The organism is Methylobacterium gnaphalii (assembly GCF_007992215.1).
GTDB lineage: Bacteria > Pseudomonadota > Alphaproteobacteria > Rhizobiales > Beijerinckiaceae > Methylobacterium > Methylobacterium gnaphalii.
The window spans coordinates 1-57,671 of record NZ_BJZV01000020.1; the positions used below are offsets into that span (position 1 = coordinate 1).

Consider the following 57,671-nt stretch of genomic DNA (forward strand, 5'->3'; position numbering starts at 1 on the left):
GAGCGCTTCGGCAGCAGTTGAAGGTCCTCTTCATCACGGGTTACGCCGAGAACGCGGTCCTGAGCCACGGCCATCTCGAACCGGGCATGCAGGTTCTGACCAAGCCTTTCGTGATGGAAGCCTTGGCCAGCCGTATCCGTGACTTGATTGCGGCCCCGTAATCGAGGCGCATCGTTTCGCGACCCAGTTGCCAAGTTCGCTCGAAGAGACAATCATCGGACCAGTCAGAGTGTCACTGCCAAGCTATTGCAGGGTCACCACTGGGAATATCCCATATCGATAGACGTTGACGTTGCATGGAGTGGGTCTTCACGCATCGGGTCTCGACATGAAACGCATCCTACTGACATCAGTCATCGCGCTCGCAGGCTGGGCCATGACTTCGGCTCCCGTCGAAGCGCAGGCGAATGCGGGAGCAGGTGCCGGGGTCATCGGTGGCGGCGGCTTCGGCCGCGCACAGGGTGGCGGCATCAGCGGCGGCAGCTTCGGCCGCACCGGAGGCGGCGGGTTTGGGGGAATACGCAGCGGCGGCAGCGGCTTCCAAGGCGGCGGGCTCGGTGCCGGCGGCCTCCAGAGTGGTGGGATCGGTGGCGGCGGCTTCGGCCGCGCGCAAGGTGCCGGCGCTTTCCACCGCGGCGGTCTCGGGGCAGGTCCGCGCGCCGGTTTTGGTGGAGGCGCAGTCCAACCAGGCGTAACGCCGCCGCCAGTCAATCCGGGCGTCAATCCCGGCCTAGCGGGCAGGCCCGGTCTCATCGCGAACAATGGCGGGCTCGGTGGGCGGCCTGGATGGAATCGGCCCGGCTGGCACGGCCATCACGGCCATCATCACCACCACCATCACCATGGCTGGCGCGGCTATTATTACCCGGTCTACGGTTTCGGCTTCGGCAGCGGTCTCGGCTTTGGGAGCGGCTACTACGACGATGGCTACATGCCTGCCACCTATGGCGAGGAGATCGTGCCGGCCGACGATGCCCAGGCCGCCTATTGCGCGAGGCGGTTCAAGACATACGACCCACGGACCGGCACCTATGTGGCCAAGGGAGGCAAGCGGCGACCCTGTCCGTAATGACTGTCCTTTGGTGAGAGGCCCCGTAACGCCACCGTTGCGGGGCTTTTCTTCGCGCGTGACCGGACGCACAGACTGTTCCGCTTGACCGGCGCATGCCGTGACCTGGTCATTCGGGCGCCCGGACGATGGACGATTCGATCTTCGTAATTCTCGCGCTTGTCGCTTTCGGGCTCGCCATTTCCGGGCCGGTCGCCTTCGCCCTGGCGATCGCACAGCGAGGACGGATCACGGCTCTCGAACAGCGGCTGGCACGCTTCGAGCGAATGCCGCCGGCCGCAGCTCCGGCAAACGAAGCTGTGTCGCCGGTCGCTCGGCCGGAACCTCAGCCTGAACCTGTCCAGGAGGTGCCATCCCCGACACCGAGGGTTCCGCCTGTTCCGGCCGCGCGTCCCGCGCCCGAGCCGAAGAAGCCGGGCCCCTCGTTCGAGGAGCGGTTTGGCACGCGCTGGACCGTCTGGGTTGGCGGGATTGCCCTCGCCTTCGGCGCGGCACTGCTGGTGCGCTATTCGGTGGAAGCCGGATATTTCGGGCCGGCCATGCGCGTCGTCTCCGGCCTCGCCCTGGCTGTCGGCCTCCTCGCCACTGGGGAGTTCCTGCGGCGGCGCCTGCGTGGCAGCCTGCCGGTTCCGGCGACATGGCCCGACATCCCCGCCATGGTAACGGCCGCGGGCACGGTGGCCTTGTTCGGCACGATCTACTCCGCTCACGCGCTCTACGGCTTCATCGGCCCCGAGGCTGCCTTCATCGCGCTCGGCGCCACCGGGTTGGGCGTAATGACGTTGGCGCTCCTGCACGGCCCGGCGCTGGCAGGCCTCGGCCTGATCGCCGCGATGGGAACGCCCCTGCTCATCGGCAAAGGCGGCAGCCCGTGGCCGCTGACTGTCTACCTGCCGGCCGTGGCGGCGAGTGCCTACGGCTTTGCATGGTTCAAGGGCTGGCGTGCGCTCGCCGTTGCAGCCGGGATCGGTGCGACTGTCTGGGCGCTTGTCCTGGGTCTCGCCAGCTCCACCGCCACCGCCTCCGGGGCGGCGCAGCTTCACGGCGTGATTCAGGCGGCCCTGGCGAGCCTCGTCTTCGCGCTGCCCCACCGCCTCACCTCGCCCGAACACGCGAAGCCCGACCGCTTCGGCAGCGCCGTGCTGCTCGTCGCGATGGCCGTCTTGATCGCTCTGATCGGCCTGACCCCGAAAGCCGGGTACGGCCCGCTCTGGATCCTCACCGCGGCGGCCGCCGTGGCGATTCCTGCGGTTGCCGGTTTCCTCGTGGCGCCCCTCGCTGCTGGCCTCGTCATTGCCGGCATCGCGCTCTGCGGCGTGATCGTCCTCTGGGTGCCGCCTCCGAGCGAGAACTGGGTCAGCGTCCTGATCCGCCTGGATACGACGGATCCAGGCGTGCTCATCGCAGTGGCCGGGCTCTCCGCCGCCGGCATCGCCTCGGCCGGCGCGCTCCGGCTGATCGGTGGCGGACGGCTGCCGCTCGCCACGGTGCTGATCTATGCGGCAGGCGCCGCTCTGGCACCGCTGGCAGCGTTGGGACTGACCTATCTGCGGCTCGCGCAGGCCGAGGTCTCGTCTTCCTTCGCAGTCACCGCCGGCGTGCTCGCCCTGGCCATGACCTGGCTCGCGGCCACCTTCCGCGCCCAGCGCGAGAAGACTCCAGCCGACGCGCTCACCATCGGCCTCGGCGCCTTCGCGTCGGCCGCGGTCGCCGCGCTCGCGCTCGGCTTGGTCTTCGCCGTCTCAGGCGGCTCGCTCACGGTGGCCATGGCGCTCGCGGCGCTCGGTACCGGCGCCATCGCGCGACGGCTGGACATCCCGGCTCTGCGCTGGTGTGTCGCCGGCCTCGGAGTCGTGGTGGCCGGGCGGCTTGCCTGGGATCCGATGGTGGTCGGCGGCGAACTCGGCCGCACGCCGATCTTCAACTGGCTGCTCGTCGGCTACGGGGTTCCGGCGCTCGCCTTCGGGCTCGCCTCGCGGATCATCCGCCTGCCGGGCACCAGGGCGGATGCCCCTCCCCTCATCGCCCAGGCACTGAGCCTGCTGCTCGCCGCCTTCCTGGTTTTCTTCGAGATCCGGCATGCGCTGCACGGCGGCGACATCTATGCGCTCGATAGCGGTCTGCTGGAGCACGGCCTGCTGTCGCTCTCGGCGCTCGGCTTCGCGACGGTGCTGGTGCGCCTCGACGGTGTACACGGCTCGCCTGTCATTCGCTTCGCAAGCCTCGCCTTCGGTGTCATCGCCTTCGTGCAGAGCCTCGCCGCGCTGGGGCTCGCCGTGAACCCGTACTTCACGGACGAGCCTGTGGCCGGCGGTCTGGTCTTCAACGAGATCCCGGTTGCCTACGGCCTGCCCGCCCTCGTTGCCCTCGCGCTCGCCCGCGCGGCGCAGGCGACGCGGCCGCCATGGTATGTGGTGGGAGCCGGCGGCGTCGGCGTGGTGCTCTGCTTCCTTGCGGTGACGCTCCTGATCCGCCACGGCTTCCAGGGCGCCCAGCTCGGCATCGACCGGGAGACGAGCCAGCCCGAATGGTACGCCTATTCGGCTGGCTGGCTGGCTTTCGGATTGGCCCTGCTCGCCTACGGGCTGCTGCGCCAATCCCTGGCCGCCCGCCTCGCCTCGGCAGCCCTTGTCGGGCTCTCGACGCTGAAGGTTTTCCTGTTCGATCTCTCCGGGCTCGACGGGCCGCTGCGGGCGCTGTCCTTCCTGGGGCTCGGCGCGGTCCTGATCGGGATTGGGCTGGTCTACCAGCGCTTCGTGTTCGCACCGGCGCGGGCGGGTTAAGGCTCAGAAAAAAATCGGCCGCGCACTCGCCGTGTGCTCGACCAGCACCGCGCCCGTCGTCGGATCAACCTCCTTCAGCACCGCGTCGTAGCCCCAGAGGTCGGCGAGATGCTGGAGGACGCGGCGGGCGTCGTCCTTCTGCAGGGTGATGCGGTTCAGGGCCTTGTGGTGGACGATGAGCCGGCGGTCGCCTTCGAGATCGACATCGACCACCTCGATGTCCGGATCGAGCCAGGCCACGTCGTATTGCCGGGCGAAGGAGCGGCGCATCTTGCGGTAGCCGCGCTCGTCGTGGATCGCCTCGACGCGCAAGTCCGGCTCGTCGGGATCGTCGACGACGTGGAACAGGCGCATGTCACGCATCAGCTTCGGCGAGAGGAACTGTGCGATGAAGCTCTCGTCGCGGTAGTTCTCCCAGCAATTGCGCAGGACGGCCATGGCATCGCCAGTGCCGGCGATATCGGGGAACCAGGCGCGATCCTCCTCGGTCGGGTTCTCCACGATGCGCTGGATGTCCTGCATCATCGCGAAGCCGAGCGCGTAGGGGTTGTGGCCGCTGAAGGAGCGGTCGTCGAAATTCGGCTGGCGGATGACGTTGGTGTGCGAGGTCAGGAACTCGAGATAGGCCGCATCGCCGATCAGTCCCTTCTCGGAGAGGGCGTTCATGATCCGGTAGTGGCAATAGGTGGCGCAGCCCTCGTTCATCACCTTGGTCTGGCGCTGCGGGTAGAAGTACTGCGCGACGAGGCGGACGATGCGCAGGATCTCGCGCTGCCATGGACGCAGGCGCGGGGCGACCTTCTCCAGGAAATAGAGGATGTTCTCCTGCGGCAGCTCCAGCAGCGCCCGGCGGCGGTCGAGCGCCGGGTCGCCCTTGGCGGCATCGGCCTTGGCCGGCAGGGTCCGCCAGAGATCGTTGAAGATCTGCTCGCCGTGCTCCTGGCGCTCGCGCTCGCGGCGCTGCTCGGAGGCAAGGTCCGGCCGCTTCTTGCGCGGGTAGCGGTGCACGCCCTGGCTCATCAGGGCATGGGCTGCGTCCAGCACCTGCTCGACGGCCGTATGCCCGTAGCGCTCTTCGCAACGCGAGATGTAGGCCTTGGCGAAATCCAGATAGTCGAGGATGCCTTCCGCATCCGTCCACTGCCGGAAGAGATAATTGTTCTTGAAGAAGTGGTTATGGCCGAAGGCGGCATGGGCGATGACGAGCGTCTGCATCGTCGCCGAGTTCTCCTCCATCACGTAGGAGATGCACGGGTCCGAGTTGATGACGATCTCGTAGGCCAGCCCCATATGGCCGCGCCGATAGCTCGCCTCCTGCTGGGCGAAATGCTTGCCGAAGGACCAGTGCTTGTAGAACAGAGGCATGCCGATCGAGGCATAGGCATCGAGCATCTGCTCGGTCGTGATGATCTCGATCTGGTTCGGGTACCAGGACAGGCCGAGCGCCGCGGCCTCGACCTCGCAGGCATCGTGGATGCGGCGGATGGTGTCGAAATCCCAATCGTTGCCGGTGAAGAGCGGCTCGGCCGCCTTCGCGATCGGCTTGGATGTCTTGGACATCAGCCCTGCGGTCATTCTCGACCTTCCTCTCAGGCTTCTGCGCTCTGGCGCGCATCCTTCGGGCCGAACAGCTCGCGAAAAACCGGATAGATGTCGCGCCGGTGGTTGACCTTGCGCATGGCGAGCGGCTCGCCCGACTTGGCGAGCGCCTCGTAGGTCCGCCACAGGGTGGTGCGGTGCTCGACGAAGCCGGCGCGCGGGCCGTTCTCGTCGCCAACCTCCAGATAGGCGAAGTGCTGGCAGGCCGGCAGGATGTGGGCGCGCAGCAACTCCGTGGAGGTCGGGCCATCCGAGGAGACGTTGTCGCCGTCCGAGGCCTGAGCGGCGTAGATGTTCCAGTCGTTCGGGTCGTAGCGCTCGGTGATCACGCGCTTCATCTCGACGAGCGCCGAAGACACCAGCGTGCCGCCGGTCTCGCGCGAGCCGAAGAAGGTCTCCTCGTCGACCTCAGTCGCCTTGTCCGTATGCCGGATGAAGACGATTTCGACGTGCTTGTAGCGGCGCGTCAGGAAGATGTGCAACAGGATATAGAACCTCTTGGCAAGGTCCTTCATGTGCTCGGTCATCGAGCCGGACACGTCCATCAGGCAGAACATCACGGCCTGCGCGATCGGGCGCGGATAGGGCTCGAAGCGGCGGAAGCGCAGGTCGAGCGGGTCCACATAGGGGATGCGCTTCGAGCGCTCGCGCAAGGCTTCGAGCTTGAGCTTGAGTTCCGGCAGGATCGGATCGAACTCGCTGACTTCGGCGATCTGTGCTTCGAGCGCCGCGAATTCCTCCAGCTTGGGGCGCTTGAGGGCGATCCGCCGTGACATCGAGTTGCGGAGCGTGCGCGTCAGGGCGAGGTTGGCCGGCGAGCCGCTGACCGTGTAGCCAGCCCTGCGCAGGCCCTCTGTCTCGACGATGGAGAGGCGGCGCTTGGCGAGGTCCGGCAATTCGAGGTCGTCGAGAAAGAGTTCGAGGAACTCGTCACGGGTCAGCGCGAAGTGGAAGGCGTCTTCCGAGTTCTCGCCGCCGTCGCCGCCCTCGCCAGCCCCCCCGGCCCCGCCGCCGCCCGGCGGCCGCTCGATGCGGTCGCCCTCGACGTAGGTCTTGTTGCCGGGGATGATGTAGTCCTGCAGGCCCGTGCCGGGCTGGCGGCTGAAACGCGGCTCCCGCACGCCATCGGCCGGCACCGAGATCCGGCCATCCTTGCCAAGATCCCTGATGTCCTTCTCGCGGGCGGACTCCCGTACCGCGCGTTGGGCCATGTCCTTGACGCGACGCAAGAAGCGCTGTCGGTTCGGGAGGCTCTTGCCCCCAGGGTTGAGCCGGCGGTCGACGATGTGCATCGGGTCTCGCTAGGTGCCTCGTCCTCGTGCCTTTCCGGTAGGAAACCCGGACAACCGTTCGAAAGTGCGACGGAAGCGGCGGGGCGTCGCGGCCGAGACGACCGCTCTAACCCGCCTGCTTCACCCGCATGTACCATTCCACGAGCCGCCGGACCTGACGCTCCGTGTAGCCACGGGCTGTCATGCGCTCGACGAACTCGCCGTGCTTCTTCTCCGTCTCGCCGTCCTTCTTGGAGCCGAAGGAGATCACCGGGAGCAGCTCTTCCACCTGGGAGAACATGCGCCGCTCGATGACCTCGCGCAGTTTTTCGTAACTCGTCCAGGATGGGTTGTGCCCGCCGTGCTGCGCGCGGGACCGGAGCGCGAATTTGACGACCTCGTTCCGAAAATCCTTCGGATTGGCGATGCCTGCCGGCTTCTCGACCTTGGTGAGTTCCTGGTTCAGGAGCTCACGGTTGAGGAGCTGCCCGGTCTCGGTGTCCTTGAAGTCCTGATCCTCGATCCAGGCATCGGCGTAGTCGATGTAACGGTCGAACAGGTTCTGTCCGTAATCGTGGTAGCTCTCGAGATAGGCCTTCTGGATCTCGTGACCGATGAACTCGGCGTAGCGCGGCGCGAGTTCGGTCTTGATGAACTCCATATAGCGCTTCTCGGTCTCAGGCGGCAGTTGCTCGCGCTTGATCGCCTGTTCCAGCACGTACATCAGGTGTACCGGATCGGCCGAGACCTCGGTCGTGTCGTGGTTGAAGGTCGCGGCAAGCACCTTGAACGCGAAGCGGGTCGAGATCCCGTCCATGCCCTCGTCGACGCCGGCCGTGTCCTTGTATTCCTGCATCGAGCGGGCGCGGGGATCGACTTCGCGCAGGGACTCGCCGTCATAGACGCGCATCTTCGAGAACAGGTTGGAATTGGCGTGCTCGCGAAGGCGCGAGAGCACCGAGAAGCGGGCGAGCATCTCGAAGGTGCCGGGAGCGCAGGCAGCCTCCGACAGCTCGGAGCGCGAGATCAGCTTCTCGTAGATGCGCTGCTCTTCCTGGACACGCAGGCAATACGGGACCTTGATCACGTAGATGCGGTCGATGAAGGCCTCGTTGTTCTTGTTCGTCTTGAACGACTGCCACTCGGCCTCGTTCGAGTGTGCGAGGATCACGCCGGTGAAGGGGATCGCGCCGATATTCTCGGTGCCGACATAGTTGCCCTCCTGCGTCGCCGTGAGCAGGGGATGCAGCATCTTGATCGGCGCCTTGAACATCTCGACGAATTCGAGAATGCCCTGGTTGGCCCGGTTCAGGCCGCCCGAGTAGCTGTAGGCATCCGGATCGGACTGGGAGAGCGTCTCCAGCCGACGGATATCGACCTTGCCGACGAGCGAGGAAATGTCCTGGTTGTTCTCGTCGCCCGGCTCGGTCTTGGCGATGGCGATCTGGCGCAAGCGCGACGGGCGCACCTTGATCACCTTGAAGCGCGAGATATCGCCGTCGAACTCGTCGAGGCGCTTGAGTGCCCAGGGGCTCATCAAACCGGTGAGACGGCGGCGCGGGATGCCGAAGCGCTCCTCGATCTCCCTGCCCATGGTCTCGGGGTCGAACAGCCCGAGCGGGCTCTCGAAGACAGGTGAGACCTCGTCTCCAGCCTTGAGCACGTAGATCGGATGGACTTCCATGAGCGCCTTCAGGCGCTCTGCAAGGGACGACTTGCCGCCGCCGACGGGGCCGAGCAGGTAGAGGATCTGCTTGCGCTCTTCGAGGCCCTGCGCCGCGTGGCGGAAGAACGAGACGATGCGCTCGATCGTCTCCTCCATGCCGTAGAATTCAGCAAAAGCCGGGTAGATCCGGATCGTCCGGTTCATGAAGATCCGGCCCAGGCGCGGGTCCCGCGCCGTATCGACCATCTCCGGCTTGCCGATCGCGTCGAGGATCCTCTCGGCCGCGCTGGCATACATCAGCGGCTCGTCGCGGCAGGCCTCCAGGAATTCGGAGAGCGACATCTCCGTGTCCCGGCGTGCCTCGTACCCCCGGGCAAAGCTCTGGAACAGATCGCTCGTCGAGTGCGTCGGCATTCGGACACCCCCATCAAACTCAGGACAGCTTCATCCTGTCCTGCCCCGGATGCAACGGACATTATCGGTTTTGTCGCACTGCCCACATCACGCTGTCCGGGCGTGTGAAACAGGTAACACTCTTGCAGGTATGCAGCAGTTCTCGTCCTCAGCCAGGCCCGTTATAGGCTTGGCCGAGTCGAGGGCGCTTGGCATGGCGCCAGAATGCTTAGTGCAACGCAATAATGATGCCGAAGAAAGGAAGGCGATCCTCCGGTTCAGAGATCGGAGAGGTCCTTGTCGTCCTTCTTGTCATCTTTCTTGGCATCCGATTTCTTTTCGTCGGACTTCGTCTCGTTGGATTTCTTGTCCTCGGCCTTGGCGGCTTCGACGGTGATGCGGATATCCTGCCGTTCCACCACGCCATCTGCCGTCTTCAGGTCGACCAAGACCTGGTCGGTGCCGGTGAAATCATTCTTGCTTTTGTAAAACACCGCCACGGCCTGAGCTTCCTTGCTCGGGCAGCGATAGCTCGACGGCGTTTTCAACTTGCCGCTCTTGGTCTGGAGCTGGCCATTCTTCGGCGCGGTCACGATCTTGATCTCCGGCAGTGGGCCGGTGGAGCAATCCTTTTTCAAGTTCGGGCTGATGACCAGACGCTTGACCTTACCGGGGGCGACGGTTTCGCTACGGGTCGTCACGGTCTGGGCATGGACCGGCGCGGCGCAGGCGAGGCCGGCAGCCAGGGCCGCGGCGAGAGGACGGGCAGCGATCATGCAGATTCCTCCGCGTCTCCGCGCCCGCCGGACCATCCGAGGGGCGACAGGGACTGTGAGACCTTGTCGATGTGGGGATACCGAAGGGCGGCGTCGAGGATCTAGCGCCAGGGTTCAATGCTGCAGCGCAGCAGCGACCGCTCCGGTTACACGGGCGATCTGCGCCGCGTCGAAATCCTGTCCGAGGGCCGCTACCAGGTGCCGCTCGATCCGCTCGCGTTCGCCGAGATCGGCGATCGGCGTGACGGGGATGTCCTTCTCTTTGAGATTGCAGGCCTTTCGAATAACCTCGGCGGCGGCGAGAAGCTGCTCGCGGTCGGCCGGCCCCATCTCCCAGAGGGGATGACGCAGCCGGCTGATGACGCGACGGGCGTCGCGATACTCTCGGTCGACCGTGGTCAGCGCCTCGATCTGGCTCACCAAGAACATCAGCTCGAGCATCTCGGAGGCCGCATCCGGCGCAGCGCGCACAATCCGCAGGACGCGAGCGATCAGCTCTTGGGTTGGCGATCTTGGTCGGCGGGTTTCGGCCATGGCGCCTCAACGCCGTGCCAGCCTCAAAGGTTCGCGCGACGGCGAACTGCGATCACAGGCCAGGCCGCAGCGAGGCCAGGGCCTCACGACAGGCGCGGAGTTCGCTCAACACGTCATGCAGCACGGAATCGACATCAGTCGTTGAGGCCGCGGCGACGGGCTCACCGTCGGGCTCGCGATCCTGAAGCGAGGGCTGGCCGGCCTCGGCCTCCCCGCGACCGATCGCTTGGACGAAGCGAACGCCGTTCTCCTTCAGAACACGCTGGGCGCCCTTGATGGTGTAGCCCTGCCCATAGAGCAGGCGCTGGATCCCCTTGATGAGATCGATGTCGTCGGGTCGGTAGTAGCGGCGGCCGCCGGCACGCTTCAGCGGCCGGACTGGCGCAAAGCGGCTTTCCCAGAAGCGGAGGACATGCTGCGGAACACCGAGTTCGTCCGCCACTTCGCTGATCGTGCGGAAGGCCCCGGGCCGCTTCTCGGACCTGTCGGAATCCTGATCGCTATCGACAAGAACCGCGAGCGCCATGGTCTCTCCTCACCGGGTCGCGCGCACGATGCCACGTCGGTGGAGAGACGATCAATCGTCGTCGTGCTCTTCGACGCCGTTCATCCCGTTGATGCGGGCCTTCAGCACGTTCGAGGGCTTGAACACCATGACCTGACGCGGCTCGATCTCCACCTCGACACCGGTCTTCGGGTTGCGGCCGACGCGCTTGCCCTTCGAACGCACGAGGAAGGAGCCGAACGAGGACAGCTTGACCGTCTTGCCCTCGGACAGCGTGTTGCAGATCTCGGCGAGCACGGTCTCGACCAGCGCGGCGGACTCCGCACGGGAGAGGCCGACCTGCTGATAGACGGCCTCGCTCAAATCGGCGCGTGTGACCGTCTTTCCCGTCATGATTTCCCCCTCCGGGCGATTCGTCGTTTGTGGCGTATGTTTATGATCGCTAACGCTAATCCGCCGACTGGGCCCGGTCAACCGACGCTTTTTGCTGGACTGGCTCTGGACTGCGACAAGCCGATCACCAGCGGATCAACGCGGCTCCCCAGGTAAAGCCGCCGCCGATCGCCTCGATCATCACGAGATCCCCGTCGCGGATGCGGCCGTCCTTGCGCGCCGCGTCCAGGGCGAGAGGGATCGATGCCGCGGACGTGTTGCCGTGCCGATCGACGGTCAGCACCACCTTCTCGCGGGCGATCCCGAGCTTGTCCGCGGACGCCTCGATGATACGGCGATTGGCCTGGTGAGGCACGAACCAGTTCAGCTCTTCGGCTATCGTTCCCGATAATGTGAACGCGTCGGCGATCACATCCGTGACGGAGCCGACGGCGAAACGGAAGACTTCCCTGCCCTCCATGCGCAGCTTGCCGACGGTACCGGTCGAGCCGGGCCCGCCGTCGACATAGAGTTTGGAGCGGTGGCGGCCGTCCGAGCGCAGGCAGCTCGAGAGCACGCCGCGGTCCGCCTTGCTGCCCTCGCCTTCGCGTGCCTCCAGAACGATGGCACCGGCGCCGTCGCCGAACAGGACGCAGGTGGTGCGGTCCTCCCAGTCGACGATCCGCGAGAAAGTCTCGGCCCCAATGACCAGCGCGCGCTTGGCGGACCCGGTCCGGATGAGGCTGTCCGCCGTCGCCACCGCGTAGACGAAGCCCGCGCAGACGGCCTGTTGATCGAAGGCGAAGCCGGTCTCAACACCGAGCGCCGCCTGGATCTGCGTCGCGGTCGAGGGGAAGGTGTAATCCGGCGTCGAGGTGGCACAGATCACGAGGTCGATGTCGGCGCCGGATAGGCCGGCATCCTCCAGCGCGGCGCGGGCCGCACGGGTGCCGAGCACGGCCGTCGTCTCGTCGGCCGCCGCGATGTGGCGCTGGCGAATTCCGGTGCGCTGCACGATCCACTCGTCGGATGTCTCCATCCGCTCCGAGAGATCGGCATTGGTCACGACATTGGCTGGCAGGTGGGAGCCGCAGCCGACCACCACGGAACGCAGGGTCGTCATCGGGTAAGTCCTTCCTGCAGGGTACGCATCATACCGGCGCCACCGCTGGCGTGTGTTCCAGCATCTCTCGCGTCGTGCGCATGAGGTCGTAACGAGCCATGTCGTGCGCGAGGTCCACGGCGGCCGCGAAACCGTGCGCATCCTCGGAGCCGTGGCTCTTGATGACGATGCCCTCCAGGCCGAGGAACACGCCCCCATTGGCCCGGCTCGGGTTCATCTTCTCGCGCAAGGCCCCGAAGGCGGAGCGGGCGAAGAGATAGCCGATCTTGGCCGACAGCGTTCGGCTCATCACCGAGCGCAGGTAGCTGCCGATCTGCTTGGCCGTCCCTTCCGCCGTCTTCAGGGCGATGTTGCCGGTGAAGCCCTCGGTCACCACGACGTCGGTGGTGCCCTTGCCGAGGTCAGTGCCCTCGACGAAGCCGTGATACGAGAAGTTCGACAACTCGGTCTCGCGAAGCAGGCGCGCCGCCTCCTTCACCGCCTCGTTGCCCTTCATTTCCTCGGTGCCGACATTGAGCAGGCCCACGGTGGGCGTCTCGATATCAAGGACGATGCGGGCCATGGCCGAGCCCATCACCGCCATCTCGACGAGATGCTCGGCATCCGTTCCGATGGTGGCGCCGACATCGAGCACCACGCTCTCGCCGCGAACGGTCGGCCACAGGCAGGCGATGGCGGGACGCTCGATGCCGGCCATGGTTTTCAGGCAGATCTTCGACATCGCCATCAGCGCGCCGGTATTGCCGGCGGAGACGGCAGCCTGAGCCTCGCCGTCCTTCACCGCCTGGATCGCGCGCCACATCGACGACTTGCCCCGGCCGGTACGTACCGCCTGGCTCGGCTTCTCGTCCATGGCGATGGAAACGGAGGTGTGACGGATCTCGACGGCGCCCTTGAGCCGCGGCTCGGCCTCGACGAGCGGGCGCACCACAGCCTCGTCGCCGAACATCAGGAAGGTGGTCTCGGGATGCCGTTCACGGGCGATGGCTGCACCGGGCACGACGGTCGAGGGTCCGTGGTCGCCACCCATGGCGTCGAGCGAGATGCAAACGCGGTTCGACATCTGTCCTGAGATCAACGCCTGTCGCGGAGGGCTCCCTCGCGAGAAGGCGATGGAGAGAAACGTAAGGGCGACTGAGATGCGCCAGCCGCGCGGAAAATACCGATCGAGGGCCCGGGGGCAAACGAATTCTGGCGATGCCGGTCTGCCGGCCGTCAGTCGTCGTTGACTGGCCGCGCCTTGAGGACCGCAAAGGGACTCTCGTCCTCGCCCACCGTGACCGTCTCGAACACCGCCCCGGGAATGCGCGGAAAGGGATCGAGGCCGAGCGCCAGGTATTCCGCGGTGAGCGCGCCGAAATCGATCCGCCCGTTCACGATCGGATCGGGCACGTCGACGGACTCGGGATCGGCACCGAGGAACTCGGCACCGTCGGAGTAGTCGACCTCGACCTCCGAGGTCAGCGGCGCATCGAAAGGCTCTAGCGTCACCGTACAGATCTGCGTGACCACGGCCTCGACCATGCCGACGACGCTGAGCCGTGCCAGCGTGCCGGTGAGCTGAAACGTCCCCTTGAGATCGCGGATCGCCGGAATCTTGAAATCCTCAGCCAGGGCGACGCATTCCTCGGGCGTCGCCTCGACCGTGACGGTGGCCGGGCGTGCGCCGACGAGACGATCGACCCGGGTCGGGCGGCTCAGCGGACCGATGGAGGCTTTCGTCACGGCTCTGCTCCTGTGGCTGTCTTCACATCCTCCGGCGGAGGGAAGAGCGGCCCCTCCCCCAGGAGATCGTCGAGGCTTGCCCTCGCCAGCCGGGCGTCGGCGGCGATCACGTAATCGGCGAGCGGGCCGGCCTGCCCGCCATCGACATCCCCGAGCACGTTGCGCCCGAGCGCCACGGCGAGAGCGGTCCGGTCGCCGGCATCGAGCGCGGCATCGTAGCCGCTGGCCCGGCCGTAGAAGGCCTGCGCCAGCTTCTTCATGCGCTTGGGCACGCCGACATCGCCGACGCCGAGTTCGCGAAGGCTGGCGTCGAATTGGGCGAAGACAGCGTTGATCAGGTCCTGCGCCACATCCTCGGCAGGTGGCGGCAATTGCTTGAGGCGGCGCATCGCCAGGTAGACGTGCAGGCACACGGCCTCGAAGCGTCCTTCCACGGTGTCGGGAACCTGCAGGCGTTGGTAGAGGCCAGGAGCCCGCGCAGCCCGGTCGATGCGCAGGTGCAAGCCGGCGACGAGGCGTTTGCGCGACTCCGCGCGGCGAAAGAAACCCAGGATCATCCGATCCACCGGAAGGAAATTGCTTGCGGCCAAGCTTGCCTTGTCAAAGCCATAACCCCGCGGTACGGCAACCCCTGTTCCAGGTGCAAGCCCGAAGAGCGCGAGAGAAATCGTGCCGCGGGCTCTCCGGTCAGGGATAAAGGGGCCTCGATGTCGCGCCGTCTCGTCTCGTCGCTTGCGCGCGCAAGCGTGCTCGCTCTCCTGGGCGCCGGCCTGTCCGGCTGCATCGGCGAGGAGATCCGCCACGGCTACGTCATCGATCAGGCCGCGCTCGCCACGGTGAAGCCCGGCATGAGCGCCGAGCAGGTGCTGCAGATCCTCGGCTCGCCCTCCACGGTGTCCACGGTCGGCAACAAGAGCTGGTACTACATCTCGCAGACCTCGAGCCGCACCGTGCTGTTCATGGGCGAGAGCGTCCAGGACCAGAAGGTCACGGCGGTCTATTTCAACAGCGGCTTCAAGGTCGAACGCGTCGCGCTCTACGGCCTGCAGGACGGCCGCGTGTTCGACTTCATCGAACGCAAGACCCCATCGAGCGGCGCCGATCGCGCCTTCCTTGGTCAGCTCTTCCGCGGCCTGACCCGCTACGAGCCCTTCGGCTCCGGCTCCGGCACATCGATCGTGCCCGGCGCCAACCGCGGTCAGTAAGACGAGCGGGGCGGCTGGCCGCCCCCTTATCCGTCGCACTTCGCTCAAACCGCGATTGACGATGGCGAGCCGCGTCATCGCTGCGTGAGAAACGTCCTGATCTGCGCGGGCGCCTCGAACACCGCTACCGGCCGGCGTGCGGCGAGCGCATCGGCCCGGGTATAACCCCAGGACACGGCGGCGTAGGCGCAGCCCGCCGCCTCGGCGGCATCGCAATCGCGGATCTCATCACCGATGGCGAGAGTCTGCGGCGCCGGGATACCGGCCGCTTTCATCACTGTGCGCAGCCGCTTGGCCTTGCCGAAGACCGATGCACCGCAGGCATAGTGCTGGAAACGGGCAGCGAGTGCTGGCCCGAGCACGGTGCGGATGTTTCGCTCGGTATTGGAGCTGACCACCGCGAGCGTGAAGCCGTCGATCTGCAACCCGCTCAACATCGCCTCGATGCCAGGAAACAGCCGGATCGAGGCCACGTCGCGCGCGGCAAGCTGGTGCATGTGACGAGAGATGAAGGGAAGCTTCCAGGACGGGATACCGAGATGGCGCATCACGCCGCGGGCATCCATCCCGCGCAGGAGTTCGGCCTCGTGTTCCTCGGCGCGACGGAAGTTGTAGCGGTCGGCCACGCCGTTGATGACGCCCGCGAACCAATCGTAGGTGTCCGCGAGCGTGCCGTCGAAATCGAAGACGACGAGCCGATAGCGTCGCGCAGGCTCGTCGCCTCCCATGGCTTGGTCGATCAGGCCGCCTTGGCCTCTTCGAGCGTCGGATAATCGACGTAGCCTTCCGGTCCCTGGCTATACCAGGTTGCCATCACGTCCTTGTTGAGCGGGGCCCCCTTGGCGAGCCGCTCGGGCAGATCGGGATTGGCGAGATAGGGACGGCCGAAGGCGATGGCGTCGGCTTCCCCGGACTTGACCGCCGCCTCGGCCCGCGCGCCGTCGTAGTCGCAGTTGAGGATGACCGGGCCGCCGAAGGTCTTCTTGATGGTCGGCGCTACCGGTGGAACGGTGGCCTTGCCGAAGGTGCCGTCCGGGCCCGGCTCGCGCAGCTCGATATAGGCGAGGCCGACACGGGCCATCATCTCGGCGGCGAGGCCGAACAGAGCGTGCGGATCGGAATCGTCAACGCCCTGGATCGGGCCGTTCGGCGAGAAGCGAATACCGGTCCGCTCGGGACCGACCACGCCAGCTACCGTCTGCGCGACCTTCGTCACGAGGCGCACGCGGTTCTCGATGGAGCCACCGTAGCGGTCGGTGCGCTTGTTCGCGCCATCGCGGAGAAATTCGTCCAGAAGATATCCGTTGGCCGCGTGGATCTGCACGCCGTCGAAGCCGGCCGCGACCGCGTTCCTGGCCGCGTTCTCGTAGTCCGAGAGCAAACGCGGAATCTCGTCCTCCCGGAGGGCCCGAGCCTCGCCGTAGGGCTTCTTGCCGTCGTAGGTATGAGCGTGATCCGGCGCGGTCCTCACCGAAGACGATACCGGCGGTTCACCGTTGAGAAAGTCGGGATGGACGAGGTAGCCCATGTGCCAGAGCTGGAGCGCGATGCGCCCGCCCTTGTCGTGCACCGCCTTGACGATCGGCTTCCAGGCTTCGACCTGCGCAGAGTTCCAGATGCCGGGCGCGTAGGGCCAGCCAAGGCCTTCCTGGCTGATGCCGGTCGCCTCGCTGATGATCAGGCCTGCACTGGCCCGCTGAGCATAATACTCCGCCATGATCGGCGTCGGCACATGGTCGCGCGTGCTACGACCACGTGTGAGCGGCGCCATGAGGATACGGTTCGGCAGATCGAGATTGCCGAGACGGATCGGGTCGAACAATGAGGGCATGAAAATCCTTGAGAGATTGGTCGGGCGTGGCGCGGCCGAAGCCGGCCGCCAGGTTCGCCACCTATCTCGCTCACATGGGCCATCGGGGCGCCCATGCCAGTGCAGACCGCTCGACTTCGCGGCCACAGAAGCCGTCGCGACGTGTGACAGCGCACCTTCGCCGGCAACCAGGCGGTCGCAGGTGGGCTCAGACGGACGCCACGGCCTTCTCATAGCAGAGGGCAGCGGTGCCATCCTGGTAGTAGTCGTCCTTGGTCGCGTAGTAAGTGTAGCCGTACCGCTCATAGAGCCGGATGGCGCCATGGTTGCCGGTTCGGGCTTCGAGCCGCAGGCGCGTGCAGCCATGCCGACGGGCCTCGGCCTCCGCTGCGTCGAGGAGCAGGCCCCCAAGACCTTGCCCGCTGCGCGACGACGCCACCGCGATCGAGGCGAGACGGGCGATCTTTCCCCCGCGACGGCGCTCCAGGGTCGCAGCGCCTACAAGCACCTCCCCCTCCCCATCCTCGATCACCGCAGCGAGCACGCTCATGGTGGGTGAGCGCAGCGAGTAGCGGATCGAGCGGCGGCTCGCACGCTCATCGACGAAGGAAGCGTTCTCCAGCGCCACCAGGGCATCGAGATCCGCGAGCCCCGCGAGACGAACGCTGGCGGAGAAAGCCGTCGCCGATGGGCCCGAGCGCCCCGCGATTGGGCGGCGCGATGCGAGGGTCTTCGTCATCGATGCTGCGCCAAGGTATTTCGATGTCCTGCTGATCGGCGAAGTCGGTTCCATGGCCCGGCTCGCCCGCCTTGGAAAGAGGCATGAGCCGGACTGAGGCCATTTGGCCACGGGATCGGATTTCGAAGCGAATAACGCGGAGATTGCCCCCTATCTTCGCTTGTGGTGAAGCCACTCTGTCCGTATATGCGCCTTGCCCAATTTCGCACGTGCCTGTGGCCGCGTGTCGGTTGGTGGGCATCCGGTCAACTGCCGGACAGCCGCCAGGGGTCTTAGGATCGATGGTCGTGGGGGTGGATCCCCTGCTTCCGGCAATCCAGGTGGCGACACCGGACCCCGACAACAACCGGCAGCCGGAGGCGAAACCGGCGAACCCCGCTCTCCACGGGGGACGCAGCTTAAAGCAACGACGAACGGGCTTTTTTGGTCTCGTCGGCCCTCCAAAGGCCGCCACCGAAGAGGCTTGTTTCTCCTTGCCCGGCGTGCGGTTGGGGTTCTCCCCACCAATCCACGGCAGCATCCGGGTGCTCTGCGCCCGCTCGCAGGACCGTGTCTCCACAGCACGCCCTCGCGCGCGACGCGCCGCCCCCTGACGCCGGCGATCCGCGAGGATCGTCAGATTTCGACTTCGCGTCCCGTGAATGGGCGCTTGCGAACCTGTGTGGTGGGGACGACCATGACCGATCGCATCCGCGACTACCTGCGCGCACGCCGCGACCTCGGCCTCGACGAGGGTCCGGTGATGGTGCTCGACCTCGATGTCGTGCGCGACAATTTTTCGGCCTTCGCCCGCGCCCTGCCGGACACCCGCGTCTTCTACGCGGTGAAGGCGAACCCGGCGCCGGAGGTGCTGAGCCTGCTCGCCGAGATGGGCTCCTGTTTCGACACCGCCTCGGTGGCCGAGATGCAGATGGTGCTCGCCGCCGGCGCCGCCGCCGACCGGATCTCCTACGGCAACACCATCAAGAAGGAGCGCGATATCGTCCGTGCGCTCAAGCTCGGCGTGCGCCTCTTCGCGATCGACTGCCAGGGCGAGGCGGACAAGATCCTCTCCGCGACAGCGCAGGCCGAGGTGGAGGCCGGCGAGGTCCAGGTCTTCTGCCGCATCCTCTGCGACGGCGCGGGCGCCGACTGGCCGCTCTCGCGCAAGTTCGGCTGCGAGCCCGAAATGGCCGTGAACGTGCTGGAGCATGCGCACCGTGCGGGCCTGCAGGCTTACGGCGTGTCCTTCCATGTCGGCTCGCAGCAGGCCAACACAGAGGCCTGGGACGGGGCGCTCGCCTCCGCCTCAATGATCTTCCGCGAGTGCGCCCTGCGCGGCATCGGCCTCTCGATGGTCAATCTCGGCGGCGGCTTCCCGACCAAGTACCTGAAGCAGGTGCCGGGCGTGGAGACCTATGGCGACGCGATCTTCCGGGCGCTCACCAAGCATTTCGGCAACCAGATCCCCGAGACCATCATCGAGCCCGGCCGCGGCATGGTCGGCAACGCCGGGATGATCGAGGCCGAAGTCGTGCTGGTCTCGAAGAAGTCCGAAGCCGAGGACGAGGTCCGATGGGTCTATCTCGACATCGGCAAGTTCGGCGGGCTCGCCGAGACCATGGACGAGTCGATCCGCTACGCGATCCGCACCGACCATGACGAGGACCGCATGGCCCCCTGCGTCGTCGCCGGGCCGACCTGCGACAGCGTCGACGTGCTCTACGAGAAGAACCACTACCCGTTGCCGGTCTCGCTTGCGATCGGCGACAAGGTCTGGATCGACGGCGCTGGTGCCTACACCACGACCTATGCGGCGGTGGCCTTCAACGGCTTCCCCCCACTCGAGCAGATCGTGATCTGACGATGCGCGGCCGAGGGAACCTTGGCCGCTTCATCGAGTCTTCATCCGCCATCGCGCACAAGACACCCAGTACCCGGACGGCCGGCCGCACGCGGCCGGTGCGAGGGCTGATCTTCCCGGCTGAACGACCCGAGGAGGGGTTGGCCGTGATCCTGATCCGCCACGAAACCGCTTCCGACATCGGCGCTCGCGAGCGCCTGCTCGACACGTGCTTCGGCGAGAGCCGATATGCCAAGACCTCGCAGCGCCTACGCGAGGGCCGCCTGCCGGCTGACGGCCTCAGCTTCACCGCCGAGGATGCCGACGGCCACCTCGTCGGCACCGTGCGCCTCTGGCATGTCGCGACCGGTTGCGGCCGTCCTGCCCTGTTGCTCGGGCCCCTCGCCGTCGATCCGTCGATCCAGGGCTGCGGCCTCGGCAGCGGGCTGATCCAGGCTGCGCTGGGCCGCGCGGAGGCGCTCGGCCACGGCGCCGTGCTGCTCGTCGGCGATGCGCCCTACTACGCCCGCTTCGGCTTCTCCGGCGAGAAGACCGCCAGCCTGTACATGCCAGGACCCTTCGAGCGCGAACGCTTCCTCGGGCTGGAATTGAAGACCGGCGCACTCAGCGGCGCCCGCGGCGTCCTGCGCGGTACCGGCGCCTTCGAACCGATCCCTGTCCATGCGGGCGAGATCGTGGCGGCGGACGCTCGACGACAAGCCGCCTGACGCGACTGCAGATCGATCAATACGATGACGCGCGCCTCCCTCTCACCGCAAGGGCGGCAGGGAAGCTTCCTGGAGGCGCTCAGCCCTTCGCTAGGGTGAGCAGGTCTTCGTCGAGCACGTCCGCATGCGTCCTTAGCGTGCTGTTCGGGCGCAAGACGATCGCCGCTAGCCTGGTCCACCAGGGTAGCGGGCGAGATCTCGCAGTCGCATCTTCGCGCGTTCCGTCTCCGATCATGACGGGACCGAACGCGCGAAGAGCGCATGAATTGCGGCCCGGCGCAGCAATTCAGCTGATCGGACAGCGGCCGGGACCGTTGTAGATGTACGGCTTGCCAAAGTAGTTGAAGCAGCGCTTGCCCCTCACGGGGCCACCGTAGTCACCATATCCGCCGCCGCCATACTCGACCGGCCGATAGACGCCGCCATTTCCGGGACGATGGCCGCAATAGGACCCGCGACAGGGCCTGCCGCCATAGCCGTAGTCGCCTGCATTCTGGTTCCAGCCGCCGGGGCGTCCGCCGCCGTAGCCTCCGCCCTGGTCCCAGCCGCCCGGACGCCCGCCCTGGCCGCCGCCATAACCGCCGCTCTGGTTCCAGCCCCCGGGACGCCCTTGGCCGCCGCCGTATCCACCGCTCTGGTTCCAGCCCCCCGGGCGTCCCTGACTGCCCTGGTTCCAGCCGCCGGGACGTCCCTGACTGCCGCCATAACCACCGCTTTGGTTCCAGTTCCCTGAACTTCCCTGGCTGCTCGGCTTGCTGCTGCCTCCGGGGGTGCCGCCGTAACCGCCGCCCCATTCCGCCTGAGCCGGCACCACGAGCACGAAGCCCGCGACGCCGGCGAGTAAAGGCAGTATCCGATATCTGAGATGCGCAATCATCGCGTCCGATCCTCCATGGAAACAAGCCCTCAATGAGAGGAATTCGCCATTTTTCACATATTTGATTCGCGCGAACTCAGATAATCCTATCACCTAGACAATTTTCACGATACCATCTGGCGGTTACTGGCAATAAATCAGATTCTTATGGCCGAGCTTGGGCTTGCGTATACAGACGTATCAGATGCGAAAACTGATTTCGCCTCTAGATTGCAAATCTTCCGTGAAGATCAATTCGGCCAGCAGACCGACCAGGGAGGGCCGTTGCCGTGCGGATTCCGGTTCTTTTGCGTTGGATGCCGATCAGCCTCCTCGCCCTTCTGATGGCTGGGGCGCCGTCCCCAGTCGGGGCGCAAGGTCTGCGCGGGCAGACGATGCCCGCTCCGATCACGCGAGACTGCCTGTCCCGCTTGATGTTGGAGACCAGGTCACAGGCCTGTCCGGCCGATTTCAGGGCCTACTACGCTGAACGGATGGGCATGACGACGAGCGACGGCGGTGGCTCGCCTTATGTCGACGGGCGCTCGCATTGGAGGCCCCGTCCCTGGCAGCGTCCCTGGAACCGCCCGTGGCATCGCCCGGGATAGCAGGCGAAGGGCTCTTCGAATAACCGGTTTATCTGCGACAGCAACTGCCCGTATCCGAGCGGTTCGGGACAGCAGGAATCCTGCATTCAGAAGTGCCTGTCCCGACTCAGTGGCCGCTGAAACCAATGTTGCCGATAGCGATCGGAACCAGGAGCCGGATCAGCATTCATCCGGCCGGTTGTCGCCTGCGCGTCCTGCTAGAGACGGCCTCGCCAGAGCCTGTCCGGTAAGCGGCTGAAGCCTGGCCTCCCGATTAATCGGCCTATCTTGAACAGGACGGCACCGGGGTGAGCGATACCGGCGGTGCCAGCAGCTCGTCATTGTCCCTTGCGGCTCGAGCGAAACTCGCCGGTGAAGCGGACGAACGCAGCCACAAGGCTGAGGAAGCCGGGGTCGAGATCGCGCGTTTCGACCTCGGGGCGTATTTCCTTCGCGGTCATGAGACTAAGCATGGGCTCTCCTTCAGATGAGGCGCCGGGACCACTCCGCGGCACGTCTGTGTTGCTGTGCAATGTATTTGCGCCGATGAGCGGCGGCAGGGTGATCAACTCAGTTCGGCCTTGCACCGAAGTCATGACACCAGGAATGCAGCGTCATACTTCTGCAAGATTGTCATGACGCATGTGGTTGACCCAGAGGAGAACAGGCGTCATCCGCACGTCATTTCCCGGAAGCAAGGCATCCCTGTCAGCGACAGGCGATCCAGCGAGGAGTGACCGCGCCGTGACAAATGGCACACCAACCGAATGGCCGGTCTACGGCCGCATCACCGGCCCCATCGTGATGATTGGGTTCGGCTCCATCGGCCGCGGCACCCTGCCGATGATCGAGCGCCATTTCGAGTACGACAAGAGCCGCTTCGTGGTCATCGCGCCGGACGACGAGAACCGGCATCTTCTCGACGAGCGCGGCATTCGCTTCATTCAGGAAGCCCTGACTCCCGCCAACTACAAGCAGATCCTCGAACCGTTGCTGACCGCCGGCGGCGGCCAGGGCTTCTGCGTGAACCTGTCCTGCGATACCGGCTCGCGCGACATCATGGAGTTCTGCTCCAGCCTCAACGCTCTCTACATCGACACCGTCAACGAGCCCTGGCTCGGCTTCTATTTCGACGACAGCAAGGGACCCGGCGAGCGTTCGAACTACGCGCTGCGGGAAATGACGCTCGACGCCAAACGCGCCCGCGCGCCGGGCTCGCCGACCGCGGTGTCCTGTTGCGGTGCCAATCCTGGCATGGCCTCCTGGCTCGCCAAGCGCGCTTTGACGAACCTTGCCGCCGACATGCGTCTCAACGCGACGCAGCCGACGACCCGCGAGGAGTGGGCAGCCCTGATGCAGCGCGTCGGTGTGAAGGGGATCCACATCGCAGAGCGCGACACGCAGCGCTCGCGCAATCCCAAGCCGCCGGGCGTCTTCGTCAACACCTGGTCGGTGGAAGGCTTCATCTCCGAGGGTCTGCAGCCGTCAGAGCTCGGCTGGGGCACGCACGAGAAGTGGATGCCGGAAAACGCCCGGACCCACGAGACCGGATCCCAAGCGGCGATCTACCTGATGCAGCCGGGCGCGGAGACAAAGGTTCGGACCTGGTGCCCGACGCCTGGCCCGCAATACGGGTTCCTGGTGACGCACAACGAGTCGATCTCGATCGCGGACTACTTCACCGTGCGCGACGAGAGCGGTAAGGTCATCTACCGGCCGACCTGTCACTACGCCTATCATCCGCCGAACGATGCGGTGCTCTCGCTGCACGAGATGTTCGGCAACGCCGGACGCCCGCAGACCGAGCATCATATTCTCGAAGAGAGCGAGATCGTCGACGGCGTCGATGAACTCGGCGTGCTGCTCTACGGCCACGAGAAGGGCGCATACTGGTTCGGCTCGCAGCTCGACATCGAGGAGACGCGGGCGCTGGCTCCCTACCAGAGCGCGACCGGCCTTCAGGTAACCTCCGCCGTCCTCGCCGGCATGGTCTGGGCACTGGAGAACCCACGCGCCGGAATCGTCGAGGTCGAGGAGATGGACGTCGACCGCTGCCTCGAAATCCAGCTTCCCTATCTCGGTCCGGTCAAGGGCTACTACACCGACTGGACGCCGCTCGACGGCCGTCCTGGCCTCTTCCCGGACGACATCGACACGAGCGATCCCTGGCAGTTCCGCAACATCCTCGTTCGCGGCTGAAGTCGGCCTCGGCCACCTGTTGATGGCGGCCGGCCCCAAAGCCGGGCGGATCAGATCTCGCCCGGCTCATCTCCGACGCGCTGCCCGATAAAGGCGCGGGTCTCCTGCAATACTTGCTGCGCAAGCGCGGGATCGTCGCTCATTCGGGCGAGGATCATCGCCCCCACCATCGCGGCCCAGCTCCCGATCGCTGCCTGCCGGGCCGTCGCGTTCCTCTCGCCACCAGCGCCCTCGCCGAGCCGCGCGATCTGCAGCCGCAGCCCTTCCGTCATCGCCGCGCGTGCCTGGGGCGATTGCCGCCCTGCATCCGTTCCGAGCGCCGCGACGGGGCATCCCCCGGCGCAGTCGGCCATATGCTCGGGCGTGAGATAGCGGTCGGCGTAGGCTTCGAGCGTCACCGGCTTGGGGACTGGCGCGACTACCAGGTCCTCAAGCGCTGCGGCGATCAGCTCATCCTTCGAGCCGAAGTAGCCGTAGAAGCCGCCATGGGTGAGGCCGGCAGCCTTCATCACCTCGGCCACCGTTACGGCGCCGAAGCCGCGTTCACGAAACAGGCGGCCGGCGGCCTCTAGGATGCGGCGGCGGTTCTCGGCCACCTGCTCGCGGCTGACTCTCATGTGCGCAACCTCACCTAAAACGAGCGCGAGCCCGCTTGCCCTTAATCATGATGGCCGTCATGTTTGTGATACATGATGTCGATCATGTTTATGAGCTAGGAACCCGATCATGGCCAGCAAGCCCACCGTCCTCATCACAGGTGCGTCCTCCGGCATCGGCGCCGTCTACGCCGACCGCTTCGCCAGGCGCGGCCACGACCTCGTCCTTGTCGCTCGCAATGCCGAACGTCTTGAAAGCGTCGCCAGCCGCCTGCGTGCCGAGACTGATGTCACGGTTGACATCATTCAGGCCGACGTCACCGCCGCTGCCGACATCGCCCGCATCGAGGAGCGCCTTCGAGAAGACGAGCGGATCGGCATTCTCGTGAACAATGCCGGTGCGGCTCTCCCCGGCAGCTTCGTGGAGCAGAATGCTGCGCAGGCGGCCGACCTGATTGCCCTCAACGTCACGGCGCCAACGCGTTTGGCCGCGGCGGTCGCGCCGCGCTTTGCCCGCGCCGGCTCTGGCGCGATCGTGAACATTGGCTCGGTGGTCGGGCTTGCCCCCGAACTCGGCCTGACGGTCTACGGTGCCACCAAGGCGTTCGTGCAGTTCCTCAGCCAGGGACTCGCCCAGGAGCTCGGCCCGAAGGGCGTCTATGTCCAGGCCGTGCTGCCTGCCGTCACGCGCACCGAAATCTGGGAGCGTTCCGGTCGTGACGTGAATGCCATGCCAGCGGTCATGGAAACCGCCGAGCTTGTCGACGCGGCCCTCGTCGGCTTCGACCGGCGCGAGGCGGTGACAATCCCCCCGCTTCCGGATGCAGGCCAGTGGGATGCGCTGGAGGCCGCGCGGCGCGCGATGCTCCCAAATTATCGGCAGGTTCACGCCGCCGCGCGATATCGAGCCGTGGCCTGAGCGGGTTCTGCTTCGAACCGGCGCAGCTGGAGTTGGGTTGGGGGCTGGACGCTCCCGTCACAGTGGAGGAACTTGGCGAACGACTTGCCGTCGCCGGGTTCCACGGTGATGCAGCTTCCAGACACAAACGTCGCGGGTCCCCAGCCTTGCCCCATCTCGAAGATTTCTACGCCAACAAGCTGCGCGGCTCGCTCGGGCTGACCGACGCGGAATCTGTGCTCGACCTGCGCGGCACGGCTTGGACCAAGGCCGAAGCCTCCCTCAACGACATGCTCGAACGCAGCCGCTTCGCGAAGGGCAAGACCGTGGCCGTGCGCCTCGAGCCCCCGCCGGAAGGCGGTGGGGAGACGCTGTTCCAGCCCGTCGGCCGCCTGCTGCTCGATGCCAAACGCCGCGGCTGGGTCGACCGCCTGCAGACGCTTCCGGCCGAGGACGGTCTCGGATTCTACATCGCGCTGGCGGGAAAGCCCGACAAGGGCGCCTGACGGGCCGCGCCTTCAAGCTGCCGAGTTGCGGGCGAGTGCCGCCAGCCCATCCGGCGACGCTTGCGCCGGTCGCCAGCCAAGCGCCGCCAGCTCATCCGAGCGTGCGATGAGGGAGCCGGACAGCCGATCGAAGATCTCCCCGCGCCCCGTCATCCGGCAGACGAGTCCGACCAGCGGTGTCGGCACTGGAACCAGGCCGGCACGGCGCCCGAGCCCCGAGCGCAGGGCTGACAGCATCTCCGGCAGGCTTAGCGGATCGGGATCGGCGACGATGAGCGGGCGATCGAGCGGCCCTGCCGCCTGCAGCACGGTCGCTACCGCGGTGGACAGGCTTTCCACCGACACCAGGGAGCGCCGGCCGGACAGACTCGCCAGCGGCAGGGGGTAGGGAGACCGGGCGAGGCTGAGCAAAGCCGCCATGTTGCCCTTCACGCCGGCGCCGTAGACCAGCGCAGGGCGCAGTGCGACCCAATCGAGGCCGGTCTGCGCAAGGGCTTGTTCGGCCGCAAGTTTGGAGCGGCCATAGGCATCGGTAGGCTCTGGGGCATCCGTCTCGGCAATCGGTTCCGGCGCGCTCGGCCCGGTCTGCGCCCGGACCGAAGACAGGAACACGAAACGCCGGACCCTGGCGCGGTGCGCCGCCTCGGCGAGGCGGCGCGTCGCCTCGGTGTTCGAGCTGCGAAAGTCGTCCTCCGGCGCACCCGACATGGCCTGGGCGAGACCGGCCGAATGCACCACGGCATCCACGCCGGAGAGCCCAGCCGCCATATTGATCGGCCGGGCGAGATCGCCGACCACGGCGCTGCTCGCCCCTTCCGGCACCTCGACCGGGCGGCGCAGAAGGACGCGGACGCGATAGCCGCGCGCCGAGAGTGCCGTGAGCAGGTGCCGGCCGATGAAGCCGGTCGCGCCGGTGAGCGCAATCAAGGGTCCGCTCATGCTGGTCCTCGCTGGCGCAGCAGGGCAACGAGACCACCGCCTCCATCGACGCCGCGAAGGTGCCGGGCCGTAACCTGCAAAGCAAGACGGGTGCGCAGGCCCGAGGCCAGTGACGCCTGTCTGTCGGCGAGCATTCGACAGCCAAGCTAGGCGCTAGGCCGCTCCTGGCTTGTTTTGGCCGCAAATCCACGCGACGCCGTCGCCCTGTCTCGGGGCGTTTCAGCGGTGAGCACTCCGATGTCCCGGAGTCAGCGACCTTGCCCCTGGAATGCCACGCCGATACCACTTGTCCCGCCTGCCGGATCGCATGCCGTGGTTGAAGAGCGGTCCCGAAGAAAAGCCCCGTTGCGCCAGATCCCCCTCGTCCTCGCCTTCCTGACGGCGCTCTTCGGCGCTCTCGGCTTCGCCCTGCCCGCTCGTGCGGTCGAGGCGGTGCGCGTCACGCTGGACGCGCCTGTTATCGACTTGACCTCGGCCATCGAGCGCTATCGCTCGGACGGCGACCTCATTCAGATCTCCACCGCGCCGGGCAAGGACGGCATCGTGCGCCGTATCGCCGTGAAGGCGCGCGAGGCCGGCGCACGGCCGGACTGGATGGTGTTCGCACTCACCAACGACACCGACGAGCAGATCGACCGGCTGCTGGTGGCCCCGCATTTCCGGCTCGTCGGTTCGGGTGTCGTCTGGCCGGATCTCGGCGGCTCGCGCATCGCCGCGATCACTGCGAGCGAGGGCATCCGGCCTGACCGCGACGAGAGCACCGACGCCGACCAGTTCCTGATCACCCTCGATCCCGGCACCACCGTCACCTACGTCGCCGAGTTGAAGGGCCCGAACGTTCCGCAGGTCTATCTCTGGGACCAGGACGCCTACCGCAAGAAAACGTCGGGCCTGACGCTCTACGAAGGCATCATCATCGGCATCGCCGGCCTGCTGGCGCTGTTCCTGACGATCATCTTCGTGGTGAAGGGCGCGATCATCTTTCCCGCCGCCGCTGCCCTGGCCTGGTCGGTGCTCGCCTATGCCTGCATCGATTTCGGCTTCTTCCAGCGGGTCTTCCCGACAACCGAGGGGGTAGAACGCATCTACCGCGCCTCGGCCGAGGCGGTGCTGGGGGCGACGCTCCTCGTCTTCCTGTTCGCCTATCTCAACCTGTCGCGCTGGCACGTGCGCTACAGCCACGTCGCCTTCTTCTGGCTGGCCTTCCTTGCTGGGCTCGTCGGGCTCGCCGCCTTCGATCCGCCCGTGGCGGCAGGCGTGGCGCGCATCTCGATCGCGGCCGTGGCGGGCGTTGGCCTGTTGCTGATCCTCTACCTCGCGGTCCACAACAGCTACGACCGGGCCATTCTGCTGATCCCCACCTGGCTGCTGCTCCTGGTCTGGGTGGTCGCGGCGGCCTTCACGGTCACCGGCCAGATCGGCTCGGACTTGGTGCAGCCGGCGCTGATCGGTGGCCTCGTGCTGATCGTGATGCTGATCGGCTTCACCGTCATGCAGCATGCCTTCACGGGCAGCGGCATGGGCCACGCCCTCGTCTCCGACACGGAACGCAGGGCCCTGGCGCTGACCGGCGCCGGCGACATCGTCTTCGACTGGGACGTGCTCGGCGACCGGGTTTTCGCGGGCCAGGAAATCGAGAGTCAGCTCGGCCTCAAACGCGGCGCGCTCGAAGGGCCGGCCTCGAACTGGCTCGGCCTGCTGCATCCCTTCGATGTCGAGCGCTACTCGGCGGCCCTCGATACGGTGATCGAGGAGCGGCGCGGGCGCATCGTGCACGATTTCCGCCTGCGCTCGGCTTCGGGACCGTATTATTGGTACCGCCTCAAGGCGCGGCCGGTGATCGGCACCGATGGCGAGGTGGTACGCATCGTCGGCACCATCGCTGATGTCACCGAGAACAAGACCGCCGAGGAGCGGCTGCTGCACGACGCGGTGCATGACAGCCTTACGGGCCTGCCGAACCGGGAGCTGTTCTACGATCGGCTCGATGCGGCGCTGGCCATGGCGAGCCAGGATCAGCGTCTGAAACCGGCGGTGATCGTGCTAAACATCGACCGCTTCAAGGCGATCAACGACGCGATCGGCCTCTCGGCCGGCGACTCCATCCTGCTCACGCTCTCGCGCCGCCTCGGGCGCCTCCTCCGCCCGCAGGATACGCTGGCGCGCGTGGCTGGCGACGAGTTTGCGGTGATCCTGCAATCCGAGCGCGATCCCGACCGTATCCTCTCCTTCGCAGAGATGATCCGCCGGGCCATCGCAACGCCGGTGACCTATGCCGACCGCGAGGTCTTCCTCACCGTCTCCGTCGGCATCGCGCTGTACGAGGGCGGCCAAGGCATCGCGGCGCCGAAGCGCGAGGACGTGTTCAAGAACGCCGAGATGGCGATGATCCAGGCCAAGCGCGGCGGCGGCGATCGGACGGACGTCTTCCGCGCCACCATGCGCACCGAGCGCTCGGACAGGCTCATGCTGGAAGGTGACTTGCGCAAGTCGCTGGAACGCAACGAGATCAAGGTCCTGTTTCACCCGATCGTCCGGCTGGAGGACCGCACCGTAGCCGGCTTCGAGACGCTGCTGCGCTGGGATCACCCGAAGCTTGGACGGATCCCACCGTCGACCTTCCTGCCGGTGGCGGAGGAGACTGGCTTCATCGTCAATCTCGGCAACTTCGCCATCGAGCGCACGGCGCTGGAGCTCGCCGCCTGGCAGCGCTCGCTCGAAGTCGAGCCGCCGATCTTCGCCACCGTGAACATCTCGTCGCGCCAGCTCCTGCGGCATGACCTGCTGCACGATGTGAAGACAGTGCTCGCCCGCTCGGGCGTCATCCCCGGCTCGCTGAAATTGGAGCTGGCCGAAAGCCTGGTGATGGAGAACCCGGAATACGCGGCGCAGATGCTGGCCCGCATCCACGATCTCGGCGCCGGCCTCTCGCTCGACGATTTCGGCACGGGCTACTCGGCCTTATCCTACCTGCAGCGCTTTCCCTTCGACACGATCAAGATCGATCATTCCTTCGTCCGGCAGATGGGCTCGGGGCGCACGGCGATCCTGCGCTCGATCGTCAAGATGGCGCAGGAACTTGGCCTCGCCATCATTGCCGAGGGAGCAGAATCCGAGGCCGACGCGCAGGGCCTGCAGGATATTGGCTGCGACTACGCGCAGGGCGCTGCGTTCGGCGAGCCGATGACCGTGCTGCAGGCGCGCCAGCTCGTGGGGGCGGCGCCCGAGGCAGCCTGATCTAAGGCGAAGCGCAGAGATTGCGCAGGGTGTCGACCAACCGCTCCGCCCTCACTGGCTTGCGATGGATCGGAATGTCCGGCCATTGCAGCTTCATCGCCCGTGGCAAGGTTCCGGCCGTACAGACGAGGACAGGTACGCCCGCCGCGGCGAGCCGCTCGGCCGTCGGTGTCGCCTCGCCGTCAGCGAGGTTGAGGTCGAGGATTGCGGCGTCGACGGTTTCACTGTCCAACAAGCGCAATGCGTCCTGATTGGTCCTGAACGGGCCGACGACGTAGCCGCGGCTCCCCTCCACGATGTCGGACAATTCGATCGCGAGCAGCGCCTCGTCCTCGACGATGAGAACGCGTCTTCCCTGCAGCATGGAAAGCTCCCAGGCGCATGTAGATGCGCCAAGCCAAAGATGACCGTGTACTCGGGAACATGACAGGCTAGTGCCGAGTGAGACCCGTGAAGTGAACCGGGGCTCAGGTCTCGCGAAGCAGCCTGCGAAACCGAGATTGCAGCTTGGCTGGACTGTCGTCAACGATACAATTTAAGCGAAAATCAGCTTCGCAAAATCAGCGCCGCTTTGTTGGATCTCTGCTACCACGAACGGATGAGGCTGTATCTCGACGATCGGTTTAAAGCTCCCTTAACCATGTCGTCTCAAAGTCCTGTGGAGACACGAGGATCGCTTTTCGAGCGGTCTGCGAACGGTTTGCGGAGACAGGCGATGGCCGAGGCGGCGCGGCGGACGAGAAACGGACAAGGCTCCGACGTCGTTCGGCGCCTGATCGCACGCCCGATCCGCCTCCATGCGGCTCCGGCTGCGCAGGCAGCTGTTACCAGCGCCTCGCGGCCGATCGCTGAAGAGCCCGAGATGGCCGTCAACGAGCCAGCCGAGGCGGCGTCCTCGGACATCAAGCGCCTGCGGGCCGAGATGATGCTGCTGAAAGCGGTGCTTCATGCCGAGCGCAGCGAGAACGCCTCCCTGCGTGCCTGTCTCGGTGTCGACGAGGCCGACGAGACCCTCGGTGCCGAGGCGCGCGCCGTTCGCGATCGCTGGGCCACCCTGGTCGACCGGCTTCTGCACGCTCCCGCCTGACGCGCGAAACCCGCGTCATCGCCATTCATCGATACGGGAGACGGCCATGAGCGCCCGTTGCTCACTCGTCGTCAACGGCAAGTCGGTGCGCGTCTCCACGGGAGACACGGCACTCGACGACGCCGTCTCGGACGGCATGATCTCACAGGCCCAGGGCCTGCACGGCACCGCCATGCTTGGTCAGGGCGCTGCACCGGCCGGGCGCCGTGCCGAGCCTCGCGCCCAGCGCGCCGAGCCGGTGCGTCTCAAAATGCCCGCAGCCAATCCGCTGCAGGCGCCGGGCGAGCCTGAGCCGACCCAGGAATCGCTGAAGCGCAGCGGCAGCATCACCGAGATTACCCGGCTCTGCCCGGGCGTGGTGCAGGCGGTGGTCACGCTGACCAATCCCCTGCCCTACCAGCCCGGCCATCAGGTCGTGTTGACGCTCAACGGCTGGCACCCGGTCACGCTGACGCCGTCGCTGCGTGTCGACGGTGCGGCCGAGCTAAACGAGCTGGTCTTCCATCTCGGCGTGGAAGCCGGCGTCGTGGCGGGCTCTTTCGCGGGCGAACTCGAACTCGGTAAGCCGGTCAAGGTTCAAGGCCCGGTCGGCCGTGGTCAGTACCGGCCCGGCGGCGGCCGCCTGGTGCTGGTGGCAGACGAAGCGGGTTTTGCCGGCATCTGGGCCATTGCGCGCGCTGCGCGCTACATCGAGCCCGCCCGTGAGCAGACCCTCGTCGTCGGCGCGCGCGACCCCCTCGACCTCTATATGCGCCCTGCCCTCGACTGGCTGACGGCCACGGGCGTCTCCCGGATCGTCACGGTCGCGGACCGCAACCGGCAGCGCCCGCCGGACGTGCGGCCGGGACCGCTCACGGCGCATATCCCGATGCTGCGAGCCAACGACGCGGTGCACGTTTCCGGCCGCGCCGCCACCGTGGGCGCCGTGGAAGTGCTCGCGGCGAGTGTGGGCGCCCGCTGCTACACGATCCCGCTCGATCCGACGCTCTAACGAATCAAAAAGGCCCGCCTCTGCATCGAGGCGGGCCCGTTTGTTGGAAGCGAAACGCCCTCAGGCCACCTTCACCCGCCAGATCTCCTCGGCATATTCGCGCATCGAGCGGTCCGACGAGAACCACGCCATGCGCGCCGTGTTGAGGATCGCAGTGCGCCACCACGTCGCCGGACGCTTCCAGGCCGCGTCGATCTCGCGCTGGACCCGCCAGTAATCGTCGAAATCGACGGTGAGCAGGTAGGGGTCGTGATAGCGCAGCCCGTCGACCAGTCCTCCGTAGCGGCCACGCTCATCCGGCGAGAACAGGCCCGAACCGATGGCGTCGAGCGCAGCTGCCAGCCGCGGCGACGCCGCGATCGCCCGCTGGGCGTAGGCATGCTGGGTCACGCGCTCCTGCACGCCGGCTGCATCGAGGCCGAAGATGAAGATGTTGTCGGCTCCGACATGGTCCCGGATCTCGATATTGGCGCCGTCAAGCGTGCCGACGGTAAGCGCACCATTGAGCGCCAGCTTCATGTTGCCGGTGCCCGAGGCCTCCATGCCGGCCGTCGAGATCTGCTCGGAGAGGTCGGCCGCCGGGATGATCGCCTCGGCGAGGCTCACCGAATAGTTCGGCAGGAAGACCAGCTTCAGGCGGCCGGCGACGTCTGGATCGTCGTTGATGGTCCGGCCTATATCGTTGGCGAGCTTGATGATCAGCTTGGCCTGGACGTAGCTCGGCGCTGCCTTGCCGCCGAAGATCTTGACGCGCGGCGTCCAATCCTTGTGCGGGGCCTCCTTGATCGCTTGGTAGAGCGCAACGGTCTCGACCAGGTTCAGGAGCTGCCGCTTGTATTCGTGGATGCGCTTGATCTGCACATCGAACAAGGCGGCAGGATCGACCGCGATGCCGGTGCGCTCGACGATGACCTGGGCGAGCCTGCGCTTCCGCGCCCGGCGCACGGCCGCGTAGCGCTGCCGGAAATCCGGATCGTCGGCATGGTCTGCGAGCCCGATCAGCAGTTCGGGATCGTCGAGAACGCCCTCACCGACCGTCTCGACGGCAAGTTGCGTCAGCTCGGGATTGGCGTTGTGCAGCCAGCGGCGGAAGGTGATGCCATTGGTCTTGTTGACGATCTTCTCCGGCTCGAGTTCGTGGAGCGGCTTGAACAGCGTGGTCTTGAGCAGATCGCTGTGCAGGGCCGACACGCCATTGACGCGGCGCGAGCCGTGGAAGGCGAGATGCCCCATCCGCACGCGCTTGCCGTGGGACTCGTCGATGAGCGAGACGGCGGCGACGTGAGCGGCATCGCCCTTGCCCTGCTTGGCCTGCTCCTCGAGGTGCATCCAATTGATCAGGTAGATGATCTGCATATGGCGCGGCAGCAGCCGCTCCATGAGCTCGACAGGCCAAGTCTCCAGCGCCTCGGGTAGCAGGGTGTGATTGGTGTAGCCGAGCGTGTTCGTCGTGACGTGCCAGGCATCGTCATAGGTGAAATCGTGCTCCTCCATGAGGATGCGCATCAGCTCGGGCACCGCGATGGCCGGGTGCGTGTCGTTGAGCTGGATCGCAGCGTGGTCCGGCAGCGAGCGAAGGTCACCCCGCTCGTTGAGATGCCGACGCACGAGGTCCTGCAGCGAGGCCGAGGTGAAGAAATACTCCTGGCGCAGGCGCAGTTCCTGCCCCTCGGGCGAGGAGTCGCTCGGATAGAGAACGCGGGAAATCGACTCGGCCCGGGCACGGCCGGCCACGGCGCCGACATGGTCGCCGTGATTGAAGCGAGCGAGCTCCACGGGCGCGTCGGCCTCTGCCTTCCAGAGGCGGAGCTGGTTCACATGCCGGCCGCGCCAGCCGACCACGGGGATGTCGTAGGCGACCGCGTTGACGGTCTCGGCCGGCTGCCATTGGCGACGGATCTGATCGCCGCTGGCCGACATGGTGACATGCCCACCGAAGCCGATGCGATAGGTCGATTCCGGGCGCGGGAATTCCCAGGGGTTGCCCTCGGCAAGCCAGGTCTCGGGCGCCTCACGCTGCCAGCCATCCTCCAGCGACTGCCGGAAGATGCCGTGGTCGTAGCGGATGCCGTAGCCGATCGCGGGGATCGACAGGCTGGCCATGCTCTCCATGAAGCAGGCCGCGAGACGGCCGAGGCCGCCATTGCCGAGCGCCGCGTCGGGCTCCGCCTCCTCGACCTCGGTCAGCTCGACGCCGAGATCCTTGAGGGCAGCCTTGGTCACCTCGACGAGGCGCAGATTGTTCATGGCGTCCGACAGGAGCCGGCCGATCAGAAATTCCAGCGAGAGATAATAGACCCGCTTCTCCGGAATCTTGCCGCTGGTGCCGCCGTGGCAGGCATCGACGATCCGGTCGCGCAGAGCCAGGGCGGTCGCGGCGAACCAGTCACGGTCGCGGGCGCTCTCCGGCGTCTTGCCGAGCGCGTAGACGAGCTTCGCCCGGATGGCCTCGCGCAGCTCGACCACGGCATCGCCGTTGAAGAGCTTGTCCATCGCGCGCGCGCGCGTCGCGGCAGACTCTCTCGCGAACTTGGCGGAGGACGACGCGGCAGCCTCCGCGTCTGCGGATGGCACGTGGCTAGCCTCAGCTTCGTTGAGCATTTTCGGGTCCCCCTTCGTCGCCACCGGAGTTCGACCGGATCCCGGATGCTCCACGCGCTTCTTTCGACGCTGATCGGCTCCGGGGGCTTGGTCCGGCATGGTGTCTCCAGCAATGTCGATCTGTCGAGACTTCGGCATGGTCAACGCCCAGGCAGCAAATGCTTTGCCTGCTCATCTGTGTCCCAGTCGACACAAACCGCGCCGCAGCGACGACGCACGGACCGTGCCGAAATCCTCTTGAAGCCTTCCTGAACGAGCAAACATCCTAGGTGTTCCGTCCAGATACGGCAAAGGAACGGTTATTCCGGCGCTGATTCGATGTCTCGCTTTGATCGCTGACTGCGGCTAAGCTTGGCCTGTGCAGCACGACGATTGGCCGGGGAAATCCTGATGTCCGACACGGTCTGGTGGAAGAGCGGCACTGTCTACCAGATCTATCCACGCTCGTTCCAGGACAGCAACGGCGACGGCGTCGGCGACCTGCGCGGGATCACGTCGCGGCTGGATTACCTCGCCTGGCTCGGCGTCGACGCGATCTGGATCTCGCCGTTCTATCCCTCGCCCATGGCCGATTTCGGCTACGACGTATCGGATTATTGCGGCGTCGATCCGCTCTTCGGCACACTCGAGGATTTCGACGCGCTGGTCGCGGAGGCGCATCGGCGCAAGCTCAGGGTCATCCTCGATTTCGTCCCGAACCATACCTCGATCGCGCATCCGTGGTTTGCCGAGAGCCGTGCCTCGCGGGAGAGCGCAAAGCGCGACTGGTACATCTGGCGCGACCCCGCGCCCGATGGTGGCCCTCCGAACAACTGGCTCTCGAATTTCGGCGGTCCTGCCTGGACCCGCGACGCGGCGACCGGGCAGTACTACTACCACGCCTTCCTCAGCGAGCAGCCCGATCTGAACTGGCGCAACCCGGCGGTGCGGGAGGCGATGCACGACGTGCTGCGCTTCTGGCTGCTGCGCGGCGTCGATGGGTTTCGGGTCGACGTGATCTGGCACCTGATCAAGGACGAAGGCTTCCGCGACAACCCGCTCAACCCGGCCTTCGTGCCGGACCTGCCCGAGATCAACCGGTTCGATCAGGTCTATTCCTGCGATCGGCCGGAGGTGTTCGACATCGTCGCCGGGATGCGGGCTGTGCTGCGCGAGCATGGCGAGCGCGTGCTGATCGGCGAGATCTACCTGCCGATCGAGCGGCTCGTCGCCTATTACGGCGAGAACCTCACCGGCGCCGACCTGCCCTTCAACTTCCAGCTCCTGAGCACGCCCTGGCAGGCGGACTCGGTGGCGGGCCTCGTCGAGGAGTATGAGGCGGCGCTGCCCGATGGCGGATGGCCGAACTGGGTGCTCGGCAACCACGACCAGCCCCGCATCGCCGCCCGCGTTGGGGAGGCACAGGCGCGCATCGCCGCGATGCTGCTGCTGACGCTGCGCGGGACGCCTACCCTCTATTACGGTGACGAGATCGGGCTCAACAAGATCGCGATCCCGCCGGAGCGCGCGCAGGATCCCTGGGAGCGCAACGAGCCCGGCCATGGCCGCGATCCGGAACGCACGCCGATGCAGTGGGAGGATGCGCCGCAGGCCGGCTTCTCAACCGTCGAGCCCTGGCTGCCGCTCAGTACCGATGCCGGTCGCCGCAACGTCGACGAGCTGCGCGACGATTCCGGCTCGATCCTCACGCTATATCGGCGCCTGCTGTGGCTGCGCCGGGATCATGCCCCGCTCTCGACTGGCAGCTACCGGACGGTGTCGTTGGCAGACGAGCTTGCCGGAAATCTGTTCATCTACGAACGGTTCAAGGACGACGCCTGCTTGCGCATCGCCCTGAACTTCGGTGACCGATCACAGCGGCACGCGTTGCCCGACGGCACGACCTGGACGGTCCTGCTGTCGAGCCGGTCGGGGCGCTCGGGCGCTCGCGAGGCAGGCAGCCTCGAACTCGGCCCGAACGAGGGCGTGATCCTTGCCCCCGTGATTGCCGGCTAAGCCGGTCGGTCAGCCCTCACGCACGAGGATCAATGTCGCAAGCGGCGGCAGCGTGAGGCTCAGGGAATGCCCCTGGCCGTGGCTCTCCTGCTGCTCCGCATGCAGGCCGCCGTGGTTGCCGACGTTCGAGCCGCCGTAGCGTTCCGAATCCGAGTTGATCGCCTCGCGGTAGTAACCGCCCGCCGGCACGCCGATACGGTAGTTCTCGCGCGGGATCGGCGTGAAGTTCGAGACCACGATGGCCACGGCACCATCTTCCTTGCCCTTGCGGGCCCAGGCGATGACGCTGTTGTCCTGGTCGTCCGCCACCAGCCACTGGAAGCCAGCCGGCTCGAAGTCGCGCTCGTAGAGCGCTGGCGTCGCCCGGTAGGCATGGTTGAGGTCGTGGACCAGATCCTTGACCCCGCGGTGATGCGGGGCGTCGAGCAGGTGCCAGTCGAGCGACTGGTTGTGGTTCCACTCGCGCTCCTGCCCGAACTCGCCGCCCATGAAGAGCAGCTTCTTGCCGGGATGCCCCCACATGAAGCCGAAATAGGCGCGCAAGTTCGCGAATTTTTGCCAGTGGTCCCCGGGCATCTTGCCAAGCAGCGAGCCTTTCCCGTGTACGACCTCGTCGTGCGAGAGCGGCAGGATGAAGTTTTCGCTGAACGCGTAGAGCAGCCCGAAGGTCAGGTTGTGGTGGTGGTAGCGCCGGTGGATCGGATCTTCCGAGATGTACTTCAGGGTGTCGTGCATCCACCCCATGTTCCACTTGAAGCCGAAGCCGAGGCCGCCGGTATAGGTCGGGTGTGAGACGCCCGGCCAAGAGGTCGACTCTTCCGCGACCGTGATCGTGCCCGGCGCGTGGCTGTAGGTCGCCTCGTTGGTCTTCCTCAGGAAGTGGATGGCGTCGAGGTTCTCGTTGCCGCCGTACTGGTTCGGGATCCACTCGCCGGCGCGACGGGAATAGTCGAGGTAGAGCATCGAGGCGACGGCATCCACGCGCAGGCCGTCGAGGTGGTAGTGCTCCAGCCAGAAGCGGGCATTGGCGGCGAGGAAGGTTGAAACCTCGCTGCGGCCGAAATTGTAGATGTAGGTGCCCCAATCCTGGTGGAAGCCCTGGCGGGGATCGGCATGCTCGTAGAGATGCGTGCCGTCGAACAGGCCGTGCGCGTGGGCGTCGAGCGGGAAGTGCCCCGGCACCCAGTCGAGCAGAACGCCGATGCCGGCCTCGTGCGCGGTGTTGACGAATTCCACGAACTCGTCCGGCGTCCCGAAGCGGCTCGTTGGCGCGAAGAGGGAGACGGCCTGGTAGCCCCACGACCCGTCGAACGGGAACTCGGTAACCGGCAGCATCTCGATATGCGTGAAGCCCAGTTCCTTGACGTAGGGGATCAGGCGCTCGCCGAGTTCCTTATAGGTGAGGTAGCGGTTGCCTTCCTCCGGCACCCGCATCCACGAGCCCATATGGACCTCGTAGATCGACATGGCGACGTGGCGCGGATCGCGCTCGCCGCGTGAAGCCATCCAGGCCTTGTCGTGCCAGACCGGCTCATCGCCGCCCTGGAGAACGGAGGCCGTCTCCGGCGGATGCTGGGCGCGGAAAGCGACGGGATCGGCCTTGAGAGGCAGGAGCGAGCCGTCTGGGCCTCGGATCTCGTATTTGTAGCACTGCCCCGACTTGAGGCCCGGGATGAACAGCTCCCAGACGCCGCCATTCTGCCAGAGCCGCATCGGGTGCCGGCGGCCGTCCCACTCGTTGAAATCGCCGACGACGCTGACCTTGCGCGCGTTCGGTGCCCAGACCGCGAAGCGGAATCCGTCAGTGCCGTCCTGACGGAGCTGGTGCGCGCCGAGGACGCGATAGGTAACATTGCTGCCGATCTCGCGCAGCGCGTCGATGTCGTGCTGATTAAGGCTCGAGCCGAAGCTGTAGGGGTCGTAGCGGTTGCGCTCGCTGCCATCCCAAAGCTCGATGGCCAATTCGTAGAGCGGCCGGCCGGGGCTCTCGATCGAGGCCACGAAGAACCCGTCCGGATGCAGCTTCTCGAAGGGCACACGCCGGCCACCGACAAGCAGGGTCGCACTCTTGGCCTCCGGCAGGATCGCCCGGATTTCCCAGCGGCCCTCGGCAACCTTGTGCGGACCGAGGATGGCGAAGGGGTCGCCGTGATTGGCGCCCATCACGGCGGCGATCGCGTCGGGATGGAGCGTCGAACCGCGTCCTGTCCCGCCGGCAGGCGGCGCGACCGGCGCCGTGCCCGCCAGCGCATCGCGCGCCTGAGGCGCCTTCACCGTCTCCGTGCCGGCTGGCGTTGCGCCAGTCCTGGAGCCGACGTCACGAGACGCTCCATCCGCGGGCCGGGTGGTGCTCACCGAGGTGGCAACCTTGGTCGCGAGCTTCTCGTCGGCATCCGTCATCCAGTGACCTCTCCCTTCACGAACGCTTGGCTTCGTCCAGAATGTTGAGAACCCCGCGCGCGGGGATTTCGATCCAATCCGGGCGGTTGTTGATCTCGTAATCGACCTCGTACAGCGCCTTCGTGATAAGGCTCAGTCTGAGCAGCCGCTCGGAAGTCGGGCCGTCGGAGACCGCAGCGCGGCTACCCGCGACGCCGTTGGCATAGCCTTCGAGGAACGAGGCATCGATCATGCCGCGCCAGGCGATGGCCGCATTACGGGCGCGCTCCTCGCTGTCGCCGAAGCGAGCCGAGATCTCGCGCACGACCGTCTCCGCGCCGTAGGCGAAGGAGCGCAGCATGCCGGCAACGTCGCGCATCGGCGTCGACTTCGCCCGGCGCACGTCGACCGGACGGGACGGTTCGCCCTCGAAATCGATGATGACGAGATCGCCCTCGGAGGTGAGCACCTGCCCGAGATGGTAGTCGCCGTGGATGCGCGTCTTGTACGCGCCGATCGGGGGCCGATCGGACAGCTCTTCGATCAGCGCTTCCACCTCGGCGCGGCGACTCGCCAAGGCCTGGCTCGCGGGTCCCTGGGTCCAGGCGGCGATCGAGGCGAGGCCGTCGAAAGCGCGCTTGGCCTGAGCCTGTGCATCCGCAACGAGCGTGGCGAGGTCGTCCTCGGCGAATGGCTCGGCCGCGAAGGCCGGATCGTCGGTCTCGATGGCCAGAGCCTTGTGCATCTCCGCCGTGCGGCGTCCGAGAAGCTCGGCCCAACGCAGGTGATCCTTAAAGGCCTCCTCGGGGGTCGGCGCCTCGCTCTCAGGGGCAAGCACCACGATATCGAAATCGCGGCGCAGGCCTTCGAGCATCAGCGTCCAGGCATCGCCCTGGTTGCGGACGAAGCTCTGCAGCACGGCCAGCGCCGTGCGCACGCCGTTCTCGTCGACATGCTCCAGCGTACCGAGCAGCTGCGGCGTGTTCGGGAAGTGCGCTTGCTCGGTGAGGAAGCGCCCGACCTCGACCTCGGGGTGGGTGCCCGCCTGCAGCCGGCGCAGGATCTTCAGCATCGCCTTCGAGCCGAGGGCAATGGAGGTGTTGCTTTGCTCGGCGGAGAGGTGACGCACCTCATCGGCCTCGAAGACGACCTCGCGATCGAAAGCCGCGGTGGCCGAGAAAACGAGCTCGCCGCGCTCGGTCTGGATCTCGCGGCCGTCGCGCATGCCGTCGACCAGTGAGATCGCGAATTCCGACGAGGCGATGGCGCCGTAGAGCAGGCCGGTACGCGGCCCGCGCCGGACACGCGCCACCGCATGGTCCATCAGGTTCTCGTCCTCGCGGCCTTCGTCGACGCCGACCGGGGCGAAATACGATTGCCGCTCGCCGTTCGAGAGCTGGACATCGAGCTGCGGCAGCAGGAAGCGCGCCTCGCCCTTAACCTCCAGCGTCGCGCAATCGGCGACGTGCACGCTCTTGATGCGCGAGCCCTTCGCGCCGAACCAACGGCGGGCCGCCAGGAAGGGCGGGATCACGGTGCGCTCGAAGGCGGTGCGCTCGCGGCCGGCCATCAACGTCTCGATACCGCCGGTGAGGACCAGTGTGAACAATTCGGGCGCCAGCGGCTGCGGGCCGACCTCGCCGGTATCGGCGTAGCTCAGCGAGAACCAATAGAAGCCGTAGGCCGGCAGGGTCAGCAGGTAGGGCAGATCGCCGATGGCCGGGAATTCGGAACCGCCTGTCAGCTCCACCGGAATGGCGCCGCGCAGATCCGAAAGGTCGAGCTGAACCGCCTGCGGTGCGCGCGAGAGGTTGGCGACGCAGAGGATGCGCTCGTCCTCGAACTCGCGCAGCCAGGCCAGCACCTTGCGGTTCGACGGGTAGAGGAACTGAATGGCGCCGCGGCCCAGCGCCACGGAATTGTTGCGGATCGCGATCATGCGCCGCGTCCAGTTCAGCAGCGAGGTCTGCGCCTGCGTCTGTGCCTCGACGTTGATCGCGTCGAAGCCGTAGATCGGGTCCTGGATCGAGGGCAGGAACAGCCGTTGCGGGTTGGCCCGCGAGAAGCCGCCGTTACGGTCCGGCGACCACTGCATCGGCGTGCGCACGCCGTCGCGGTCGCCGAGATAGATGTTGTCGCCCATGCCGATCTCGTCGCCGTAATAGAGCACCGGCGTACCGGGCATCGACAGGACGAGGGACTTCATCAGCTCGATCTTGCGGCGGTCATTCTCCAGCAGCGGCGCAAGGCGGCGGCGGATGCCGAGATTGATGCGGGCGCGGCGCTCCGCGGCGTAGAAGGACCAGAGGTAATCGCGCTCCTCTGCGGTCACCATCTCGAGCGTCAGCTCGTCATGGTTGCGCAGGAAGATCGCCCATTGGCAGCCGTCCGGAATCTCCGGCGTCTGGCGCATGATGTCGGTGATCGGATGCCGGTCCTCGCGGGCGATCGCCATGTACATGCGCGGCATCAGCGGGAAGTGGAACGCCATGTGGCATTCGTCGCCGTTGCCGAAATATTGCGCGGTCTCCTCCGGCCACTGGTTGGCCTCGGCCAGCAGCATCCGGTCGGGGTATTCGGCATCGAGCGCGGCGCGGATCTTCTTGATGACCGTGTGGGTCTCGTGAAGGTTCTCGCAATTCGTGCCCTCGCGCTCGACGAGGTAGGGGATCGCGTCGAGCCGCAACCCGTCGACGCCCATGTCGAGCCAGTAGCGCATCGTCTCGATGACGGCCTCCAGCACCTTCGGATTGTCGAAGTTCAGGTCCGGCTGGTGGCTGTAGAAACGGTGCCAGAAATACTGCTTGGCGACCGGATCCCAGGTCCAGTTCGAGGTCTCGGTGTCGAGGAAGATGATGCGCGTATCGCCGTAGGGCTCGTCGGTATCCGACCAGACGTAGAAGTCGCGCTCCGGTGAGCCGGGAGGGGCCTCGCGGGCCGCCTGGAACCAGGGATGCTGGTCCGAGGTGTGGTTGATGACGAGCTCGGTGATGACGCGCAGGCCGCGCTCGTGGGCCGCGTCCACGAACTTCCGGAAATCCTCCATCGTCCCGTAGGACGGATTGATGCCCTCGTAGTCGGCGATGTCGTAGCCGTCGTCGCGCAGCGGGGACGGATAGAACGGCATCACCCAGATCGCGGTCACGCCGAGATCGCGCACGTAGTCGAGCCGCTGGGTCAGGCCCTCAAAGTCACCGATCCCGTCATTGTTCGAGTCGAAGAACGACTTGACGTGGATCTGGTAGATGATGGCGTCGCGGTACCATTGGGGATCACTGCGATCGATCATCCGTCGCTGCCTCAGTCTCGGTTCGAGGGCATCTCTGACGACCTTCCAGCCCGGATCGGGGACCGGGCGCGAAGGCGGCGCGGCATCTGCCGCATGTCTTGGCGGCGACGCAGGCCCCGGGGGACTGCGCGTCGCCGCGGGGCAACCGGGTTACACGCCCGCTGTCATTGCGCAACCCGCTGCGGCAACCTGAGGCGCCAGATCACGCAGGAGCGCTCGGCCGGATCGAGGGCGATGCGGTGGCCGCGGCCCCGCAACTCGAACTTGTAGCCTTCGAGCAGGTCCTCGACCTCCAGCGCACCGTCATCCGGCAGACCGAACAGCCAGAGCGGGATCTCGTAGGAGCATTCCTGGCGGTTCTTCGGATCGAGGTTCACCATCGTGAACACGCAGTTGTCGCGGTCGGGCGTCATCTTGGCGTAGGCGATGATGTTGCCGTTGTCGGCGCCCGTGAAGACCACGTTGCGGAAGTCCTGCAGCGCCGGGTTGTCCTGCCTGATCCGGTTGAGCTTGATGATGTGCTCGCGGATGTTTCCGGGTCGGTCTTCGTCCCAGGCCTTCAGCTCGTATTTCTCGGAGTTCAGGTACTCTTCCTTGCCGGGATACGGCGCCGCCTCGCAGAGTTCGAAGCCATTGTAGATGCCGTAGACGGAGGAGAGCGTCGCCGCGAGTGTCGCGCGCACGACGAAGCCCGGCCGCCCGCTGGTCTGCAGGTAGTACGGGTTGATGTCCGGCGTATTGGCGAAGAAGTTCGGGCGGTAATACTCGCCCATCTCGCCGGCCAGCTCGAGTGCGTAGTCGATCAACTCCTGCTTCGTGTTGCGCCAGGTGAAGTAGGTGTAGCTCTGCTGGTAACCGGCCTTGGCGAGCTTCTTCATCATCTTCGGCCGGGTGAACGCCTCGGCGAGGAAGATCGCGTCGGGATAGCGCGCGTTCACCTCGCGCAGCATCCACTCCCAGAACGGAATTGGCTTGGTGTGCGGGTTGTCGACGCGGAAGATGCGCACGCCCATCGCGCACCAGCCCATCACGATGTCGCGCAGCTCGATCCAGAGCGAGGGCAGCGCGCCGCCGTAGAAGTGGACGTTCGAGATGTCCTCGTACTTCTTCGGCGGGTTCTCGGCGAATTTCAGCGTGCCGTCGGGGCGCCACTCGAACCATTCCGGGTGCTGCTTGATCCAGGGATGGTCCGGTGAGCACTGGATCGCGAAGTCGAGCGCGATCTCCATGCCGTGGGCGTGGCTCGCCGCGACGAGTTGGCGGAAATCCGCGAGCGTGCCGAGCTCGGGATGCACCGCCTCGTGGCCGCCCTCGGCCGCGCCGACCGCGTAGACCGAGCCGACATCGCCGGGCTCTGCCTTGAGGGTGTTGTTCTTGCCCTTGCGGTTGGTGCGCCCGATCGGGTGGATCGGCGTGAAGTAGAGGACGTCGAAGCCGAGCTGGCGGATGCGAGGCAGGCGCCGGATCACGTCCTGGAACGTGCCGTGCCGGTTCGGATCGCCGGATTGCGAGCGCGGAAAGATCTCGTACCAGGCCGAGAACCGCGCCGCGAGGCGGTCGGCGATCACAGGGATCGTCATGGGATAGCGCGAGAGGTTCACACGCTCGGCGTTGCGCCGGATCAGCGCGCTCGCCTCGGGCGCGAGGATCTTGGCGAGGATTGCCGGCGACCCCTCGGGCTCTGCGCCGAGGGCCGAGACGAGGGCCGATAGCCGCTCCTTGTCGCGACCGGTCGCGAGATCGGCGGCCACCTGGACGAGGGCGACGCCCTCGATCGTCTCCAGGCGAACGTCGACGCCGGCATCGCGCTTCTTGAGCGTATCGCGCACCCAGGACGAGAATCCATCACGCCAGGCCTCGATGGTGAATTCGTAGCGGGCGTTGCGCTCCAACGGGAAATGACCGGCCCAGCGGTCGTTGTCGACGAAGACCATCGGGTCGCGCCGCCAGGTGCTCTCGCCGACGATGCGCGAGAGGATCGCCGCGTCGATGATCTCGTGGCCGTCGGAGAAGATATCGGCTTCCACCCGCACCGACTCGCCGACGACCCGCTTCGCCGCCGAGCGGCCGCCGTCGATCTCGGGCGTCACGGCCTCGATCACAACGCGGCCCGCGCCGTCGGGCTTGGTCGGCTGCGGTGCGGATTTCTCCTTCGGCGCATCGGCGGCGAGAATGCGCAACTCGCCCGGCAGCAGGTCGATGCCCGCGCCCGGATGGAAGGCGATCGGGTCGGCCTCGGGCGTGCGATCGACGAAGGGGCCGAGCCGGCCGCCGGTGCGGGCGATCAGCCGGCCGGCATCGACCGGCACAGGATGGCTGCCGGGATTGTAGAGCACCAGCGTTCCGTGGGTCGCCGAGGCCGGGTGGCCGGTATCGGTGCGAAACAGCGCGACATAAGGGGCGTCGGGCGAGGAGACCCGCGCCTGGAAACCCTCGACATTGGCCGAGGGCAGTTCGGCCTTCAGCGCGTTGATCGCCTTGATCGAAGCCGAGATGTCGATGCCCGTATCGTGCTCGCGCGAGCCGGGCGTGGTGTCGACGACGTGGAGCGCGCGGCGATAGCCCCACTCGTAGCCGATCGGCATCAGCACGCCCGCCGAGAAGAAGGCCGAGAGCGCGTAGCGCGTCTTCAGCCGCGCTGCGATCGCGCCCGCATCGCCGGGGATGTCGGCGGCGAGGCGCTGCATATCGTGGTTCTCGGGGAAGGCGATCGAGGGCGCGATGACCCGCAGCCGGTCGTATTGCTCCAGCGCCCAGGGCGCCTTGAGGTCCCACCAGGCGAACGAGTTGAACAGGTAGTCAAAGCCGGCGCCGGCGGTGGACTGCGCCTCCTCGAAGGTGCAGCCGAGGGTCTCGGCCGCGAACAACGTGTCCGGCTCGCGCTTCTTGGCCGAGGCGATCAGCGCACGCCAGACATCGGCCGGCACCTTGTAGGCGGCATCGCACCGGAAGCCGCGCACCCCGAGGCCCTGCAGTCGGGCGATATAGGCGTCGAAGATGCCGGTCAGCGCATGGCGAGCGTGATCGGAATGGTAGTCGAGTTCGATCAGGTCGCCCCAGACGGTTTTCTTCGACGGGTCGTCCGGATCGACGGCGCCGGGGCTGACCGGCCGTCCCTCACCGTCGCGCAGGAACAGGTCCGGCCGCTCGTGCAGTAGGCGGGCATTGTCGGCGGTGTGGTTGATGACGAGGTCGGTCATCACCCCGACGCCTTGCGCCTCTGCGGCGCGGCAGAACCGGGCGATCTGCTCGTCGTCCGAGGTGCCGTCCTGATCGCGGAAGCGCTCGTCGAGCCTGTCCGGGTCCTGCACCGCGTAAAGGCTGCGCGACCCACCGGTCTGGTGGAAGGGGTTCAGGTAGATCCAGTCGAAGCCGAGGCCGGCAATGCGCGGGATCTCTGCCGTCCAGGCCGAGACCGTGCCGACGAGGAGCGGAAACAGGTTGTAGATTCGCGGCCCCTGGGCGCGCGGTGCGAGAGCGGCCGGCAGGGCGACGGTTCCCGCGTCGGTCCGCGTCGCGGCGCCCGCCTGGGTGCCCTTCGTCGTCGGTGCGTTCATGGTCGGCCTCCCTCGCGCGGTCCCGCGCGTCGTCCCATGGGTAAGTCGGTGGGGCTCAGGCGGTTCGTCTGAGCACGGCAAAGGGCAGCGCTTCGAACAGCGTGCCGAGATCGAGCCGGCCGCCCTCGTCGGTATGGCCGGCGCCCGTCAACAGGTCGGTCCAGCGGCTGCCCTCGGGCACCGTGAGACCCGTGCCTCGGAAGGCGCTGCCGGACCAGACCGCGTCGCCCAGAAGCCGTGCAACGAGGCGCGGCACGGCTACCAGCAGGTCGCCCTCGCCGCCACCGTCGACGGAGCGGAGGAAGGCGACGACGTGGTCTGCCCGCTCGCCCGTGGCCTCCAGCGCCTGGTAGTCCGCGTCGGCGTAGAAGGACGGGCGCGCGGCCCGATCCGCCAGCAGCCGCGCCAGCGTCGCCTGCTTGACCCGGCCGTCAGGCCACTGGGCGAGCAGGCTGGCCGGCGCGACATCCGCGGAGACGGCCTCCGCTCGCGCACCGTAATCGACCGGCCGGCGGTTATCGGGATCGACGAAGGAAAAGTCCCAGAACTCGGTGCCCTGGTAGACGTCCGGGATGCCCGGCAGCGTCGCCTTGAGCACCGAGCGGCCGAGCCCGGCGATCATGCCCAGATGCGCGAGCTTCTTCGCGAAGGGACGCACGCGTGCGAGGAAGTCCGAGCCTGGTGCGATCAGCTTTTCGAAGAGCGCGTGGACCGCGCCCTCATAGGCCTCGTCGACATTGACCCAGCTGGAAAAGCGCTTGGCCTCCCGCAGCGCCTTCTCGGCATAGGCATCGAGCCGCTTGCGGAAATCCTCGATCGCCTCCGGGTCATCCCCCTCCAGCAATTCGAGCGGCCAGGCCCCGAGGATCGCCTGCAGGAACATCCACTGGTCGTTGCGGTCCGGCGCAGGCTCGTCCTCGATGGTGGCGAGATGCGGTTCGGCGGCGCGGCGCCAGGCATCCCAGGCGCGCGCCCATTCCTCCGGCAGCTCCGACAGGGCGAGCTGGCGCGAGCGCGCATCCTCGCCGCGCTTGGTGTCGTGCGTCGCCGTGGTGATCATGGCGTTTGGCCAGTCGCGGGCGCGGGCAGCCTGGAGCGCATGGAAGTGCGACAGCGCGATACCGTACTCGCCCGGATCGCCACCGACCTCGTTCAGCGCCAGCAACGCACTGAACCGGTAGAACAACGTGTCTTCCAGGCTCTTGGCCATGACCGGCCCGGTGAGCTGCTGGAAGCGGCGGCGGAAGCGCAGGATCACCCGCGGCTCGGGGCCGCCCGGCCCCCTGGTATCGATGCGGCCGAGCAGCGCGTCCGCCGCAAAATCGTGGACCGAGCGGTCGGGCAGAGCGCTCCAGCGCTTGGCCTTGCGCACGGTCTGCTCGACAAGGTCGATATCCTCCTGGTCGACATCACTGTCGTCGAGATCGGACGGCAGGTAGGAGCGATAGGTCGGGAAGCGGGCGATGATCTCGATCAGCGCACGGCGGATGGCGTTGAGGGAGAAGTCGCGTGTGCGTCGATCGGCATCGGCAATGGCCTTGAGGTCACCGGTGAGGACTTCGAGTTCGCTGGCGAAACTCGTCTCCAGGATCTCGGCCTTGGCTCGGCGCAGCTGGAACTTGTAGGGCTCGTCGAAGCCGGTTGCCCATTGATAGAACTTCTGGATGCGCGGCTTGAGCGCCCGGTCGACGAACAGGCCGTCGATCTGGTTCAACACGTCGTAGCCGGTGGTGCCTGCGACGGGCCACGGCCGCAGCTTTTCGCCCGGCTCCAGGATCTTTTCGACGACGACGTAGAAGCCGGGACCGACTGCTGATTGCAGGGCACGAGCATAGCCGAGCGGATCGGCGAGGCCATCGATATGGTCGATGCGCAGGCCGTCGATGCGACCCTCGCTCACCAGCCGGAACAGCAGGGCGTGCGATTTCTGGAAGATGTCCGATTTCTCGACGCGCAGGCCCGCGAGCGAATTTACGTCGAAGAAGCGACGGTAGTTGATGTCGCTCGACGCAATCCGCCAATGAGCGAGCCGGTACGACTGGCTCTCCAGGAGGCGGTGCAGGGGGCCGAAGGAGTCGGGATAGTCCTTGTTGCCGTTGAGCAGGTGAAGCGCACGGTAGATCGCCGCGGCGATCTGCGGCGAGGCACGCACCGCGTCGGCGAGATCCGCCTTCAGACCCTCGGCCTCGGCCGGCAGGGCCTTGCGACGCTCGGGGTTCGTCTCCTCGCCCATGCCGCGCAGGCGCTCGGAGACTTCGAGCACATCGGCCGAAGGGTCGTCGCCGACCTCGCCGAGGGCGGCGAGCGCCCGGTTCAGGATCGCCGGGTAGGAGAGCGGGCAGATCGGGAATTCGTGCTCGTAATGCCAGACACTGAAGGCGCCCCTGGCCTCATCGAACTTCAATTCCAGCGTGCCCTTCTCCAGGGCTTCGCCGTAGCGCTCGCCCAGGAAGGGGATCACGAGCTTGCCGTTCGCGCCGAGCCGTTCCCAGTCGATGTCGAAGGCATGCGCGAAGGGGGAGAGGCCGCCCCATTCGAGCACGGAAAGCCACCACGGATTGTCGGCACCGCCGACGCCCATGTGGTTCGGCACGATGTCGACGAGGAGTTTGAGCCCATTCGCCTTCAGCGCGTCGGAGAAGGCGATGAAACCCTCCTCGCCACCGATCTCCGGATTGATCTGAGAGTGGTCGACGATGTCGTAGCCATGGGTCGAGCCGGGCCGCGCACGCTGCAGCGGCGAGGCATAGACGTGGCTGATGCCGAAACGCGCGAGATAGGGGACGATCGCCTCGGCCTGCGCGAAGGTGAAGCCCTCGTGGAACTGCAGCCGGTAGGTCGCCCGGGGCGGCGGCGAGTTTAGCCGGCCGGCGCCCGAGCGCGGTCCGCGATCCTCGCCCGCAAGCGACGCTGCGAGCTTGGCGAGCGGTCCGCCAGGGGCAGCGATGGCTTCCAGCGTGCGGTCGAGCTTACGCCGCCAGTTGGGATGCCCCTCGGTCGAGCCCGGCACGTTGGCCTGAGCGAGCTCCGAGACGACGTCCTCGTACTGCACCGCCGTCAGAATCGAGGGAGCGCGGGCAAGGAAGCGCGCCGCTGCCTCGAACGGAGCGGCATCGGCCGGTTCGGCGCTTGGCAGGAGTTGTTCGGAGTAGAGCGCCTCGGACAGACGGCGGCGCTCGGTCACGCGATCGGCGCGCTCGGAATCGGCCCGGTCGGAATCGTAGAGACCGAGGGACTGGCGCGTGTCGGTATCGACCCCGCGCCACCAGCCGAGAAAAGTCGGCAGGTCGTGCGTGGTGATCGCGGTCAGCGCATCGTGCGGATAATCGGCAGGCGGCTTGAAGGCGCCGCCGTGCTGCCGTTCGAAGGCGAGGATGCGGTAGCTCAGGATACCGGCCGCCATCAGGGCGTCGGAGAATCCCTCGGGGGCTGTGCCGAGATCCTCGGCGATCACCAGGCATTTCGAGCGGTGGCTCTCCAGCCGCAGCACCGCCAGCATCGGCTCGAACGGCATCGCCACATAGGCGCCCGCCTGTGCCGACTGGCCGACGGGAATCAGGAAGAGCCGCGCGAGCTGGAAGGCGTGGTCGATGCGAATGGCGCCGGCATGGCGCATGTTCGCCCGGACAAGATCGCGGAACGCCCTGAGGCCGTCGCGCTCCAATTCGAGCGGGTGGAAGGCCGGCAGGCCCCAATCCTGGCCCTTCGGCGCGAGCAGATCCGGCGGTGCGCCGATCGAGACGCCGTTGGCGAAGCGCTCGGGATGCGACCAGATCTCCGACCCGCCACGGTCGGCACCCACCGCGAGATCGCGGTAGAGGCCGATCCGCATGCCGGCCTTGAGCGCCGCCTCGGAGGCCTGCTTCAGCTGGTGGTCGGCGAGGTACTGGAGCCAGACATGGTAGCTGACCCGCTCGGCATTCGCCTCGGCGAAGGCCGTCACCTCCGCGGTGCCGGCACGGCGATAGGGCTCCGGCCATTCGCCGAGCCAATGCGCGCCCTGCGCCTTGAAATGCTCTGACAGCGTCTCGAAAATCGCGTGACATTCGAGATTTTCGCCACCCTCCGCCCGGAAGGCCGCGAAGCCTGGATCGGCCCCTCTGCGCGCCGGCGATTCCAGCCAGAACGCCTCGAGCACGGGTGAGAGCACCTCCCAGATGCCGGCATGATCCACGAGCGTCGCGTCGCGCAGCGCGTCGAGGCGCGGGCGCATCTCGTCGAGCAGCGCTTCGGCGCGGCTGCCCGCGAAGCCGGGGAGCGCGCCGGGCTCGATGTAGAGCGTCTCGAGGAAGAGCCGGGACGAGGGCGAGTACGGCGAAATCTTCTCGCGGTCGGTCGGGAACAGCGCGTGGACCGGGCTCAGGCCGAGGAAGGACGCGCCGCGCAGGCCGGCATCGGCGGCGGCGCGGCCGGCATCGGCGAAGGTGCCGATGCCGAGATTGTGCGGCGAGCGCAGGCCGTAGAGCTGCGCGGCGAGGCCCCAGTCGCGGGCGCCCTCCTCCGCATAGGCGCGCGGGCGCCAGCAGCGCTGCGGCGCCGAGATGATCCAGGCCTGCGCCCGGCGCTCGCCGAGCGTCGCGGTGAGTCGGTGGTAGCCGGGCGTCAGCGGCGGCAGCTCGAAGCTCGTGCCGCCCTCGCCGAAGCTCAGGTTCGCGCGGCCCTCGCTGGCGTGACCGCGTTCGTCGACGAGCCGCCAGGTGACCGATCCATACGCGCCCTCGGCCCGGATCGGGACGCGCAACGCGCGCCGCGCCTCGGCCGGAAGCAGGGGCGGGATCAGGCCGAGCCGTACCTCTTCGACTTCCGCGAGGCTATGGGCGATCTCGTCCTCGGAGCCGACGGCGAAGCCGAGGGCGGCGAGCATGCCGGCGCGGGTCTCTTCGGAGGTCTCGACGGGGTTGCCGAAGGCGTCCGTGTAACCCTTTGCGATGCCGACGAGGTCGGCGAGGCGGGTCAGGGCGTCGCTCATGCCGGCGCTCCAACCAGGAAGACGCCGGTCCAGGGCGGCAGGTGCAGCGATTGCCGCGAGGATGTGCTCGACCAGATCACCTGGCCGCCCTTGCTCTGCGCATCATAGGTGTCGGTACCGACATTGGCGACGAAGCGCAGCGTGCCGGCCTCGAACCGCCAGGTGCAGTCGACGATGCCCGGCGCGGGGATCGTGGCCTCGGCTCCGCGGAAGCCGGACTTGGTCAGCGGCACCACGGTCTGGTGGCGGATCTGCAAGAGGTTGCGGGTGTCGGCCCAGACGTGGCGGTGGGGTTCGCGCTCGGCCTCTTCCCAATCGATCTTGGAATCCAAGAAGGTCTTCTCCTCGGTCGGGTCCGGGATCACGGAGGTGTCGTCGGCGAAGGCCGCGAAGCTCTTGAACTCGCGGCGCCGGCCCTCGCGGACCGCCTTGTTCAGCTCCTCGTCCGGCGCGAAGTCGACGAAGAACAGGAACGGCGCGGAGGCTGACCATTCCTCGCCCATCCAGAGCATCGGGATCTGCGGCGCGAGCAGCAGCCCGGCGCGGGCCAGGGCGAGCTTCTCGGGATCGGCGAGCTGGCTCAGACGCTCGCCGAGCGCACGGTTGCCGACCTGGTCGTGGTTCTGCAGGAAGGTGACGAAGGCCGAGGGCGGCAGGTGGCCTGAGGGCTCGCCGCGGGGGTGGTTATCGAGCGTCTTGAAGGGCTCGCCCTGGTAGGCGAAGCCCTCGGCGAGGCAGCGCGCGAGGTGCTCCACCGGCTTGTCCGCGAAGCTCTCGTAGTAGCCGGCGTCTTCACCGGTCAGCAGCACGTGCCAGCAATGGTGGAGGTCGTCCGCCCATTGCGCACTGTGCTGGATCGGCCGGCCCTCGCTGTCGCGCTCCAGCCAGCGGGCCTGGTTCGCCTCGTTCTCGAGGATCAGGTGGATGTGGCGGCCGGGCAGGCGCGCCCGGATGGTTTCGGCCAGCTCGCCGATGAAGTGCTTCTCGGAATCGTCGAGGATGGCGTGCACGGCATCGAAGCGGATGCCGTCGAAATGGTATTCCTCCAGCCAGTACAGCGCGTTCTCGATGAAGTAGTCGCGCACGACGCGGCCACTCTCCCGGCCGTCGAAGTTGATGCCGGCACCCCAGGGCGTCTGGTGACGCTCGGTGAAGAAGCTCTTGGCGTAGGCGTGGAGATAGTTCCCGGCCGGGCCGAAGTGGTTGTAGACGCAGTCGATCAGCACCATCAGGCCCTTGCCATGGGCGGTGTCGATCAGGCGCTTGAGGTCTTCCGGGCGGCCATAGGCGGCATCCGGCGCGTAGGGCAACACGCCATCGTAGCCCCAGTTGCGGGTGCCCTTGAAGTCGGCGAGCGGCAGCAGCTCGATGGCGGTGATGCCGAGATCGACGAGGTCGTCGAGCTTGGCCTCCAATGCCGCGTAGGTGCCCTCCGGCGTCGCCGTGCCGACATGCAGCTCGTAGATCACCGCCTCTTCCCAGGGCCGGCCGGTCCAGTCGCCGTCGCTCCAGACATGGGCGGCGGGGTCGATCAGCTCGCTGAGGCCCGAGACGTCGTCGGGCTGGAAGCGGGAGGCCGGATCGGGAACGACGAGATCGCCGCCGATGCGGAAGCCGTAGCGCGCGCCGGGCCTGACGCCCGGCACGACGGTACGACGCCAGCCTTCGCCGACATCGGGAAGCGGATGGTCGCTGCCATCAACGGTGAGAACCACATCCGCGGCGCTCGGCGCCCAGAGCGCGAAGCGGGCTCCCTCATCGGTCACCTCGCTGCCGTAGGCCATTGCATGGCTGCGCCGCATCGGGCCGCTATCCTTGTTGTCGGTGAATTCGCCCGGCTGGGCCTCGAGTCCGATGGGAAAGGCCCGCCGCGCCACCCGGTTCCGTCAGCGGAGGTAACGCGAGTGGCGCCACCGGCAACCGCGGGGCAGCATCGAATCCAGGAAAATCTCGCAGATGCAAAAAGGCCTCCCGCCGTTTCCGGCGAGAGGCCCAACGCGGGACTCGTCTGTCGTCTGGATCAGGCGTCGATGGTCGGGCCACCGCCCTCGGCGCGCTTCTTGGCCATGTAGGCGTCGAACTGCTCGCGGTCCTTGGCGCGCTTCAGCTCCTCAACAAACTCGGTGAAGGCGCGGCTCTCTTCCTGCAGAGCGCGGCGACGCGCCTCGAGCCGGTCCAGCTCGGCCTTCCGATACTCGTCGAAGGCGAAGTTGCCGGTGCTGGAGCGGTACACGCCGCAATCCTTCGCGGCCTCGAAGGCCTTGGCGAACCGCGACGTGCCGCCGGAGCCACGGCTCCACGAACCGCTCTGGGCAAACTCACGCATTTGGCCGAGCGCGGGGTAACCCGCGACCTTCCACGCAACATAGGCAAGGGCCAGCGGCCACCAGTAGATGAAGCCGAGGACGATGGCGCCGATCTCGAGCGAGCGGCGCGGGAATGGCCCGCAGTGACGGGCGCTGGCGCCCGACCAGGGGGAAGAGGCAGACGACGTGCTCACAGCTTAAGCTCCGCATGTGAATGTGAACAACATTCACATGCGGAGCCGCACCCAGCCTTTCAAGAGGTGCGGCGTCCTGCCGTTTTCCTCAAAGGAGTGGATGCAGTGCTGTCTTCCTGCTCCTCCGGCAAAACGGGCCGAACGGCGCGCCGTCGCGAGGGCAGCGGGACGTTGGCAGGATTCGCTCCGAACCTGGCAGCGAGGGCACTGTCTCGCCGTACATGTCGCGGCAGCCTTCTCCCATGATGGCGGAGATGCCCTTGCAGACAGGTCCGATCGAAAACGGCGTCAGTTCGATGACGCACCAGGCACGCGCGCGCCCGCGCCGTGGACCAGGGCGAGCACGCCGGCCCGCAGCAGCTCGTATTTGTCCGGCCCGCTCTTCGGCAATTGACCTGAGGCCGATAGCGTGGCGATACCGTGCGAGAGCGCCCAGACCTCCAGCGCGACGAAGCGCGGATCGACGCCGCCGAACCCCTCCGGAAAGGTCGCGCGCAGGGCCTCGACCAGGAGGTCGAACGGGTTCGGCCGGTCGGGATTGGGATCCGCGGCGCGCACATCGAAGATCGCCGCGTAATAGCCGGGCTCCTCCTCGGCAAAGGCGAGGTAGGCCTCGCCCATCCGGGTGAAGCGCTCCAGCGGTGTGCCACGCCCGCCGAGGGACCGCGCCAAGCGGTCCGCGAGATCCTTGAAGCCGCGGCCCGCGACCTCCTCCAGCAGCGCCTCCCGCCCCCTGAAATGCCGGTAGAGCGCCGCGGGCGTCACACCGACGAGACGCGCGGCATCGACCAGGGTGAAGCCGCCGACGCCGCGTTCCGCGATGAAGCGGCGCGCCGCCTCGATCAGCGCCTCTTTCAGATTGCCGTGGTGGTAGCTGCGCCGGTCTTCCGGCCGCTCACGCCAGGGTCGCACGAAGCCCTCTCCTTGCCCTTGCAGCACATGCCCGTTCGCAAAAGCTGGATTCGGGCAAGAGGTTGCACCGGAAGACAGCGGCAAAAGCTATCAGCTATCTCTGTCGAGACGTCGACAATTTCTTCGGCATCCGAAGGGTTCGGCCCCCAGCTTGCTGGGGCACGCACGCACCGCCCCACCCCTCTCCCCGCGGGCGGCCAGAGGGGATGAACGGGCGGGCTGGTCGCCGGAGCGACCTGCCGTCACCACGCCCGCCCAGCGCCCGCCACCCCGATCCCGAGATGCTGGGCCACCGTGGCGCCGATATCGGCGAAGGTTTCGCGCCGGCCGATCGGGCCCGCCACCACGTCCGGCCCGAAAGCCAGGACCGGCACCTGCTCGCGGGTATGCTCGGTGCCGTGCCAGGTCGGATCGTTGCCGTGGTCGGCGGTGACGATGCAGAGATCACCCGGCCGGAGCGCCGCTCGGATCTCCGGGATGCGCGTATCGAAGGCCTCGAGTTCGGCGGCGTAACCCGGCACGTCGCGGCGGTGGCCGTGCTCGGTGTCGAAATCGACGAGGTTCACGAAGACGAACCCGCCATCCTCCAGCGTTGCCATCGCGGCCAGTGCGGCATCGACGCCGGCAGCGTTCCCGGCCGTCTTCACCTCGCGCCCGGTGCCGCGATGCGCGAAGATGTCGCCGATCTTGCCAACGCTCACGACCTCCCGGCCGGCGCTGGTCAGCCGGTCGAGCAGTGTGTCGCCGGGTGGCGCGACCGCGAAATCCTTTCGATTCCGGGTCCGGCGGAATTCATCGTCAGCCGAGCCCGTGAAGGGCCGCGCGATCACGCGGCCGACGCGCCAGCGATCGCAGATATCGCGCGCGACGCGACAGACCTCGTAGAGGCGATCCAGCCCGAACATCTCTTCGTGGGCGGCGATCTGGAAGACGCTGTCGGCGGAGGTGTAGCAGATCGGCCGGCCCGTCCGGACATGCTCGGGTCCGAGTTCCTCGATGATCGTGATGCCCGACGCGTGGCGGTCCCCGAGGATGCCCGGCAACCCTGCCTGCTCGATCAGCGCCCGCGTCAGCTCAGGCGGGAAGGCCGGCTGCGTATCCGGGAAATGCCCCCAATCCTCCAGCATCGGCAGCCCGGTGATCTCCCAATGGCCCGACGGCGTGTCCTTGCCGGCCGCCGTCTCGACGGCGTGGCCATAGGCTGCCTCGACCGGGCCGGGCGGCGCCAGTCCCGGCGGCACGCGGCCGGTGGCGCCCTCCGCAGCGAGGCCGAGCCCGAGCGCGGCGAGGTTGGGCAGGCGCAACGGGCCGGAGCGCAGGCCCTCGCGGTCGCCCCGCCCCCGCGCGCAGGCCTCCGCGATATGACCGACCGTGTCGGCACCCTCGTCGCCGTAGCGGGCGGCGTCGGGGCCGCCGCCGATGCCGACGGAATCGAGGACGATCAGGAGTGCGCGCGCCATCTCTGCCGGTCGCGTCCGCTCAGGCCGGAACGGCGTCGGCAACGCCCTCGGCAGGCGCCGACTCGCGATCCACGATCTCGGCCTCCATGTCGAAGGCCGCCGCGAACAGTGTGCGGGTGTACTCGGTCTGCGGCCGGGCGAAGATTTCGGAAGCTGCCCCCTCCTCGACGACGCGGCCGTTCTGCATGACGAGCACGTAGTTCGCGAGGGCGCGCACGACCTTGAGATCGTGGCTGATGAACAGGTAGGCGAGGCCGCGCTCACGCTGCAGGTCGCGCAGTAGGGTGACGATCTGCGCCTGAACCGAGCGGTCGAGGGCCGAGGTCGGTTCGTCGAGCACGACGAAACGCGGGTTCAGCACGATGGCACGGGCGATGGCGATGCGCTGGCGCTGGCCGCCGGAGAATTCGTGCGGGTAGCGGTCCATCGCCGCCGGATCGAGCCCGACATCGGCGAGCGCCTTGGCCACGATGGTGCGGCGCTCGGCCCGCGACTTGGCCTGCCCCTGCACCACCAAGCCCTCGGCGACGATATCGGCCACCGACATGCGCGGCGAGAGCGAGCCGTAGGGGTCCTGGAAGACCACCTGCATGTCCTTGCGCAGCGGCCGCATCGCGCTCACCGAGAAGTTCTCGATCGCCTTGCCGAGGAAGACGATCGGCCCCTCCGAGGCCGTCAGCCGCAGCAGGGCCAGACCGAGGGTGGTCTTGCCCGACCCGGATTCGCCGACGACGCCGATGGTCTCGCCCCTGCGCACCGCGAGGCGGACGCCGTCGACGGCCTTGACGTAGTCGGTGGTGCGCCGGAGCAGGCCCTGCTTGATCGGGAACCAGACCTTGACCGGCCCAGCCTGGACCAGCCACTCGGCTCCCGCATCGACCGGGTTGGCACGGCCCGTCGGCTCGGAGGCGAGGAGGCGCTGGGTGTATTCGTGCTGCGGCCGGTCGAAGACCTCCGCGACCGGGCCGGCCTCGACGATGCGCCCGCGCAGCATCACGCAGACCGAGGTTGCGATGCGCCGCACGATGCCGAGATCGTGGGTGATGAACAGCATCGCCATGCCGAGCCGCTTCTGCAGATCGGCGAGCAGGGTCAGGATCTGCGCCTGGACCGTCACGTCGAGCGCCGTGGTCGGCTCGTCGGCCACCAGCAGGTCGGGCTCGCAGGCGAGCGCCATGGCGATCATCACGCGCTGGCGCTGGCCGCCCGACAATTCGTGCGGATAGGCGCCGAGCCGCCGCTCGGCATCGCGAATGCCGACGAGGTCGAGCAACTCGAGAATCCGCGCGCGCGCCTTCCTGCCCGTAAGGCCGCGATGGAGTTGCAGCACCTCGCCGATCTGCCGCTGGATGGTGTGCAGCGGGTTCAGCGAGGTCATCGGCTCCTGGAACACCATGGTGATGTCCGCGCCGCGCACCTTCCTGAGTTCGCGTTCGGGCAGTTGCAGCAGATCGCGGCCCTTGAAGACGATCCGTCCGCCCGGGTGATGCGCCGCGCCGTCGAGCAGGCGCAGGATCGAGAGCGCCGTCACAGACTTGCCCGAGCCGGACTCGCCGACCAGCGCCAGCGTCTCGCCGGCCGCGATCGTGAAGCTGACCCGGTCGACGGCCAGCGTCTCGCCCTCCGACGAGCGGAAGGCCACCGAGAGATCGTCGACGGAGAGAAGCGGTTCGGTCATCGGCACCGCGAAAAGGGGATCCTCCGGCCGGTCGGCGCGGAGACGGTCGGCGGGGTTATAGCGCCGCGAAGCCCGCAGGGCGAATGGCGCGCGATGCGGCGGCAAAGGCGCTTTCAGGATTTCCTCCCGGCCCGCACACGTCTAGATGGCGGTGGTGCCGCGCGTCTCGCTGATCCTCGTCGCTCTTCTCGCGCTGCTCTCGAGCGCGCCGCCTTCCGCCGCAGCCACGGGCCCCGGCGGCGACGGCGAGACCGTTACCCAGGCCCTCTGCCGGCTGATCGAGGATTCCGCGAGGGCGCGGTCGATCCCGGTTCC

General features: G+C 67.0%; 43 protein-coding genes (1 of these 43 running past the window's edge). 14 read left to right on the forward strand and 29 right to left on the reverse strand.

Features of this window, described 5'->3' with window-relative positions:
- From MGN01_RS24600 to MGN01_RS16665, 3 genes are all read left to right on the forward strand, one after another.
- The coding region (locus MGN01_RS24600; RefSeq protein ID WP_170246023.1) for a response regulator at positions 1-161 on the forward strand (161 nt) is incomplete at its 5' end.
- Between the two features lie 215 nt (positions 162-376).
- Entirely contained in the window at positions 377-1,069 is a 693-nt protein-coding gene (locus MGN01_RS24420) for a BA14K family protein (protein ID WP_147047955.1), read from the forward strand.
- A gap of 128 nt (positions 1,070-1,197) precedes the next feature.
- Positions 1,198-3,852 (forward strand): DUF2339 domain-containing protein, encoded by a 2,655-nt coding sequence (locus MGN01_RS16665; protein ID WP_147047956.1) that lies wholly within the window; start codon positions 1,198-1,200, stop codon positions 3,850-3,852.
- Between the two features lie 3 nt (positions 3,853-3,855).
- Here the strand turns inward: MGN01_RS16665 and MGN01_RS16670 are convergent, their stop codons facing one another.
- From MGN01_RS16670 to MGN01_RS16720, 11 genes are all read right to left on the reverse strand, one after another.
- Positions 3,856-5,427 carry a SpoVR family protein gene (locus MGN01_RS16670; protein WP_147047957.1) on the reverse strand — a complete coding sequence of 524 codons (1,572 nt, stop codon included), beginning with the start codon at positions 5,425-5,427 and terminating at the stop codon, positions 3,856-3,858.
- 14 nt (positions 5,428-5,441) lie between these two features.
- Positions 5,442-6,743, reverse strand: coding sequence for a YeaH/YhbH family protein (locus MGN01_RS16675; protein ID WP_147047958.1), 1,302 nt, complete (start codon positions 6,741-6,743; stop codon positions 5,442-5,444).
- A gap of 106 nt (positions 6,744-6,849) precedes the next feature.
- Entirely contained in the window at positions 6,850-8,802 is a 1,953-nt protein-coding gene (locus MGN01_RS16680) for a PrkA family serine protein kinase (protein ID WP_147047959.1), read from the reverse strand.
- Between the two features lie 257 nt (positions 8,803-9,059).
- Positions 9,060-9,557, reverse strand: a complete 498-nt coding sequence (locus tag MGN01_RS16685) for a 4-aminobutyrate aminotransferase (RefSeq protein ID WP_238258614.1) — start codon at positions 9,555-9,557, stop codon at positions 9,060-9,062.
- Positions 9,558-9,671: 114 nt separating this feature from the next.
- Positions 9,672-10,091, reverse strand: a complete 420-nt coding sequence (locus MGN01_RS16690; protein WP_147047960.1) for a hypothetical protein — start codon at positions 10,089-10,091, stop codon at positions 9,672-9,674.
- A gap of 52 nt (positions 10,092-10,143) precedes the next feature.
- Complete coding sequence (locus tag MGN01_RS16695) at positions 10,144-10,617, reverse strand: MerR family transcriptional regulator (RefSeq protein ID WP_147047961.1); 474 nt, start codon at positions 10,615-10,617, stop codon at positions 10,144-10,146.
- 51 nt (positions 10,618-10,668) lie between these two features.
- The gene (locus MGN01_RS16700) at positions 10,669-10,989 is read right to left on the reverse strand and encodes an integration host factor subunit alpha (protein ID WP_147047962.1); all 321 of its coding nucleotides are present in this window, start codon (positions 10,987-10,989) and stop codon (positions 10,669-10,671) included.
- 124 nt (positions 10,990-11,113) lie between these two features.
- Positions 11,114-12,091 (reverse strand): beta-ketoacyl-ACP synthase III, encoded by a 978-nt coding sequence (locus tag MGN01_RS16705; protein WP_147047963.1) that lies wholly within the window; start codon positions 12,089-12,091, stop codon positions 11,114-11,116.
- Positions 12,092-12,119: 28 nt separating this feature from the next.
- Positions 12,120-13,154, reverse strand: coding sequence for a phosphate acyltransferase PlsX (gene plsX / locus MGN01_RS16710; RefSeq protein WP_147047964.1), 1,035 nt, complete (start codon positions 13,152-13,154; stop codon positions 12,120-12,122).
- Positions 13,155-13,306: 152 nt separating this feature from the next.
- A complete protein-coding gene (locus MGN01_RS16715; RefSeq protein ID WP_147047965.1) occupies positions 13,307-13,816 on the reverse strand; it encodes a YceD family protein in 510 nt (169 codons plus the stop codon).
- The gene (locus MGN01_RS16720; RefSeq protein ID WP_147047966.1) at positions 13,813-14,373 is read right to left on the reverse strand and encodes a ubiquinol-cytochrome C chaperone family protein; all 561 of its coding nucleotides are present in this window, start codon (positions 14,371-14,373) and stop codon (positions 13,813-13,815) included. Before MGN01_RS16720 ends, MGN01_RS16715 begins: the two co-directional genes overlap by 4 nt.
- A 150-nt stretch (positions 14,374-14,523) precedes the next feature.
- Between MGN01_RS16720 and MGN01_RS16725 the strand changes: the two genes are divergently transcribed.
- A complete protein-coding gene (locus MGN01_RS16725; protein ID WP_147047967.1) occupies positions 14,524-15,021 on the forward strand; it encodes an outer membrane protein assembly factor BamE in 498 nt (165 codons plus the stop codon).
- Positions 15,022-15,095: 74 nt separating this feature from the next.
- Here the strand turns inward: MGN01_RS16725 and MGN01_RS16730 are convergent, their stop codons facing one another.
- The 3 genes from MGN01_RS16730 to MGN01_RS16740 form a co-directional block, all read right to left on the reverse strand.
- Complete coding sequence (locus MGN01_RS16730) at positions 15,096-15,749, reverse strand: HAD hydrolase-like protein (protein WP_147047968.1); 654 nt, start codon at positions 15,747-15,749, stop codon at positions 15,096-15,098.
- Between the two features lie 11 nt (positions 15,750-15,760).
- Positions 15,761-16,852: an alkene reductase gene (locus MGN01_RS16735; protein WP_147047969.1), complete on the reverse strand. Its 1,092-nt coding sequence runs from the start codon at positions 16,850-16,852 to the stop codon at positions 15,761-15,763.
- A gap of 187 nt (positions 16,853-17,039) precedes the next feature.
- The gene (locus MGN01_RS16740) at positions 17,040-17,570 is read right to left on the reverse strand and encodes a GNAT family N-acetyltransferase (RefSeq protein ID WP_147047970.1); all 531 of its coding nucleotides are present in this window, start codon (positions 17,568-17,570) and stop codon (positions 17,040-17,042) included.
- Between the two features lie 676 nt (positions 17,571-18,246).
- On the opposite strand from MGN01_RS16740, the gene MGN01_RS16745 reads away from it, so the two are divergent.
- The gene (locus tag MGN01_RS16745) at positions 18,247-19,413 is read left to right on the forward strand and encodes a type III PLP-dependent enzyme (RefSeq protein WP_147047971.1); all 1,167 of its coding nucleotides are present in this window, start codon (positions 18,247-18,249) and stop codon (positions 19,411-19,413) included.
- 146 nt (positions 19,414-19,559) lie between these two features.
- Entirely contained in the window at positions 19,560-20,120 is a 561-nt protein-coding gene (locus MGN01_RS16750) for a GNAT family N-acetyltransferase (RefSeq protein WP_147048017.1), read from the forward strand.
- A gap of 286 nt (positions 20,121-20,406) precedes the next feature.
- Here MGN01_RS16750 and MGN01_RS23640 read toward each other — a convergent pair whose 3' ends face one another.
- On the reverse strand, positions 20,407-20,997 hold the full coding sequence (locus tag MGN01_RS23640) for a hypothetical protein (protein WP_170246025.1): 591 nt from the start codon (positions 20,995-20,997) through the stop codon (positions 20,407-20,409).
- A gap of 904 nt (positions 20,998-21,901) precedes the next feature.
- A complete protein-coding gene (locus tag MGN01_RS24425) occupies positions 21,902-22,036 on the reverse strand; it encodes a hypothetical protein (RefSeq protein ID WP_280178551.1) in 135 nt (44 codons plus the stop codon).
- A gap of 331 nt (positions 22,037-22,367) precedes the next feature.
- Between MGN01_RS24425 and MGN01_RS16755 the strand changes: the two genes are divergently transcribed.
- Entirely contained in the window at positions 22,368-23,762 is a 1,395-nt protein-coding gene (locus tag MGN01_RS16755) for a homospermidine synthase (RefSeq protein WP_244612308.1), read from the forward strand.
- Positions 23,763-23,812: 50 nt separating this feature from the next.
- Here MGN01_RS16755 and MGN01_RS16760 read toward each other — a convergent pair whose 3' ends face one another.
- The gene (locus tag MGN01_RS16760; RefSeq protein ID WP_147047973.1) at positions 23,813-24,379 is read right to left on the reverse strand and encodes a TetR/AcrR family transcriptional regulator; all 567 of its coding nucleotides are present in this window, start codon (positions 24,377-24,379) and stop codon (positions 23,813-23,815) included.
- A 109-nt stretch (positions 24,380-24,488) separates the two neighbouring features.
- On the opposite strand from MGN01_RS16760, the gene MGN01_RS16765 reads away from it, so the two are divergent.
- Entirely contained in the window at positions 24,489-25,277 is a 789-nt protein-coding gene (locus MGN01_RS16765) for an SDR family NAD(P)-dependent oxidoreductase (RefSeq protein ID WP_147047974.1), read from the forward strand.
- Between the two features lie 146 nt (positions 25,278-25,423).
- The gene (locus MGN01_RS16770) at positions 25,424-25,762 is read left to right on the forward strand and encodes a hypothetical protein (protein WP_147047975.1); all 339 of its coding nucleotides are present in this window, start codon (positions 25,424-25,426) and stop codon (positions 25,760-25,762) included.
- 12 nt (positions 25,763-25,774) lie between these two features.
- Here MGN01_RS16770 and MGN01_RS16775 read toward each other — a convergent pair whose 3' ends face one another.
- Positions 25,775-26,701, reverse strand: a complete 927-nt coding sequence (locus tag MGN01_RS16775) for an NAD-dependent epimerase/dehydratase family protein (protein ID WP_147047976.1) — start codon at positions 26,699-26,701, stop codon at positions 25,775-25,777.
- Between the two features lie 345 nt (positions 26,702-27,046).
- Here MGN01_RS16775 and MGN01_RS16780 point away from each other — a divergent pair, with 345 nt between their 5' ends.
- Positions 27,047-29,938, forward strand: coding sequence for an EAL domain-containing protein (locus MGN01_RS16780; RefSeq protein ID WP_147047977.1), 2,892 nt, complete (start codon positions 27,047-27,049; stop codon positions 29,936-29,938).
- A 1-nt stretch (position 29,939) separates the two neighbouring features.
- Here the strand turns inward: MGN01_RS16780 and MGN01_RS16785 are convergent, their stop codons facing one another.
- On the reverse strand, positions 29,940-30,302 hold the full coding sequence (locus MGN01_RS16785) for a response regulator (protein WP_147047978.1): 363 nt from the start codon (positions 30,300-30,302) through the stop codon (positions 29,940-29,942).
- A gap of 351 nt (positions 30,303-30,653) precedes the next feature.
- Here MGN01_RS16785 and MGN01_RS16790 point away from each other — a divergent pair, with 351 nt between their 5' ends.
- Together MGN01_RS16790 and MGN01_RS16795 are read left to right on the forward strand one after the other, a co-directional pair.
- Positions 30,654-31,025: a hypothetical protein gene (locus MGN01_RS16790; protein ID WP_147047979.1), complete on the forward strand. Its 372-nt coding sequence runs from the start codon at positions 30,654-30,656 to the stop codon at positions 31,023-31,025.
- A gap of 46 nt (positions 31,026-31,071) precedes the next feature.
- Entirely contained in the window at positions 31,072-32,016 is a 945-nt protein-coding gene (locus tag MGN01_RS16795; RefSeq protein ID WP_147047980.1) for a ferredoxin reductase domain-containing protein, read from the forward strand.
- Positions 32,017-32,076: 60 nt separating this feature from the next.
- On the opposite strand, the gene MGN01_RS16800 is transcribed toward MGN01_RS16795, so the two are convergent.
- Positions 32,077-34,617, reverse strand: coding sequence for a glycogen/starch/alpha-glucan phosphorylase (locus tag MGN01_RS16800; RefSeq protein ID WP_147047981.1), 2,541 nt, complete (start codon positions 34,615-34,617; stop codon positions 32,077-32,079).
- Positions 34,618-35,007: 390 nt separating this feature from the next.
- Between MGN01_RS16800 and MGN01_RS16805 the strand changes: the two genes are divergently transcribed.
- The gene (locus MGN01_RS16805) at positions 35,008-36,612 is read left to right on the forward strand and encodes an alpha-amylase family glycosyl hydrolase (protein ID WP_147047982.1); all 1,605 of its coding nucleotides are present in this window, start codon (positions 35,008-35,010) and stop codon (positions 36,610-36,612) included.
- A 9-nt stretch (positions 36,613-36,621) separates the two neighbouring features.
- Here the strand turns inward: MGN01_RS16805 and glgB are convergent, their stop codons facing one another.
- The 9 genes from glgB to MGN01_RS16850 form a co-directional block, all read right to left on the reverse strand.
- Positions 36,622-39,012 carry a 1,4-alpha-glucan branching protein GlgB gene (gene glgB / locus MGN01_RS16810; protein ID WP_147047983.1) on the reverse strand — a complete coding sequence of 797 codons (2,391 nt, stop codon included), beginning with the start codon at positions 39,010-39,012 and terminating at the stop codon, positions 36,622-36,624.
- Positions 39,013-39,028: 16 nt separating this feature from the next.
- Positions 39,029-42,280 carry a maltose alpha-D-glucosyltransferase gene (gene treS / locus MGN01_RS16815; protein ID WP_147047984.1) on the reverse strand — a complete coding sequence of 1,084 codons (3,252 nt, stop codon included), beginning with the start codon at positions 42,278-42,280 and terminating at the stop codon, positions 39,029-39,031.
- A gap of 164 nt (positions 42,281-42,444) precedes the next feature.
- Positions 42,445-45,837 carry a maltotransferase domain-containing protein gene (locus tag MGN01_RS16820; protein ID WP_147047985.1) on the reverse strand — a complete coding sequence of 1,131 codons (3,393 nt, stop codon included), beginning with the start codon at positions 45,835-45,837 and terminating at the stop codon, positions 42,445-42,447.
- Positions 45,838-45,892: 55 nt separating this feature from the next.
- Positions 45,893-50,806 carry a malto-oligosyltrehalose synthase gene (locus tag MGN01_RS16825; protein WP_147047986.1) on the reverse strand — a complete coding sequence of 1,638 codons (4,914 nt, stop codon included), beginning with the start codon at positions 50,804-50,806 and terminating at the stop codon, positions 45,893-45,895.
- Positions 50,803-52,608: a malto-oligosyltrehalose trehalohydrolase gene (gene treZ, locus MGN01_RS16830; RefSeq protein WP_147047987.1), complete on the reverse strand. Its 1,806-nt coding sequence runs from the start codon at positions 52,606-52,608 to the stop codon at positions 50,803-50,805. Before treZ ends, MGN01_RS16825 begins: the two co-directional genes overlap by 4 nt.
- Before the next feature lie 218 nt (positions 52,609-52,826).
- Entirely contained in the window at positions 52,827-53,306 is a 480-nt protein-coding gene (locus MGN01_RS16835; protein ID WP_147047988.1) for a DUF2852 domain-containing protein, read from the reverse strand.
- 288 nt (positions 53,307-53,594) lie between these two features.
- Complete coding sequence (locus MGN01_RS16840; protein WP_147047989.1) at positions 53,595-54,218, reverse strand: TetR/AcrR family transcriptional regulator; 624 nt, start codon at positions 54,216-54,218, stop codon at positions 53,595-53,597.
- Between the two features lie 242 nt (positions 54,219-54,460).
- On the reverse strand, positions 54,461-55,678 hold the full coding sequence (locus tag MGN01_RS16845) for a phosphopentomutase (RefSeq protein ID WP_147047990.1): 1,218 nt from the start codon (positions 55,676-55,678) through the stop codon (positions 54,461-54,463).
- A gap of 19 nt (positions 55,679-55,697) precedes the next feature.
- Positions 55,698-57,356, reverse strand: a complete 1,659-nt coding sequence (locus tag MGN01_RS16850; RefSeq protein WP_147047991.1) for an ABC transporter ATP-binding protein — start codon at positions 57,354-57,356, stop codon at positions 55,698-55,700.
- A 145-nt stretch (positions 57,357-57,501) separates the two neighbouring features.
- Here MGN01_RS16850 and MGN01_RS16855 point away from each other — a divergent pair, with 145 nt between their 5' ends.
- Positions 57,502-57,671: the beginning of a transglycosylase SLT domain-containing protein gene (locus MGN01_RS16855; protein ID WP_174804601.1), read on the forward strand. Its footprint extends 772 nt past the window's final position; 170 of the gene's 942 nt are visible here — the first part of the coding sequence; its start codon is at positions 57,502-57,504; its stop codon lies beyond the right edge, outside the window.

Bases quoted from the DNA above. Each gene is read 5' to 3' on its own strand.
- MGN01_RS16755 (WP_244612308.1), top strand. From the start codon at position 22,368: ATGATTGGGTTCGGCTCCATCGGCCGCGGCACCCTGCCGATGATCGAG.
- MGN01_RS16730 (WP_147047968.1), bottom strand. From the start codon at position 15,749: ATGGGAGGCGACGAGCCTGCGCGACGCTATCGGCTCGTCGTCTTCGAT.
- MGN01_RS16775 (WP_147047976.1), bottom strand. From the start codon at position 26,701: ATGAGCGGACCCTTGATTGCGCTCACCGGCGCGACCGGCTTCATCGGC.
- MGN01_RS16785 (WP_147047978.1), bottom strand. From the start codon at position 30,302: ATGCTGCAGGGAAGACGCGTTCTCATCGTCGAGGACGAGGCGCTGCTC.
- MGN01_RS16700 (WP_147047962.1), bottom strand. From the start codon at position 10,989: ATGACGGGAAAGACGGTCACACGCGCCGATTTGAGCGAGGCCGTCTAT.
- MGN01_RS16680 (WP_147047959.1), bottom strand. From the start codon at position 8,802: ATGCCGACGCACTCGACGAGCGATCTGTTCCAGAGCTTTGCCCGGGGG.
- MGN01_RS16725 (WP_147047967.1), top strand. From the start codon at position 14,524: ATGTCGCGCCGTCTCGTCTCGTCGCTTGCGCGCGCAAGCGTGCTCGCT.
- MGN01_RS16665 (WP_147047956.1), top strand. From the start codon at position 1,198: ATGGACGATTCGATCTTCGTAATTCTCGCGCTTGTCGCTTTCGGGCTC.
- MGN01_RS16795 (WP_147047980.1), top strand. From the start codon at position 31,072: ATGAGCGCCCGTTGCTCACTCGTCGTCAACGGCAAGTCGGTGCGCGTC.
- MGN01_RS16685 (WP_238258614.1), bottom strand. From the start codon at position 9,557: ATGATCGCTGCCCGTCCTCTCGCCGCGGCCCTGGCTGCCGGCCTCGCC.
- MGN01_RS16745 (WP_147047971.1), top strand. From the start codon at position 18,247: ATGACCGATCGCATCCGCGACTACCTGCGCGCACGCCGCGACCTCGGC.
- treZ (WP_147047987.1), bottom strand. From the start codon at position 52,608: ATGCGGCGCAGCCATGCAATGGCCTACGGCAGCGAGGTGACCGATGAG.
- MGN01_RS16850 (WP_147047991.1), bottom strand. From the start codon at position 57,356: ATGACCGAACCGCTTCTCTCCGTCGACGATCTCTCGGTGGCCTTCCGC.
- MGN01_RS16670 (WP_147047957.1), bottom strand. From the start codon at position 5,427: ATGACCGCAGGGCTGATGTCCAAGACATCCAAGCCGATCGCGAAGGCG.
- MGN01_RS16820 (WP_147047985.1), bottom strand. From the start codon at position 45,837: ATGAACGCACCGACGACGAAGGGCACCCAGGCGGGCGCCGCGACGCGG.
- treS (WP_147047984.1), bottom strand. From the start codon at position 42,280: ATGATCGATCGCAGTGATCCCCAATGGTACCGCGACGCCATCATCTAC.
- MGN01_RS24425 (WP_280178551.1), bottom strand. From the start codon at position 22,036: ATGCTTAGTCTCATGACCGCGAAGGAAATACGCCCCGAGGTCGAAACG.
- glgB (WP_147047983.1), bottom strand. From the start codon at position 39,012: ATGACGGATGCCGACGAGAAGCTCGCGACCAAGGTTGCCACCTCGGTG.
- MGN01_RS16735 (WP_147047969.1), bottom strand. From the start codon at position 16,852: ATGCCCTCATTGTTCGACCCGATCCGTCTCGGCAATCTCGATCTGCCG.
- MGN01_RS16805 (WP_147047982.1), top strand. From the start codon at position 35,008: ATGTCCGACACGGTCTGGTGGAAGAGCGGCACTGTCTACCAGATCTAT.
- MGN01_RS16705 (WP_147047963.1), bottom strand. From the start codon at position 12,091: ATGACGACCCTGCGTTCCGTGGTGGTCGGCTGCGGCTCCCACCTGCCA.
- MGN01_RS16760 (WP_147047973.1), bottom strand. From the start codon at position 24,379: ATGAGAGTCAGCCGCGAGCAGGTGGCCGAGAACCGCCGCCGCATCCTA.
- MGN01_RS24420 (WP_147047955.1), top strand. From the start codon at position 377: ATGACTTCGGCTCCCGTCGAAGCGCAGGCGAATGCGGGAGCAGGTGCC.
- MGN01_RS16800 (WP_147047981.1), bottom strand. From the start codon at position 34,617: ATGCTCAACGAAGCTGAGGCTAGCCACGTGCCATCCGCAGACGCGGAG.
- MGN01_RS16690 (WP_147047960.1), bottom strand. From the start codon at position 10,091: ATGGCCGAAACCCGCCGACCAAGATCGCCAACCCAAGAGCTGATCGCT.
- MGN01_RS16675 (WP_147047958.1), bottom strand. From the start codon at position 6,743: ATGCACATCGTCGACCGCCGGCTCAACCCTGGGGGCAAGAGCCTCCCG.
- MGN01_RS16845 (WP_147047990.1), bottom strand. From the start codon at position 55,678: ATGGCGCGCGCACTCCTGATCGTCCTCGATTCCGTCGGCATCGGCGGC.
- MGN01_RS16695 (WP_147047961.1), bottom strand. From the start codon at position 10,617: ATGGCGCTCGCGGTTCTTGTCGATAGCGATCAGGATTCCGACAGGTCC.
- MGN01_RS23640 (WP_170246025.1), bottom strand. From the start codon at position 20,997: ATGATTGCGCATCTCAGATATCGGATACTGCCTTTACTCGCCGGCGTC.
- MGN01_RS16825 (WP_147047986.1), bottom strand. From the start codon at position 50,806: ATGAGCGACGCCCTGACCCGCCTCGCCGACCTCGTCGGCATCGCAAAG.
- MGN01_RS16765 (WP_147047974.1), top strand. From the start codon at position 24,489: ATGGCCAGCAAGCCCACCGTCCTCATCACAGGTGCGTCCTCCGGCATC.
- MGN01_RS16790 (WP_147047979.1), top strand. From the start codon at position 30,654: ATGGCCGAGGCGGCGCGGCGGACGAGAAACGGACAAGGCTCCGACGTC.
- plsX (WP_147047964.1), bottom strand. From the start codon at position 13,154: ATGTCGAACCGCGTTTGCATCTCGCTCGACGCCATGGGTGGCGACCAC.
- MGN01_RS16740 (WP_147047970.1), bottom strand. From the start codon at position 17,570: ATGACGAAGACCCTCGCATCGCGCCGCCCAATCGCGGGGCGCTCGGGC.
- MGN01_RS16720 (WP_147047966.1), bottom strand. From the start codon at position 14,373: ATGATCCTGGGTTTCTTTCGCCGCGCGGAGTCGCGCAAACGCCTCGTC.